Annotated in this window: 56 protein-coding genes, 1 tRNA gene and 1 other RNA gene (2 of these 58 only partly in view); 6 read left to right on the forward strand and 52 right to left on the reverse strand. The window is 63.0% G+C overall.

Annotated elements, in window-relative coordinates; all coding sequences use genetic code 11:
* From rsmH to QMN23_RS17290, 9 genes are all read right to left on the reverse strand, one after another.
* Window positions 1–446, reverse strand: the 5' end (the start) of a protein-coding gene (gene rsmH / locus QMN23_RS17250; protein ID WP_282000566.1) for a 16S rRNA (cytosine(1402)-N(4))-methyltransferase RsmH. It extends 493 nt beyond the left edge of the window; the window shows 446 of its 939 coding nt (coding positions 1–446); the start codon lies at window positions 444–446; its stop codon lies beyond the left edge, outside the window.
* Complete coding sequence (gene mraZ / locus QMN23_RS17255; protein ID WP_282000567.1) at window positions 446–922, reverse strand: division/cell wall cluster transcriptional repressor MraZ; 477 nt, start codon at window positions 920–922, stop codon at window positions 446–448. The genes rsmH and mraZ overlap by 1 nt, the downstream gene beginning before the upstream one ends.
* A gap of 308 nt (window positions 923–1,230) precedes the next feature.
* The gene (locus QMN23_RS17260) at window positions 1,231–1,581 is read right to left on the reverse strand and encodes a hypothetical protein (protein ID WP_282000568.1); all 351 of its coding nucleotides are present in this window, start codon (window positions 1,579–1,581) and stop codon (window positions 1,231–1,233) included.
* A 4-nt stretch (window positions 1,582–1,585) separates the two neighbouring features.
* Window positions 1,586–2,149 (reverse strand): hypothetical protein, encoded by a 564-nt coding sequence (locus QMN23_RS17265; protein ID WP_282000569.1) that lies wholly within the window; start codon window positions 2,147–2,149, stop codon window positions 1,586–1,588.
* A 29-nt stretch (window positions 2,150–2,178) separates the two neighbouring features.
* An RNA gene (gene rnpB / locus QMN23_RS17270) (RNase P RNA component class A) lies at window positions 2,179–2,544 on the reverse strand.
* Window positions 2,545–2,593: 49 nt separating this feature from the next.
* Entirely contained in the window at window positions 2,594–3,307 is a 714-nt protein-coding gene (locus QMN23_RS17275; RefSeq protein ID WP_348835249.1) for a zinc ribbon domain-containing protein, read from the reverse strand.
* A 44-nt stretch (window positions 3,308–3,351) separates the two neighbouring features.
* Complete coding sequence (locus tag QMN23_RS17280) at window positions 3,352–4,470, reverse strand: Nif3-like dinuclear metal center hexameric protein (RefSeq protein ID WP_282000571.1); 1,119 nt, start codon at window positions 4,468–4,470, stop codon at window positions 3,352–3,354.
* Between the two features lie 119 nt (window positions 4,471–4,589).
* A tRNA-Ile gene (locus tag QMN23_RS17285) sits at window positions 4,590–4,666 on the reverse strand.
* Between the two features lie 54 nt (window positions 4,667–4,720).
* Complete coding sequence (locus QMN23_RS17290) at window positions 4,721–5,089, reverse strand: DnaJ family domain-containing protein (RefSeq protein ID WP_282000572.1); 369 nt, start codon at window positions 5,087–5,089, stop codon at window positions 4,721–4,723.
* An 86-nt stretch (window positions 5,090–5,175) separates the two neighbouring features.
* On the opposite strand from QMN23_RS17290, the gene QMN23_RS17295 reads away from it, so the two are divergent.
* Window positions 5,176–5,631 (forward strand): ADP-ribose-binding protein, encoded by a 456-nt coding sequence (locus QMN23_RS17295; RefSeq protein WP_282000573.1) that lies wholly within the window; start codon window positions 5,176–5,178, stop codon window positions 5,629–5,631.
* Between the two features lie 30 nt (window positions 5,632–5,661).
* Here the strand turns inward: QMN23_RS17295 and QMN23_RS17300 are convergent, their stop codons facing one another.
* The 24 genes from QMN23_RS17300 to rho form a co-directional block, all read right to left on the reverse strand.
* Complete coding sequence (locus QMN23_RS17300; RefSeq protein WP_282000574.1) at window positions 5,662–6,822, reverse strand: THUMP domain-containing class I SAM-dependent RNA methyltransferase; 1,161 nt, start codon at window positions 6,820–6,822, stop codon at window positions 5,662–5,664.
* Window positions 6,819–7,661 carry an SIR2 family NAD-dependent protein deacylase gene (locus QMN23_RS17305; RefSeq protein WP_282000575.1) on the reverse strand — a complete coding sequence of 281 codons (843 nt, stop codon included), beginning with the start codon at window positions 7,659–7,661 and terminating at the stop codon, window positions 6,819–6,821. The genes QMN23_RS17300 and QMN23_RS17305 overlap by 4 nt, the downstream gene beginning before the upstream one ends.
* A gap of 12 nt (window positions 7,662–7,673) precedes the next feature.
* On the reverse strand, window positions 7,674–8,156 hold the full coding sequence (locus QMN23_RS17310) for an aminoacyl-tRNA deacylase (protein WP_282000576.1): 483 nt from the start codon (window positions 8,154–8,156) through the stop codon (window positions 7,674–7,676).
* 171 nt (window positions 8,157–8,327) lie between these two features.
* Window positions 8,328–9,314 carry a D-2-hydroxyacid dehydrogenase gene (locus tag QMN23_RS17315; RefSeq protein WP_282000577.1) on the reverse strand — a complete coding sequence of 329 codons (987 nt, stop codon included), beginning with the start codon at window positions 9,312–9,314 and terminating at the stop codon, window positions 8,328–8,330.
* Between the two features lie 72 nt (window positions 9,315–9,386).
* On the reverse strand, window positions 9,387–11,135 hold the full coding sequence (gene rpoD / locus QMN23_RS17320; protein ID WP_282000578.1) for an RNA polymerase sigma factor RpoD: 1,749 nt from the start codon (window positions 11,133–11,135) through the stop codon (window positions 9,387–9,389).
* A 27-nt stretch (window positions 11,136–11,162) separates the two neighbouring features.
* Entirely contained in the window at window positions 11,163–12,920 is a 1,758-nt protein-coding gene (gene dnaG / locus QMN23_RS17325) for a DNA primase (RefSeq protein WP_282000579.1), read from the reverse strand.
* Window positions 12,898–13,434, reverse strand: a complete 537-nt coding sequence (locus QMN23_RS17330) for a CvpA family protein (protein ID WP_282000580.1) — start codon at window positions 13,432–13,434, stop codon at window positions 12,898–12,900. The genes dnaG and QMN23_RS17330 overlap by 23 nt, the downstream gene beginning before the upstream one ends.
* A gap of 109 nt (window positions 13,435–13,543) precedes the next feature.
* On the reverse strand, window positions 13,544–13,987 hold the full coding sequence (locus QMN23_RS17335; RefSeq protein WP_282000581.1) for a GatB/YqeY domain-containing protein: 444 nt from the start codon (window positions 13,985–13,987) through the stop codon (window positions 13,544–13,546).
* Window positions 13,988–13,997: 10 nt separating this feature from the next.
* Window positions 13,998–14,195, reverse strand: a complete 198-nt coding sequence (gene rpsU / locus QMN23_RS17340) for a 30S ribosomal protein S21 (protein ID WP_282000582.1) — start codon at window positions 14,193–14,195, stop codon at window positions 13,998–14,000.
* 139 nt (window positions 14,196–14,334) lie between these two features.
* Window positions 14,335–14,661 (reverse strand): phosphoribosyl-ATP diphosphatase, encoded by a 327-nt coding sequence (locus QMN23_RS17345; RefSeq protein WP_282000583.1) that lies wholly within the window; start codon window positions 14,659–14,661, stop codon window positions 14,335–14,337.
* Window positions 14,658–15,419, reverse strand: coding sequence for an imidazole glycerol phosphate synthase subunit HisF (hisF, locus tag QMN23_RS17350; RefSeq protein ID WP_282000584.1), 762 nt, complete (start codon window positions 15,417–15,419; stop codon window positions 14,658–14,660). Before hisF ends, QMN23_RS17345 begins: the two co-directional genes overlap by 4 nt.
* Window positions 15,413–16,150: a 1-(5-phosphoribosyl)-5-[(5-phosphoribosylamino)methylideneamino]imidazole-4-carboxamide isomerase gene (gene hisA, locus QMN23_RS17355; RefSeq protein WP_282000585.1), complete on the reverse strand. Its 738-nt coding sequence runs from the start codon at window positions 16,148–16,150 to the stop codon at window positions 15,413–15,415. Before hisA ends, hisF begins: the two co-directional genes overlap by 7 nt.
* Entirely contained in the window at window positions 16,147–16,776 is a 630-nt protein-coding gene (hisH, locus tag QMN23_RS17360; protein WP_282000586.1) for an imidazole glycerol phosphate synthase subunit HisH, read from the reverse strand. Before hisH ends, hisA begins: the two co-directional genes overlap by 4 nt.
* 1 nt (window position 16,777) lies before the next feature.
* Window positions 16,778–17,365, reverse strand: a complete 588-nt coding sequence (hisB, locus tag QMN23_RS17365; RefSeq protein ID WP_282000587.1) for an imidazoleglycerol-phosphate dehydratase HisB — start codon at window positions 17,363–17,365, stop codon at window positions 16,778–16,780.
* Window positions 17,366–17,401: 36 nt separating this feature from the next.
* Window positions 17,402–18,454, reverse strand: a complete 1,053-nt coding sequence (gene hisC, locus QMN23_RS17370) for a histidinol-phosphate transaminase (protein ID WP_282000588.1) — start codon at window positions 18,452–18,454, stop codon at window positions 17,402–17,404.
* On the reverse strand, window positions 18,451–19,761 hold the full coding sequence (hisD, locus tag QMN23_RS17375) for a histidinol dehydrogenase (RefSeq protein ID WP_282000589.1): 1,311 nt from the start codon (window positions 19,759–19,761) through the stop codon (window positions 18,451–18,453). Before hisD ends, hisC begins: the two co-directional genes overlap by 4 nt.
* Window positions 19,762–19,776: 15 nt before the next feature.
* Window positions 19,777–20,415 (reverse strand): ATP phosphoribosyltransferase, encoded by a 639-nt coding sequence (hisG, locus tag QMN23_RS17380; RefSeq protein ID WP_282000590.1) that lies wholly within the window; start codon window positions 20,413–20,415, stop codon window positions 19,777–19,779.
* Window positions 20,416–20,477: 62 nt separating this feature from the next.
* Window positions 20,478–21,731, reverse strand: a complete 1,254-nt coding sequence (gene murA / locus QMN23_RS17385) for a UDP-N-acetylglucosamine 1-carboxyvinyltransferase (RefSeq protein WP_282000591.1) — start codon at window positions 21,729–21,731, stop codon at window positions 20,478–20,480.
* A gap of 42 nt (window positions 21,732–21,773) precedes the next feature.
* Window positions 21,774–22,643 (reverse strand): peptide chain release factor N(5)-glutamine methyltransferase, encoded by an 870-nt coding sequence (gene prmC / locus QMN23_RS17390; protein ID WP_282000592.1) that lies wholly within the window; start codon window positions 22,641–22,643, stop codon window positions 21,774–21,776.
* Between the two features lie 31 nt (window positions 22,644–22,674).
* Window positions 22,675–23,742, reverse strand: coding sequence for a peptide chain release factor 1 (gene prfA, locus QMN23_RS17395; protein ID WP_282000593.1), 1,068 nt, complete (start codon window positions 23,740–23,742; stop codon window positions 22,675–22,677).
* A 67-nt stretch (window positions 23,743–23,809) separates the two neighbouring features.
* A complete protein-coding gene (locus QMN23_RS17400; protein WP_282000594.1) occupies window positions 23,810–24,760 on the reverse strand; it encodes a DUF1385 domain-containing protein in 951 nt (316 codons plus the stop codon).
* Window positions 24,757–25,452 carry an FAD-dependent thymidylate synthase gene (gene thyX, locus QMN23_RS17405; RefSeq protein ID WP_282000595.1) on the reverse strand — a complete coding sequence of 232 codons (696 nt, stop codon included), beginning with the start codon at window positions 25,450–25,452 and terminating at the stop codon, window positions 24,757–24,759. Before thyX ends, QMN23_RS17400 begins: the two co-directional genes overlap by 4 nt.
* 162 nt (window positions 25,453–25,614) lie before the next feature.
* A complete protein-coding gene (gene rpmE, locus QMN23_RS17410; protein WP_282000596.1) occupies window positions 25,615–25,812 on the reverse strand; it encodes a 50S ribosomal protein L31 in 198 nt (65 codons plus the stop codon).
* Window positions 25,813–25,941: 129 nt separating this feature from the next.
* Window positions 25,942–27,189: a transcription termination factor Rho gene (gene rho / locus QMN23_RS17415; protein WP_282000597.1), complete on the reverse strand. Its 1,248-nt coding sequence runs from the start codon at window positions 27,187–27,189 to the stop codon at window positions 25,942–25,944.
* A gap of 484 nt (window positions 27,190–27,673) precedes the next feature.
* On the opposite strand from rho, the gene QMN23_RS17420 reads away from it, so the two are divergent.
* The gene (locus QMN23_RS17420) at window positions 27,674–28,471 is read left to right on the forward strand and encodes an IclR family transcriptional regulator (RefSeq protein WP_282000598.1); all 798 of its coding nucleotides are present in this window, start codon (window positions 27,674–27,676) and stop codon (window positions 28,469–28,471) included.
* A gap of 91 nt (window positions 28,472–28,562) precedes the next feature.
* On the opposite strand, the gene QMN23_RS17425 is transcribed toward QMN23_RS17420, so the two are convergent.
* From QMN23_RS17425 to QMN23_RS17460, 8 genes are all read right to left on the reverse strand, one after another.
* The gene (locus tag QMN23_RS17425; RefSeq protein WP_282000599.1) at window positions 28,563–28,901 is read right to left on the reverse strand and encodes a hypothetical protein; all 339 of its coding nucleotides are present in this window, start codon (window positions 28,899–28,901) and stop codon (window positions 28,563–28,565) included.
* 43 nt (window positions 28,902–28,944) lie between these two features.
* Window positions 28,945–29,139 (reverse strand): hypothetical protein, encoded by a 195-nt coding sequence (locus tag QMN23_RS17430; protein WP_282000600.1) that lies wholly within the window; start codon window positions 29,137–29,139, stop codon window positions 28,945–28,947.
* 30 nt (window positions 29,140–29,169) lie between these two features.
* On the reverse strand, window positions 29,170–31,233 hold the full coding sequence (locus QMN23_RS17435) for a PocR ligand-binding domain-containing protein (protein WP_282000601.1): 2,064 nt from the start codon (window positions 31,231–31,233) through the stop codon (window positions 29,170–29,172).
* Window positions 31,234–31,365: 132 nt separating this feature from the next.
* A complete protein-coding gene (locus QMN23_RS17440; protein ID WP_282000602.1) occupies window positions 31,366–33,642 on the reverse strand; it encodes a DNA translocase FtsK in 2,277 nt (758 codons plus the stop codon).
* Window positions 33,643–33,696: 54 nt separating this feature from the next.
* Entirely contained in the window at window positions 33,697–35,373 is a 1,677-nt protein-coding gene (locus QMN23_RS17445) for a ribonuclease J (RefSeq protein ID WP_282003939.1), read from the reverse strand.
* 68 nt (window positions 35,374–35,441) lie between these two features.
* Entirely contained in the window at window positions 35,442–35,849 is a 408-nt protein-coding gene (locus QMN23_RS17450; protein ID WP_282000603.1) for a tetratricopeptide repeat protein, read from the reverse strand.
* Window positions 35,850–35,851: 2 nt separating this feature from the next.
* Window positions 35,852–36,031, reverse strand: coding sequence for a hypothetical protein (locus tag QMN23_RS17455; RefSeq protein WP_282000604.1), 180 nt, complete (start codon window positions 36,029–36,031; stop codon window positions 35,852–35,854).
* A gap of 1 nt (window position 36,032) precedes the next feature.
* Window positions 36,033–36,734 carry a lysophospholipid acyltransferase family protein gene (locus tag QMN23_RS17460; RefSeq protein WP_282000605.1) on the reverse strand — a complete coding sequence of 234 codons (702 nt, stop codon included), beginning with the start codon at window positions 36,732–36,734 and terminating at the stop codon, window positions 36,033–36,035.
* A gap of 141 nt (window positions 36,735–36,875) precedes the next feature.
* Here QMN23_RS17460 and QMN23_RS17465 point away from each other — a divergent pair, with 141 nt between their 5' ends.
* Window positions 36,876–37,322, forward strand: coding sequence for a single-stranded DNA-binding protein (locus QMN23_RS17465; RefSeq protein WP_282000606.1), 447 nt, complete (start codon window positions 36,876–36,878; stop codon window positions 37,320–37,322).
* A gap of 188 nt (window positions 37,323–37,510) precedes the next feature.
* Here the strand turns inward: QMN23_RS17465 and QMN23_RS17470 are convergent, their stop codons facing one another.
* The 5 genes from QMN23_RS17470 to QMN23_RS17490 all read right to left on the reverse strand — a co-directional run bounded on the left by QMN23_RS17470 (window position 37,511) and on the right by QMN23_RS17490 (window position 42,758).
* Window positions 37,511–38,410, reverse strand: a complete 900-nt coding sequence (locus QMN23_RS17470) for an efflux RND transporter periplasmic adaptor subunit (RefSeq protein ID WP_282000607.1) — start codon at window positions 38,408–38,410, stop codon at window positions 37,511–37,513.
* Between the two features lie 128 nt (window positions 38,411–38,538).
* A complete protein-coding gene (locus QMN23_RS17475; protein WP_282000608.1) occupies window positions 38,539–38,739 on the reverse strand; it encodes a DUF1656 domain-containing protein in 201 nt (66 codons plus the stop codon).
* A complete protein-coding gene (locus QMN23_RS17480; RefSeq protein ID WP_282000609.1) occupies window positions 38,729–40,900 on the reverse strand; it encodes an FUSC family protein in 2,172 nt (723 codons plus the stop codon). The genes QMN23_RS17475 and QMN23_RS17480 overlap by 11 nt, the downstream gene beginning before the upstream one ends.
* Complete coding sequence (locus QMN23_RS17485; RefSeq protein WP_282000610.1) at window positions 40,897–42,348, reverse strand: efflux transporter outer membrane subunit; 1,452 nt, start codon at window positions 42,346–42,348, stop codon at window positions 40,897–40,899. Before QMN23_RS17485 ends, QMN23_RS17480 begins: the two co-directional genes overlap by 4 nt.
* A 131-nt stretch (window positions 42,349–42,479) precedes the next feature.
* The gene (locus tag QMN23_RS17490; protein ID WP_282000611.1) at window positions 42,480–42,758 is read right to left on the reverse strand and encodes a hypothetical protein; all 279 of its coding nucleotides are present in this window, start codon (window positions 42,756–42,758) and stop codon (window positions 42,480–42,482) included.
* A 253-nt stretch (window positions 42,759–43,011) separates the two neighbouring features.
* Between QMN23_RS17490 and QMN23_RS17495 the strand changes: the two genes are divergently transcribed.
* Window positions 43,012–44,553 carry a sigma 54-interacting transcriptional regulator gene (locus tag QMN23_RS17495; RefSeq protein ID WP_282000612.1) on the forward strand — a complete coding sequence of 514 codons (1,542 nt, stop codon included), beginning with the start codon at window positions 43,012–43,014 and terminating at the stop codon, window positions 44,551–44,553.
* 81 nt (window positions 44,554–44,634) lie between these two features.
* Here the strand turns inward: QMN23_RS17495 and QMN23_RS17500 are convergent, their stop codons facing one another.
* From QMN23_RS17500 to QMN23_RS17525, 6 genes are all read right to left on the reverse strand, one after another.
* Entirely contained in the window at window positions 44,635–45,687 is a 1,053-nt protein-coding gene (locus tag QMN23_RS17500; protein WP_282000613.1) for a prolipoprotein diacylglyceryl transferase family protein, read from the reverse strand.
* Window positions 45,688–45,698: 11 nt separating this feature from the next.
* On the reverse strand, window positions 45,699–46,700 hold the full coding sequence (locus QMN23_RS17505; RefSeq protein WP_282000614.1) for a phosphatidylserine decarboxylase: 1,002 nt from the start codon (window positions 46,698–46,700) through the stop codon (window positions 45,699–45,701).
* A gap of 11 nt (window positions 46,701–46,711) precedes the next feature.
* Window positions 46,712–49,141, reverse strand: coding sequence for a hypothetical protein (locus QMN23_RS17510; protein ID WP_282000615.1), 2,430 nt, complete (start codon window positions 49,139–49,141; stop codon window positions 46,712–46,714).
* A gap of 195 nt (window positions 49,142–49,336) precedes the next feature.
* Window positions 49,337–50,947: a hypothetical protein gene (locus QMN23_RS17515; RefSeq protein WP_282000616.1), complete on the reverse strand. Its 1,611-nt coding sequence runs from the start codon at window positions 50,945–50,947 to the stop codon at window positions 49,337–49,339.
* Between the two features lie 137 nt (window positions 50,948–51,084).
* The gene (locus QMN23_RS17520; protein ID WP_282000617.1) at window positions 51,085–53,223 is read right to left on the reverse strand and encodes a hypothetical protein; all 2,139 of its coding nucleotides are present in this window, start codon (window positions 53,221–53,223) and stop codon (window positions 51,085–51,087) included.
* A gap of 68 nt (window positions 53,224–53,291) precedes the next feature.
* On the reverse strand, window positions 53,292–55,703 hold the full coding sequence (locus QMN23_RS17525) for a glycosyltransferase (protein WP_282000618.1): 2,412 nt from the start codon (window positions 55,701–55,703) through the stop codon (window positions 53,292–53,294).
* Between the two features lie 120 nt (window positions 55,704–55,823).
* Here QMN23_RS17525 and QMN23_RS17530 point away from each other — a divergent pair, with 120 nt between their 5' ends.
* Complete coding sequence (locus QMN23_RS17530) at window positions 55,824–56,165, forward strand: ArsR/SmtB family transcription factor (protein ID WP_282000619.1); 342 nt, start codon at window positions 55,824–55,826, stop codon at window positions 56,163–56,165.
* A gap of 50 nt (window positions 56,166–56,215) precedes the next feature.
* Window positions 56,216–56,352: the 5' portion of an arsenate reductase ArsC gene (locus tag QMN23_RS17535; RefSeq protein WP_282000620.1), read on the forward strand. The gene runs 277 nt beyond the window's last position; the window shows 137 of its 414 coding nt (coding positions 1–137); the start codon lies at window positions 56,216–56,218; its stop codon lies beyond the right edge, outside the window.

The following is a 56,352-nucleotide window of genomic DNA, read 5'->3' on the forward strand; positions in this document are numbered from 1 at the left end:
AGTTCCTGCTCCGAGCTGCCGTTGACCAGATCCGCCGCCGAAACCTCGGCCGCCGGATCCATCCGCATGTCGAGCGGCGCATCGGCCTGGAAACTGAAGCCCCGCTCGGCCCGGTCCAGCTGGTGGGACGATACGCCCAGATCGAGGAGGAAGCCGTTGATGGCCGTTATCCCTAGCAGGGCGAGAACCTCGGCCATCTCGGAGAAGTTTTGCTGCACCAGCCTGACGCGCGCTCCAAACCGGGCTAGTTGCGTTTCGGCTTCGGCAAGAGCGGCCGGATCGCGGTCCAAACCGATCAGCTGGCCATCAGGGGCCGTCGCTTCGAGGATCAGCCGGGCATGACCGGCACCGCCGAGCGTCCCGTCAAGATAGATCCCCCCCTGGCGGGGAGCGAGGAAGCTGATTACCTCGCGCGGCATCACCGACAGATGACCGAAGGCTGCCACTAAAGCCCCAGGTTGGCCAGGACCGGTGAATTCGTCGGGAAATTCTTCAGATCCTGGACACTTACCTTCTCATATTCCGAAAGGCTCCAAATTTCCGCTTTGGTCATCTGGCCGACAAAGACGATTTCACGTTCCAGCGCGGCACTTTTTCGCAAATGGGGCGGCACGAGAATCCTTCCGAGCTTATCGGCGGTACACTCCACTGCCGGCGCGATGATCCGCCGCATGACACTGTTTTTCTCACCGGATGTCAGATCGGTATTATTGAGCAGCCCCTCTTCGAAGCGCAGCCAACCGTTATAGGGGAACAGCAGCAAGCCGGAAGTGAACTGGTCGCCCCCCAGGCCGACGGGCGCGGAGTTCGTAACGAAGAAGCGCTCGTCACCAAAAGTCTCGACCAGAACCTCCCGGAATTTGGCCGGTAAGCTCGTCCGCCCCTTAGCGTCGATCGTTGTCTCAAAAATTCCCCGGAACATGCCCCGTTGGCACCTCTTGCCACAATTTACCACAATTTACCACTTTGTGGCAAAACTATACTCGTGGCCCGAATGGTTGTCAAGGCAAAATCGGGAGGGGAATTGGCGGTTTTTTCCAATTATTTTCCAGCAGGTTACCAAAATCCTCCCCCCTCTTGGCCAACAGTCGGCAGGCGGCCGGGGAAAGCAACGAGAGCAGCTGACAACTAGCGGGAATTGCTCACAAAATACACCACCAGACAGCGGACGGGGAGAGAAGGGAAAGCGGCGGGCTTGCGGTGAAGGGAAACGGGGCTGAACGCCCCGCGCTACGTTTCTTTCTTTCGCTCAAACAGGGGAACCACCTTCACCCCCTTAGCCTTGGCTCCCGGCTCGTCTGCAGGCGGAGCGGGCGGAGTCTGGTCGGGTGGCAACTGGCCGGCCAGCGGCGAGACAACCTTTTCCATCCGCACCGGCGTCCCCCCCATGGTGAACAGGGCACCATTGATCTGGGATTCCTCGAGGATCCAGGTATAGATCTCCAGCGGGACGGTGAGGACCAGCAGCTTGACCCGCCACCAGCCAGGCTTGACATCGGGGGACACATCCTCGATCCGGGCATAGAAGGCCGGTTTTTCATCGATATGGACCATGACAAGATCGTTCAGCGTGGTTGTCATATCATTACCCTTCGTGAAAGCGCAGGATTTTCCTCCCCTGCACCTGGTCATCGGCAGAATAGTTCATCAGCAGACCGTGCATAAAGCGGTTATTGAACAACGATTCAAGATCGGCGTAAAGCTGCCGGAGCAACCGCTCCAGACCATAGAACGCCGCAACGCGCTCCGGCGGCCACAACCCTTCCACCTGCTCGCAGTTGTAGGTCACGCAATTGAACGGCCGGAACGATGACGCCATCCGGCAGCCGCTCTCGCCTCCGTACGGACAATTCTCGCCACCGAAGTGCGGCTGAAAAAGCGGCATTCCAGCAGCCAGAAACACCAACAGATCAACCGCCGTGAAATGGTATTTACCCCGGAGACAGCATTCCCCGCCGCAGGCGGCGCAAATTGCCGCAGCCCCGACCTCGGCGGCAAAGCCGCACAACCGCTCTTTCACGGCCCGGATTTCCGCAGCCTTGATCCCGACCACGTCGACAAGGCGTGACGGCAGGGCGGCGTATTCGGCGGTAACCGTCGCCACCGCCCGTGCCCATCGCTCCTGGTCGTCCATCGGTTGATCTGTCATCGATCCCTGCGTTTCAAACAAAAAAAATTGGCCGAAGCAGCGCGTAAGCCGGGTTCTGTTCCCGACACGGATTGCTCCGCGGCGGGCAATGGCCATTCATCTGGGACTGCCGTTACCGGCAGCCTCAAGCAGCCAACCCGGAAGCACGGGCGGGCAACCCTTGACGCTTCCCTATTTGGCCTTGCTCCTGGTGGGGTTTACCTGGCATCCGACGTCACCGCCGAACCCGGTGAGCTCTTACCTCACCCTTTCACCCTTACCCGCCTGAGCGGGCGGACTTCTCTCTGTGGCACTATCCCTGGGGTTACCCCCGCTGGACGTTATCCAGCACCATGCCCTGTGGAGCCCGGACTTTCCTCCCCCCGCACGCGGGGAGCGACCATCTGCCCTACTTCGACCAAGCCGCTGTCGGAGCGGGATGCTCCCGCTCCAACTATCTCTATGTTAAGCTTCCTGACGCAGAACGAGCATCCGTTGGCAATGGGGGCACAGGACCAGCTCATCGGTCCGGAACAGGCTGTTGTAAAGCTGCGGCGGCAAATTCATGTTGCAGCCGGAACAGTTTCCGTCCCGCGCTGCCACCACGGCAATCCCCTGGCGTTTTTCCCGGAGGGCCCCGTACCGCTTCAGGAGCGATGCCGGAATACTCTTTGCCGTAGCCTCCTTGGCCGCGGCATCAACGCTGATTTCCTGCTCGAGCCGGTCGATACTCCCCTGGATTTCCGCTTTCTGGCTATCAATATTCGCTTCGAGCGAAGCCAGCTCTTCCTCACGGGCGGCAATTTCCCCGGACAGCTCCTCGATCTGGGTCCGTTTCTGCTGCAGCTGCTCTTCGAGCTCACTCTTCTGTTTTTTGGCGGCGGAGACCTCTTTCAGCACCGCCTGGTACTCTTTCTGGGTCTTGATCTCTTTTTGCCGGGCTTCGGAACGGGCAATGTTCTCGTTTTCGGTAATGAGATTCTGTTCCAGCGACCGCCGCTCGTCTTCAAGAAGAGCCAGCTCCTCCCGTTTTTCGCTGACGGTCCGGCGGACGCTATCGACCCGCTCGTCAAGCGCGGCCAGCTGGTCAAGCAGGGTCTGCTTCTCGCCATGGCGGCCGTCGATTTTCAGGTCCAGCTCCTGCAACTCCTCAAGCAACATCAGATTCTTGCGCAACACAACCTCCCTTGATTCCCGTAATGAGCCCTTAAGGCGAGAGAGCCTTACCGAAAGACAAACGGCTCCCGCTCTCCCCTGAACGCTATGATTTCCGCATCGTATCGCCGCAGCGCCAGCTCCTCGCCGACGCGACCGACGACCTGTTCCACCATCAGGATCTCCGTCCCAAAATGCCCCGCATCCAGCAAGGCCAGCCCGAGCGCCTCGGCATCCCGCGCTTCGTGATACTTCACATCGCCGGTGACAAAAACGTCCGCGCCCTGCCGGTACGCGTCCCGCATCAGCGACATTCCGCTGCCGCCGCAAAGCGCCACCCGCTTCACCGGGCGGTCGGCGGCACCGACGAACCGCACATTTGTCAGGCCGAGCCGCCGCTTCACCTCTGCCGCAAACGCATCGAGAGTCACCGACGCCGGCAGTTCGCCGATGCGCCCCAAGCCTCGCTCTTCGCCCCGATTAAGGAGTGGATACAGGTCAAACGCCGGCTCCTCGTACGGATGAGCCTTGAGCATCGCCGCAACGGCGGCCGCGAGCGACTCCTTGCGGACCAGCACTTCAATCCGCTTCTCGGCAACGACTTCCCGTCTCCCTACCTCGCCAATGTACGGCACAGCCCCCGGCAGCGGTCTGAAGGTGCCGCTACCAGCCGCCTGGAACGAACAGTCACGATAGTTACCAATCTCCCCACACGAGCGGAACAATGCTTCCAACACCTGCTCCTCATGCCCCTCGGGCACAAAGACTGCCAGTTTGACAAATTCCGCCGGTGCGGTCACCTTGAGCGGCCGGCAGTTGCCGACGCCAAGGGCCATCGCCAGCTGGTCGTTCATCCCGCCGGTGGCGATATCGTAGTTGGTATGGAGGGAAATAACGGCCAGATCGTTCTTGATGGCATCGATGATGAGTTGTCCGGAGGGATCGGCTGCGGAAATCTTCTTCAGGGGCTGGAAAATAAAGGGATGATGGGTGAGGAGGAGCTGACAGCCGTCGCTGATGGCCGCCGCTATGACGTCGGCGCCGCCATCGAGGGCCACCATGATCCGGGAAACCGGCGCGGCCGGGTTTCCCACCATCAGCCCCACGTTATCCCAGGTTTCGGCCAGGAATGGCGGGGCTATTTTATTAATGATTCCAAGTAGATCCGAAACTTTAAGAGTATTCATGACCGGCAAAAGAAAAAGAGTGCAACCAATCGGCGTGCACTCTTTTTCGCTGTAAGGATGTATGATCGTTTCGACCGGTGCCTTGGTGGCATCACCGCATCTTCCTGCACGTTATCGGGTGGTGGGCCCACCAGGACTCGAACCTGGGACCGACCGGTTATGAGCCGGTTGCTCTAACCAACTGAGCTATAGGCCCGAAAAGAACGAAAGTTCATATTAGGCAACAGCCACTATCCTGTCAAGTACTTTCTCAGCCGCAGAGCTTCTGTTCGGCCGCGGCGGCATACTGTTGAAAGGCACCATTGCGGCGAATCTTCTCCATCAGCAGGTCAAAGCGCAGCCGTTGGGCCGTCAGTCGTTTCTTCACCGCCTGCCGCTCCTCCTCATCCCGGCAGGCCGCCAACAACCCCTCCAGCGTGACGATCTCCCGCTTTAGCTCCAGCTCTTCCGGCAGCACGCCGGCGTTTTTCAGGATTTTATAGCCCATCCGCAGTTCTTCAGGAACGAAGGTCAGATCTTCATGAACGATCGGTTGCCCTTTGAGCGCCAGGTCGGCCAGCTCGCCCCGCTCAATGGCTTCGCGGATTTTCCGTTCCGCAATCGCGGCGAAAATACTCATCGCTCCCTCCTTCCCCAGCCGTTCGGCTGGCCAGTATAGCTAAACCAGTATATACTCTCCGGATTGTCCGACCAAATGGAAAACTGATGGAGGAAGCGCCGGTGATCGAGTGGGAAGGAGAACTGTGGCAACTGCTGGATGGCGGGATTGTCGCGATTACCACCAACGGGTTCGTAACGCCGCAGGGGCTGGCGGTCCTCGGCCGAGGCTGCGCCCGCGAGGCCCGGGAGCGCTTTCCGGACCTGCCTGGAATCCTGGGCGAACTGCTCAGCCGTCGCGGCAATCACGTCCACTACCTGGGGCACGGGCTGGTCAGCTTCCCGGTCGAAGAGAGCCCCTTTGAAAATCCCGACCTGCGCCTGATCCGGCGTTCCGCCGCCGAGCTGGTTGCCTTGGCCGACCACCATGGCTGGACCAGAGTGGCGGTCCCCCGGCCCGGCTGCGGAGGCGGCGGACTCTCCTGGCGCGACGTTCGTCCACTGCTCGCCCCGCTCTTCAACGACCGATTCCTGATAGTCGCCAAGCCCGGTGAACGAGGCTAACCGTCCGGAGCGATATGCCCCGATGCACCGTCAATACAGATCGAACTTCAGCAACCGGCATTCCAGGGGGCCGTTATAGAGGACGATCCTCCGGGAGGCCTTGAGTCCCACCTCTTTGGCCAGATTGAGACTGCCGGTGAAGATCCAGGCGGTATGACCGGCACAGCGCTGCTTAAGCACATCGCCGATCTGCCGGTAGAGAACCTTCAGCTGTTCTTCCTCGCCGAGCCGTTGCCCGTAGGGGGGATTAAAGAGGATCACCCCCGGCTGCTCGGGAGGGGTGAAACTCCGGATGTCGCCTCGCATAAACGAGACGACCTGAGCGACCCCGGCCCGCCGGCTATTCTTCCGCGCCGCCATGAGAACATTTTCCAGCCGGTCCCGACCGAGCAGCGCCAGCGGCAGCGTCGCCTGCTCCCGTTCCCGCGCCTCGGAGCAGAGTTCCTCCCAGAGATTCGGCTCGTAACCGCGCCAACGCTGAAAACCGAAGCGTTGCCGGATCAGCCCCGGCGCCCGGTCCAGCGCCTTCAGCGCCGCCTCGATCAGGATCGTTCCCGAGCCACACATCGGATCAACCAGCGGCACCGTCCCGTCCCAGCCGGTAAAATCGACCAGGGCCGCCGCCAACGTTTCCCGCAGCGGCGCCTCACCGGTCTCGGTCCGGTATCCCCGCTTGTCGAGGCCGGCCCCCGACGAGTCGAGGCTGACGGTACACCGATTCCGGGCCAGGTGGATATTCACCAGCAGGTCCGGATCCTTCGGTGCCACATTCGGCCGGCGGCCGAAGCGGTCCCGCAACGCATCGACGATGGCATCCTTGGTCTTCAGCGCCACGAAACCCGAGTGGGTCAGCACCGAATCGCGGAGGTTGCACTCCACCGCCAGGGTCATTTCAGGGGTCAGCCACTGCTGCCAGGGAATGCTTCGGACCCCCTCATAGAGGCGCTCCGGCGAATCGCACGGGAAACTGGCCACCTGGAGCAGGACCCGGCTGGCGGTCCGCAGCCAGAGATTGGCTCGGTAGCAGGCGGCCAGGTCACCGGCAAACCGTACCCCCCCTTTCTCAACGGCGATCCCGTCGAGCCCCAGCCGGGCCATCTCGGCGGCCAGCAGCTCTTCGACCCCGCGGGCGGTGGCGGCAAAAAACGGATAGCTGCCGGCCACTGGTGTCTCGCGTTGCCCGCTCCTCATTGTCCGGCACTCCGGCGCAGTTCGGCATCGATCGCCGTCAGTCCGGCCAGGGCGCCGAGCGACAGCGAGACGTGGGGCCAGGCGATCTGCGCCTCCCGCGGATTGATCCGAATTGCCGCCGCAGCAGGACGGGCCGCAATCTGTTCGGTCAGGTAACGGATGGTCGGGATGGCAGTCCCGGCGCCCATTTCAATCGCCACGGTCAACGTCCCCCGGCTGTCGGTGAGAAATTCGTCGAAATGGCGCTCTTGGCGGCTCGTCCGGTCGCTGATCCAGCCGTAATCGCCAAACATCAGGATATTGGGGCGGGCCACCGCGTCGCAATGGCGGCAGCGGGGGAGCGTCGTCGCCCGCATGGTCGTCAGATCCACGTCGATACTCTCCGTATTGGCCCAGATCGCCATGGAGCACGGTCTGGTGCACTGTAAATAATGAATGGAACCGTGGACCTCGAGAATCCGGTCCTCGGCAAAACCCGCCTTCTGGAACTGACCGTCAACATTGGAGGTAACGACGAAATAGTCGAGCCCGAAACGGTCGATCCACTCCCGAAGGATGGCAAATCCGGCATGGGGGACGGTCTCCCGGTAGAGATTGGTCCGATGGCCGTAAAATCCCCAGCCGAATGGCGGGTCTCGCTCGAAATGGTCGGGATTGGCAGCCCCGACAAAACTGATGCCGAGCCGCTCATACATCGGGTAGGCGTTCCAGAAGCCGCGGTCGCCGCGAAAATCGGGCAGACCGGAATCGACACCCATCCCGGCGCCGGCCGTGATTACCAGCACCCGGGCGGCACGGATCGCAGCGGCGGCACGACGGCACTGCTCTTCGCGCTCCATCTCCCTCTCCCTTCAAATAGCGACCTGCACCAGTGTTGGCTTCAGGATGCGTGCTACCTCGTGGGGGTCCATCCCGACCAGGAACCCCCGCTTGCCGCCATTGAGGTAGATCAGCGGCAGGTCCAGGATGCTCTCCTCCATGTAGACCGGCATCGCCCGCCGGGTCCCGAACGGCGAGGTCCCCCCCACCAGGTAGCCGGAGTGCTTCAGGGCGATCTCCGGCAGACAGGGGGTAACGCTCTTGACGTCGATGAGCCGGGCAAGCTCCTTGGTGGAAACCTGCCGGTCGCCGTGCATCAACACCACCAGCGGCGCCCTGCTCTCGTCCTCCATGATCAGAGTCTTGATCACCGCATGTTCCGCCACCCCCAGTTCCCGGGCGGAAACGGCGGTTCCTCCCCGCTCTTCGTAAGCATAGAGGTGTTCGGTAAAAGCGGCCTTGGCAGCCCGCAACATCCGCACTGCCGGCGTTACCGGCGTTTTCTCCTTGGCCATCGACAACTCCTTAGCGACGCCTCGGGTCGGCTCCGAAGGCAAGCAACAGCGCGTTGCCGTTACCGGCATGACCGAAGCCGGAGCGCGCCACGTGCGTCGGTCCCGGCAGGAGAAAAATGTCGACGGGACAATCGAAACCGGCCGGCGAGGCCCCAGTGATACATCGGCATTTCATAGCGCTCGGGACCCGGAAAGATACTGCCGGTTCACCACATTGCTCGGCGCTCCAGCCAGAAAGGCGGCCACGTTCCCGACGGCACCGGCCAGCAGCCGCCGCCGGGCGGCCAGGCTCGCCCAGGCGATATGGGGTGTAATGATGCAAGATGGGACGGCCAGCAACGGATTGGCCGGCAGCATCGGTTCTCCGTCCACCACATCTACCGCCGCCCCGGCAAGCTGCCCCTCGCCGAGAGCGGCAGCCAGGTCCCTCTCGTTGACCAGCGCCCCCCGGGCCGTGTTGATCAGGAAAGCGTCCCTCTTCATCGTCTTCAGGAGCGGGCGAGCGACGAAACCGCGGTTTTCCGCCGTGAGCGGACAATGGAGACTGACGATATCCGCAGCAGCAAACAGCTCCTCAAGGCTGGTCCAGGTAACCGGCACGCCCGACAGGGCTTCCTTGGGCCGGGGATTGTAGGCCAACACCTCCATCCCGAAGGCGTGGGCGATCGCCGCCACCCGGCGGCCGATCTCGCCGAAGCCGACGATGCCGAGCCGCCGGCCGGCAAGTTCGACCAGCGGCGCCGTGGTGAAGGAAAAGTCCGGCGCCTTGATCCAGGCGCCCGTCTTGACCGCTCGATCGTGTTCACCGACCCGGTTGCAGAGTTCAAGGATCAGGGCGAAGGTGTGCTGGGCCACCGAGGCGGCGCCATACACCGGGACATTGGCGACCGGGATACCGTGCCGGCCGGCGAAGGCGACATCGATATTGTCGAAACCGGTAGCCAGCTCGACGATCAGCCGGAGCCGCGGCAGCTGGGCCAAAGTCTCCGCGGGGAGCAACGTCTTGTTGGCCAGCACGATTTCGGCCTCCCCCGCCCGCGCCACGACCTGATCCGGCGCGCTCCGGTCGAACACGGCAAGGGTGCCGAACGCCGCCAATTCATCCCAGGGGTTGTCGCCAGGATTGACGGTATGGCCATCAAGGACGACGATCTTCATTCCATCCCCTCCGGGCATGCAAAAAGGCCGCGCCGGGATTCCGGCGCGGCCCGTGCAGCCAGTTGCCACCAACTATTCGACGAAGCTCTTCAGCTTCTTGCTCCGGCTCGGGTGGCGCAGCTTGCGGAGCGCCTTGGCCTCGATCTGGCGAATCCGCTCCCGGGTAACCTCGAAGTCCTGTCCCACCTCTTCGAGGGTGTGGTCGCTCTTTTCACCGATGCCGAAACGCATCCGGAGCACCTTCTCCTCCCGCGGGGTCAGGGTGGCGAGGACGCGGGCGGTCTGCTCCGACAGGTTCGCCTTGATGACCGCTTCGAGCGGGGAAACGACCCCCTTGTCCTCGATGAAATCCCCAAGATGCGAATCCTCCTCTTCGCCGATCGGCGTTTCGAGGGAAATCGGCTCCTTGGCGATCTTCAGCACCTTCCGCACCTTGTCGAGGGGAAGATTCATCCGCTCGGCGATCTCTTCCGGCGAAGGCTCGCGGCCGATCTCCTGGACGAGCTGACGACTGGTCCGGATCAGCTTGTTGATCGTCTCGATCATATGCACCGGAATCCGGATCGTCCGCGCCTGGTCGGCAATCGCCCGGGTAATGGCCTGCCGGATCCACCAGGTGGCGTAGGTGGAAAACTTGTAGCCCCGCTGATACTCGAACTTGTCGACCGCCTTCATCAGGCCGATGTTCCCTTCCTGAATCAGGTCGAGGAACTGCAGTCCGCGGTTGGTATATTTCTTGGCGATGGACACCACCAGCCGGAGGTTTGCCTCGACCAGCTCTGACTTGGCCAGCTTCGACTTGCTTTCACCCTGATCGATTGCCTGCAGGGCGTCCGCCAGTTCCTTGGCCTTGAACCCCGATTCCTGCTCGACCTTCTTCAGCTTCTTCTCGGCCGCCTTGATCCGTTTATCCATTTTCTGCAGATCGTCAAAGGAGATCTTGAGCCGTTTCAGCGCCGACTTGGCCCCGTCTTCCCCCTTGGCAAGCAACGCTTCCTGCTCGGCGCTGGAAAGCCCCGCTTCGGCTTCGATGCCGGCGATCTCGTCCAGGATGCCGTCAACCTTGACGGACAGCTCCTTGAGCCGCTGGGCAATCTTGGCAATATGCCGATCCTTGAGCCGGAGCCCCCGGACCAGTTCGGCAACGGTCGTTTTCAGCTCCTGCAGTGCGGCACGCAGCTCTTCCTGACGCGCTCCGGTCAACGCCTCGCTCTCGAGTTCGCCCGCCAGCGCCTCCATCTGAACGTCTTTTTCGCAGATTTCGTCGATCAGCGCCAGCAGCCGGGTCTTCTGGACATCCTCCTCGTCCTCTTCCAGCTCCTCCTCCTCGGCTTCCTTGCTGATCTCGGCCGGGGTGATCTGGAACTTCCGGAGTTTATCGCCAAGAGCGATGATCTCCTTGATGGTGATCGGGGTATTGAGAATGACACCGGCAATATCCCGCTCCCCCTCTTCGATCCGCTTGGCAATTTCCACTTCCCCTTCGCGGGTCAGCAGCGAAACCGAGCCCATTTCCCGCAGGTACATCCTGACCGGGTCGCTCGTTCTGCCGAGGGTTCCCGGCTCGTACTCGAAATCTTCCTGCTCCCCTTCAAGCTCTTCTTCCTCTTCCAGATCGAGCTTCATCTTGGGGATCTTGACCTTCTGGGCGGAATCGACGATATCGATGTCCATTTCCCCGAACATGCTCATGACGTCATCGATCTGTTCGGAGGAAATATCGGGAGGCAGCAGATCGTTGACCTCGTCGTACGTGAGAAAACCTTTCTCCTTGCCGAGGTCGATCAGCTGCTTGACTTCATCCGTGCTTTTCTTGGCCATCAATTCACCTCATTGCACTCTGTTATATTAAGATAACTGTGATTTCCTGTTTCGCAAGGCGTCGATCTCCTGGAGCAATTCCCGGTAGCGGGGGGAGTCGGGCTCGGTCGTCGCCAACTCCCGGGCCAGATCTTTCATCCCCTTCAGCGAAGTCCGCTCCAGGGCCTGCCGACATTGCTCAAACGCCTTGCCGAGATCCAGATCGTCCAGATGCTCATCCTTGACGAGAAAGGCGGCCAGCCGGCTCCGCTCCTCGGGAGAGCCGATCAGTTCGAGCAGTTCCCCCCAGTCGAGCCCCTCGCCGGCTGCCAGTCGTCGCAAGATTTCCTGTGCTACCGGCAGCAGTGCCCCGCCGAATAGCCGTTCCGGCCCGCAGGAACGGACCCGCTCCGCGACCTCGGCATAGCGCCCCATCAGGGAGAGGAGCATCTCCTCCGGCCCCGCCCCGCCGCTGCGTCGCTCCGCCCGGGACGGGCCGTCATTCGCCGGCGCCGCCCCGCGGCCGATCTTGGCCAGCAGCGACCGGTTCTCGACGCCAACGATGCGCGACACTTCCCGCACATACAATTCGCGCTCGATCGGATTGGCAATCTTTGCCAGCCGCGGCGCCAATTCTTCCACCACCCGCACCTTCCCCTCGACAGTACCGATGTCCACCTGCCGGAGAAGGTCGCGAAAAAAGTACTCGATTACCGGCCGCGCCTTGGCCAGCCGGTCTTGAAAGGCCGTCACCCCCTCTTTCTTGACAAAGCTGTCGGGATCTTCGCCCGCCGTCAGTTCCACCACATAGGCCGGAAAATTTTCCTGAAGGAAAAGATCCAGCGCCCGCAACGTCGCCTTCTTCCCCGCACTGTCGGCATCAAACAGGGTATAGACTTTTGTCGCATACCGCTTCAGAAGCTTGATATGCCCGTCGGTAAGGGCGGTGCCGCAGGTTGCCACCACGTTTCTGACCCCGGCCTGATAGAGCGCCAAGTGGTCAAAATACCCCTCTACAACAATCGCACTCCCCTGCTCGCGCATTGCCCCTTTGGCCAGATGAGCGCCGAACAACACCTCGCTCTTATGGTAGATAGGCGATTCAGGTGAGTTGATATACTTCGGCAGTGAATCATCGAGAACCCGGCCGCCAAAACCGATGATCCGGCCGTGAATGTCAGTAATGGCGAAGAGCAGGCGGTTTCTGAACGTGTCGTAGAAGCCGCCACCTTCGCGCCGGCGGAGCAGCCCCAGCTTCTCCGCTTGTTCCGGCGGCACGCCCTTCTGGGCCAGATAACGGGCCAGAGCATCCCAGCGCTCCGGCGCATAGCCCAACCGATACGCTTCGGCAGTCTCCCGGTCAACGCCGCGCTTTTCCAGATAACGGCGGGCCGCCGCCGCTTCTTCGTTCCGTTCGAGCAGATTCCGGTAGAACTTCGCCGCGAGCTCACCAATCTCGTAGAGGAGCTCCCGCTCGTCAAGCCGCCGTTTCTCGGCGGCGGAAACAGGGCGATCCTCGATGACCACCCCAACCCGCTTGGCAAGAAATTTCACTGCCTCGGGGAATGAGAGCCCCTCCATCTTCATAATGAAGGTAACGACATTCCCCCCCACGCCGCAGCCAAAACAGTGGAAAATCCCCCGGGCCGGGTTGACGTTGAACGACGGAGTCTTTTCGCCGTGAAAGGGGCAGAGCCCCTGATAATTGGCGCCCGATTTCCTGAGGCTCACGTAGTCGGCGACCACATCGACGATTGCCGCCCGCTCTTTGACCTCATTAATCTTATCGTCGGGAATCATCGACATCTTTAGTCCGTTTGTGCATTCCCGACGGCGGAGCGCCTTTTTCCTGTCGCCAGCCATCGATGACATCCCGGCCGCAACCGATGAACGTCCGGGCGGTAGCGCTTGAGGAGAGCCAGCTTTTCAACCGATGCGGGGCCGGGCTCGACGTTCCAAAATAAAGCAGGACACACAGCAGGAACCCCCCCTCGAGCAACCCGAAAACCACCCCGCCGACCCGGTTAATTCCCCCCAGCAGGGCAATCTTGAAAACGACGGTAAGGAAGTGGCCGATCAGGGCGAAAAGCAGCCCGACCGCAAGGAGGATACAGAGGAATGCGACAGCAGATCCCACGAATTGGGGGAGATGAATGAGGCGCCCCAGGGTTGCGCCGAACGATGCGTGGTAGGTAAAGGCGGCCCACCCGCCGAGAACCAGCCCGAACAGTGAGCATACCTCACGAACAAGCCCTTTCGTAAAGCCTTTTACCGCAAACGCCAGCAAAATGCCCCAGAGAAGGATATCGAGAAGGCTCATTAGTGCCCCTGACCGCATCCATAAAGTAAAAGAAGAAGGGGCAATTCAGAGAATCGCCCCTAGAATGGTACAAGATTAAACTGCTTGCTGCCGAACAGGAGGAAAAACCTTATCCCAGCCGTTCCTTGACGATGGCGCTGACCAACGAACCATCGGCCCTGCCGGTAACGTGAGGCATCAGGGATTTCATCACCTTACCCATATCCCGGAGTCCTTGCGCACCGTTTTCGGCAATAACCCTGGCGACCAGGGCTTCTAATTCTTCACGGGTCAACTGCTGGGGGAGAAAACCGAGCAGCAGGGCCAGCTCTTTTTCTTCCTTTTCGACGAGATCGGTACGCCCAGCCTCGCCAAAAAGTCTGATCGATTCGCGGCGCTGCTTGGCAAGGGACGAGATAACCTCGACGATTTCCTGCTCGTCGAGTTCGTGCCTCACCTCAATTTCCCGGTTCTTGACCGAGGAGCGAATCAGCCGGACAGCTGATAACGCAATTTCGTCACGGGCCTTCATCGCCCGTTTCAACTCCTCGTCCAAACGATCCCGCAGCGACATATGACCTCGGTTACTCCATCATTTTACGCTGTTTTTTCATTGCCCGCTTCCGCGCCGCAATGGCCTTCTTCTTTCTCTTGATACTCGGCTTCTCGTAGTGCTCGCGTTTGCGGACCTCGGAGAGAATCCCCGCTTTTTCGCACTGCTTCTTGAACTTCTTCAGCGCCAGCTCAAAAGACTCGGTTTCCTTTACTTTGACTCCCGGCATCCATATTCCCCTCCCTCCTCTATGTAAATTTTCTGCATGATATGCGCATAGAGTGCACGTATAGCCGGTGGTAATTTTACGAGAAAGAGCATAATAACATCGAGAACAATAATGTCAAGTATTTTATCCGCACAGCGGACTATTCCTGGCGGGCCGCTTTCTCGGCAATGCCGGAGATGCCGAAGCGCCGGCGCAGCTCGGCATACACCGTATCGGGCGGGATATCGTAATAGCCGAGCAGCACCAGGGCGTGAAACAGCAGGTCGGCCATTTCGTAGACGATCTCGTCCCGTACGCCGCCTTTGCCGGCGATCACCACCTCGGTGGCCTCTTCGCCGAACTTCTTGAGAATCTTGTCGAGCCCCTTCTGCAAGAGCGAGGCGGTATAGGAGGTCTCGGCGGAAGCCGTTTTCCGTTCCTGGATTACCTGGTACAAAGCTTCAAGAACATCGTCCCGTTGATTCATAGTCTGACCGCCACTCCCCTTTGGTCCAGATACTCTTTCGCTTCCCGGATACTGTACTCTTTGTAATGGAAGATCGACGCCGCCAGACAGGCACTGGCCCCGGCCTCGGTGAAGCCGGCGTAGAGGTGTTCCAGATTGCCGACCCCGCCGGAAGCGATGACCGGAATGGTGACCGCGTCGACGATCGACCGGGTCAGCGGGATATCGTAGCCGTCCTTGGTTCCGTCGCGATCCATGCTGGTCAGGAGGATTTCCCCGGCACCGTACCCTTCCATCCGCCGGGCCCACTCGACCGCGTCGATCCCGGTCGGGTTCCGGCCCCCGTGGGTGTAGACCTCCCACCGGTCCTCGCCCGGCACCCGGCGAGCATCGATGGCCACGACGGTGCACTGGGAGCCGAACCGCTCCGCCGCCTCGCGGACAAACTCCGGCCGGTGCACGGCCGCCGTATTGATCGACACCTTGTCCGCCCCGGCATTGAGCAGCCGGCGGATATCCTCGACGGTCCGAACGCCGCCGCCGACGGTGAGCGGCATGAACACCCGCTCGGCGGTGCGGCGCACCACGTCGATGATGATCTCCCGCTCGTCGGAGGAGGCGGTGATATCGAGAAACGTCAGCTCATCGGCCCCCTGCCGGTCGTAAAGCTCGGCAATCTCCACCGGATCGCCGGCGTCGCGCAGCTCCAGGAACTGCACCCCCTTGACGACCCGCCCCCCCTTCACGTCGAGGCAGGGGATGATCCGTTTGGTCAGCATTGTGGGCCTCTCTTCGTCAGTGCGATCGCTTCCGCCAGGTTGAGCGCGCCGGTGTAGATCGCCTTGCCGGTAATGACACCGGTCACCCCGCTCGCCTCCACCGCCAGCAGCTGCTCGATGTCCCGGAGGCTCGACACCCCGCCGGAGGCGATAACCGGGATACTGATCGCTTCCGCCAGCCCGCGGGTCGCCTCGATGTTCGGCCCCTGCATCATGCCGTCCCGGGAGATGTCGGTATAGACGATGGCCGAGACGCCGTACCCTTCGAAACGCTTCGCCAGCTCCACCGCCGTCACCCCAGTCACTTCAGCCCATCCCTGGACCGCCACCAGGCCGTTCTTGGCGTCGATACCGACGACAATCCGCCCCGGGAACCGGAGGCACGCCTCGCGCACCAGTTCCGGATTGCGCTGGGCGGCAGTGCCGATGATCACCCGGCCAATGCCGAGCGAGAGGTACGCCTCAATAGTCGCCAGGTCGCGGATTCCGCCGCCGAGCTGGGTAGGAATGCCGATCGCCTTGACGATCGCCTCGATAGAGGTGCGGTTTTTCGGTTCGCCGGCAAACGCGCCGTCGAGATCGACGATATGGAGCAGCTCGGCCCCCTGCTCCTGCCAGACGCGAGCCTGTTCGGCCGGGCTGTCGCAAAAGACGGTATCCTTCTCCATGAGCCCCTGCTCCAGCCTGACGCAGCGCCCTTCCTTGAGATCGATGGCCGGGATAACGATCACTTCATCTCTCCGAATTTTTTGAGGATTGACAGCCCCACCGCCTGGGATTTCTCGGGGTGGAACTGGGTGGCGACGATATTGTCCTGCCAGACCGCCGCGCAGAATTCGATGCCGTAGGTGGCAGTGGCGGCAACGACCCGCTCGTCGTCGGGCCGGGCGTAATAGGAGTGGACGAAATAGACGTTGGCGCCGTCGGCGACCTCGGCGAAGGCAGGCGGCCGCCGCTTGATGGCCAGCTGGTTCCACCCCATGTGCGGCACCTTCAGCGCTTCCCCCCCCTCATGCATCCCCTCCGGGAAGCGGAGGACATGGCCGGGAATGACATCCAGGCCGCGGTAGAGGCCGAACTCCACGCTGTCGGTAAAGAGCAGCTGCATGCCGACACAGATGCCGAGAAACGGCCGTCCCGACCGGATCACCTGGAGCAGCGGCTCAACGAACCCCCCCTGCTCCAGATTTCGCATGCAATCGCGGAAAGCGCCCACCCCGGGAAGCACGACCTTTTCCGCCGCGAGGACAACCTGCGGGTCGGCGGTCACCACCGCCTCGAAGCCGACCTTTTCGAACCCCTTCTGGACCGAGCGGAGGTTTCCCATGCCGTAGTCGATGATTGCAATCTTTGTCATATCAGAGCTTGCCCTTGGTCGACATCACCCCCTCGATCCGCGGATCGAGCTGGGTCGCCAGGTCCATGGCCCGTGCCAGCGCCTTGAAGCAGGCCTCGACGATATGGTGGACATTGTCGCCGTACATGACGTTCAGGTGGACATTGGCGCCGCAGTTGCTGGTGAACGCCTGGAAGAACTCCCGGACCAGTTCGACGTCGAATTCGCCGATCTTCACCTTGGGGAGCGGGACGTGATAGACGAGGTACGGCCGGCCCGACAGGTCGACCGCCACGCTGGCCAGGGTTTCATCCATCGGCACCGTCGCCTGACCATAGCGGCGGATTCCCTGCTTGCCGCCGAGCGCGTCCTTGAAGGCCTGGCCGAGGACGATGCCGATATCCTCCACCGTATGGTGAAAATCGATATCGATGTCCCCCTTGGCGTCAACCTGCAGATCGAAGAGGCCATGCCGGGCGAAGAGGTCAAGCATGTGATCAAGGAACGGCACCGAGGTACAGACCTTGGCCGCCCCCTTCCCGTCGATTTCCAGGCTGAGTTTGATCTGGGTTTCCTTCGTAACGCGTTCGATGACGGCTTTCCGGGACATGGAACCCTCCTCATGATCAAAATGAACAGTGTTGTACTAGCCGATCTCCCGCAAGGCCGCCAGGGTCTGCGCCATCTCCTCCCGCGTACCGATGGAGATTCGCAGACCGTGGGCCAGCAGTGGATCGGCGAAGTGCCGGACCAGGACCTTCCGGGCGTAGAGACCGTCGTAAATCCGCTGGCCGTTTCGGTCGGGGGGGGTGGCGAAGACGTAGTTCCCCTGCGAGGGGATGACGTCGTAGCCGAGGGAGCGCAACTCGGCGGAAAACCAGTCGCGGGTCTCACGAATCCGACGGCAGCACTCCGCCAGGTAGGCCTGATCGCGCAGCGCCGCCACGCAGGCCGCCTGGGCCAGGCGGTCCAGGTTGTAGTGGTCGCGGATCTTGTCGAGGGCCGCAATCACCTCCGGTCGGGCGATGGCAAGACCGATCCGCATCCCGGCCAGCGAATAGCTCTTGGAGAGGGTGCGCGTCACCACCACGTTCTCGTGTTTCTTCACCAGCTCCAAGGCATTGGACGCGGCGAACTCCGCATAGGTTTCGTCCAGCACCAGCATGCCGGCGCAGCGGCCAGCCAGCTCGTCGATGTAGTCGAGCGGGAAGCTGGGACCGAGCGGCGCGTTGGGCGTGGTGAGGAAGAAGATCTTTCCCTCGTAGCGAGCGGGAAAGTCGGCGAGCCGGAAGTCGGTGGTCAGGCCGAAGGTGCGGACCCGGGCGCCCTGTACTTCAGCCAGGGTGCCGTAGTAGGAATACGAGGGGTGGACGTAGCCGATCTCCTCGCCTTCGGCGGCGAAGGCCCGGATCAGGTTGTTGAGCACCTCGTCCGAGCCGTTGGCCATGATGATCCACGAGGGATCGAAGCCGTACAGCGCGCCGGCCGTTTCGCGCAGCTGCTGGCTGGAGGCGCTGGGATAGATGCGCAGCCCGGCCCCGTCCTCTCCCAGTTCCGCCCGGATCGCCCTGACTACTTCCGGCGACGGCGGATACGGGTTCTCGTTGGTGTTGAGCTTGATCCATGAGGCGATGTCGGGCGGCTGGTAGCCGGGGACGTACCCCTTCATGGCAGCGATGTTCGGGCGGAGCGGAATCATGACTGCACCCCGCTTCCCCCGCCGAGCCTGACACTGACCGATTTGCCGTGGGCCTCCAGCCCCTCCAGCTCGGCGATCCGGACGATCTCCCGCCCCAGCCGGTTCAGGCCGCCCTCCGAGAAGTAGACCAGCGACGACTTCTTGACGAAATCGTCCACCGACAGCGGCGAAAAGAACCGGGCGGTGCCGCCGGTCGGCAGGGTATGGTTCGGTCCGGCCAGGTAGTCGCCGGCCGCCTCCGGGGTAAAGTGGCCGAGGAAGATGGCCCCGGCGTTGCGGATCAGCGGCAGGATGCCGAACGGGTTGGCCACCGCCAGTTCCAGGTGCTCCGGGGCGATCCGGTTACTGAAGGAGATCGCTTCTTCGAGGGTACCGGCAACGATCACCGCGCCGTAGGTCTCCCACGATTTACGAGCGATCGTCTCCCGGGAAAGTGCGGCCAGCTGGCGCTCCACCTCCGCCGCCACCCGCTCGCCGAAACCGCGGTCGGTGGTGATGAGGATGGAGGAGGCAAGCTCGTCGTGTTCCGCCTGGGAGAGCAGGTCGGCGGCAAGATGGGCCGGATTGCCGCTGCCGTCGTTGATCACCAGGATCTCGCTCGGGCCGGCGATCATGTCGATCCCGACCTGGCCGAAGACCAGTTTTTTTGCAGTCGCCACGTAGATGTTCCCCGGCCCGGTGATCTTGTCGACCCGGGGGACCGTCGCCGTTCCGTAGGCAAGGGCCGCCACCGCCTGGGCGCCGCCGAGGCGGAAGACCCGGTCGACGCCGGCAAGCCGGGCCGCCACCAGGACATGGGGATTGATCTCGCCACCGGGGGTCGGGGCAACCATGACGATCTCGCCGACCCCGGCCACCCGGGCCGGCACCGCGTTCATGATCACGCTCGACGGATAGCTGGCCTTGCCGCCGGGGACGTAAATGCCGACCCGCTCCAGCGGGGTGATCATCTGACCGAGGAGGATGTCCGGCTCGTTGGTCGACAGCCAGGTCTCCTGCTTTTGCTTTTCATGAAAGCGGGCCACCCGCTCAACCGCCAGCTTCAGGGCGGCCAGCTCGTCGGCAGCCACCTTGGCAAAGGCATAGTCGAACTCGTCGTCGCTCACCTGAAGGGCGGCGACGGAATCGACCGCCAGCCGGTCGAAGCGGCGGGTGTAGTCGAGTAGCGCCTCGTCGCCCCGCTGCCGGACGTCGGCAATGATGTCGAGGACAACCTGCTCCACCTCGCGCCCGGTCTCTTCGCCCCGGGCCAGGATGGCGGCAAATTGCTGTTCAAAATCCGGATCGTGGATATCGAGGAATTGCACGGCTGAACGCTCCCGTTACACCTGTTTTTCCAGCGCTTCGATAATTTCGGTAATCCGCGGATGTTTGGTCTTGAGGCTCGCCCGGTTGACGATCAGCCGGGTGGTGATCTCGGCGATGGTTTCGACCTCGACGAGGCCGTTCTGGCGGAGGGTCTCGCCGGTGGAGACCAGGTCGACGATCCGCTCCGAGAGCCCAACCAGCGGTGCCAACTCGATCGAGCCGTAAAGCTTGACGATTTCCACCTGGATCCCCTTGCCGGCGAAATATTTTTCCGTCACATTGGGATACTTGGTGGCGATCCGGATGTTGGACCAGCTGGCCGGATCGTCGTCACGGGCGAGCCCGGCCGGTTCGGCGACCATCATCCGGCAGTAGCCGAACTTGAGGTCCAGCGGCTCGTAGAGGTCCTTCTCCTGCTCCATCAGGGTATCCTTGCCGACGATCCCCAGATCGGCGCAGCCATATTCCACGTAGGTGGGAACGTCGGTGGCCCGGACGATCATATAGCGCAGCCGGTCGGCGGCATTTTCGAAGATCAGCTTGCGCGTGTCGGAAAGCAACTCGTCGCAGTTGATGCCGATTTTCCTGAACAGGGCGACGGACTCTTCGAGAATCCGTCCTTTGGGAATGGCGATGGTGATGTAGTCGGTCATAATTCCTCGGCAGGCGCAACATTTTCTCCCCGGCCGGCAGCTGCAGTCCGGGGCAACACGGCTTATTCCTTGACCCGCTGGATATCGGCGCCGAGGCCGGCCAGCTTCTTCTCGATCGATTCGTAGCCGCGGTCGAGATGGTAGATCCGGGAGATTTCGGTGGTGTTCTCCGCCGCCAGCCCGGCCAGGATGAGCGACGCGGATGCGCGCAGATCGGTGGCCATCACCGGAGCGCCGGACAGCTTCTTCACCCCTTTCACCGTCGCGGTGTTCCCCTCGACGGTGATGTCGGCGCCGAAGCGCATCAGCTCCGAAACGTGCATGAAGCGGTTTTCGAAGATATTCTCGGAGATGACACTGGCGCCGTCGGCAACACACATCAGTGCCATGAACTGGGCCTGCATGTCGGTGGGGAAACCGGGGTACGGCCGGGTCTTGATATTGACGCTGCTGAGCCGGCGCGGCCCCTTGACCCGCACCACATTGTCCCGGTTGATGATCTCCACCCCGGCATCCTGCAGCTTGAACACCAGTGCATCCAGATGTTCGAGACGCATGTTGTGGATCCGGACGTCGCCGCCGGTGATCGCCGCCGCCACCATGAAGGTGCCGGCCTCGATCCGGTCGGGCATCACCGCATGGGTGACCGGCGCCAGCTCCTTGACCCCGGTGATCCGGATGGTATCGGTTCCCGCCCCTTCGATCCTGGCGCCCATCCGGTTGAGGATGTCGGCCAGGTCGATGATTTCGGGCTCGCGGGCGGCATTTTCGAGAATGGTTTCGCCGGCAGCGGTGGCGGCGGCCATCAGCAGTTGCTCGGTGCCGCCGACCGTCGAGATGTCGAAATTGACCCGCGCACCCTTGAGCCGGCGAGCCTTCGCCTCGACGTAGCCGTGTTCGAGGCGGATGTCCGCGCCCAGGGCCGCCAGCCCCTTCAGATGGAGATTGATCGGCCGGGCGCCGATGGCACAGCCGCCGGGAAGCGAAACCCGGGCACGGCCGTGGCGGGCTAGCAGCGGCCCGAGGACCAGCACCGACGCCCGCATCGTCTTGACCAGATCGTAGGTCGCTTCCACGTTGTTCAGGGCGGTGGTATCGATCTTGACAATGTTGCCGTTCCCCTCCACCACGGCGCCGAGCGATTCGAGCACTTTAATGGTGGTATTGATATCGCGGAGAAACGGGACATTTTGGATTTCATGCAGGCCGGGGGCAAGGATGGTCGAAATGAAGATAGGGAGGGCAGCATTTTTCGAGCCGCTGACCGAGACATCGCCCGTCAGCCGCTTCCCCCCCTTGATGATTAGCTTATCCACGTGATTCCTCTGTTCTGGTTAATACGCAGCCGACGCCGCGGGTCATTGCGGGCGCCGCTCCGGGGCGCGACCGCCGACCACCCGCTCGATGCCGTTCGGGTCCTTAGCCGTGAAACAGTCGCCGAAGCCATGCGCCGCGAAGAGGGCCGTTACCGGGCCGGCCTGGTCGATGCCGACCTCGACCAGGAGCCAGCCGCCGACCGCGAGATGGGCCGGCGCCTCGGCCACGATCAGCCGGTAGAACTCCAGGCCGTCGGGACCGCCGTCCAGGGCGGTCACCGGTTCGAATTCCCGCACCTCCGGCTGGAGCGTCGCCAGGTCGGCCGACGGGATATAGGGCGGATTGGAAACGATCAGGTCGAAACGCTGCCCGGCAAGCGGCGCGAAGAGCGATCCCTCGCTCAGGGCGATATCGACGCCGTGCCGCGCGGCATTGCGCCGGGCGACGGCCAGGGCCGCCGCCGAGGCATCGATACCGGACACCGTTGCCGCCGGCAGCGCTTTCGCCAGCGCCACCGCAATGCAACCGCTGCCGACCCCGATATCGAGCACCGTCTTCGCGTCAGACGCCAGCCGCAGCGCCTCCGTCACCAAGACTTCGGTATCGTGACGGGGGATCAGCACCGCCGGCGTCACCTCGAAATCGAGCCCGCAGAACTCCTGGCTGCCGAGAATGTACTGCAACGGCTCGCGGCGCGCCCGCCGGGCAACCCGCCCCCGGAACGCCGCCAGTTCATCCTGGTTGAGCGGCTGGTCGAAATTGACGTAGAGGCCGACCCGGTCCATGGCGAGACTGGCCGAAAGGAGCCATTCCGCCTCCAGCCGGGCGTTGTCGATCCCCTTCTCCGCCAGGTAGCCCCGGGTCCATTCCAGCACCTTGCGGATGGTCCAGATTTCGCGGTTAATCGCCATGGGACTCCGGACTGCAGGCTGTACCGGGCACTCAGGCCGCCTCGGACTGGGCCTTCAACGCTTCCATCTGGTAGTGGGCGCGCAGGGCATCGACCACCTCGCCGATATCCCCCTCCATGATCGCGTCGAGCCGATAGAGGGTCAGGCCGATCCGGTGGTCGGTCAGCCGCCCCTGGGGAAAGTTATAGGTCCTGATCCGCTCGCTCCGGTCGCCGCTCCCCACCTGCTGTTTCCGATCGGCGGCCAGTTTGGCGTTCTGCTCGGTGGTCAGGATGTCCAGCATCCTCGACTTGAGGACCTTCATCGCCTTGGCCCGGTTCTTGATCTGGCTCCGCTCTTCCTGGCAGGCAACGACGATACCGGTCGGCAGGTGAGTGATCCGCACCGCCGAATCGGTGGTATTGACGTGCTGGCCGCCGGCACCCGACGACCGGTAGACGTCGATCTTCAGGTCGGTCGGGTTGATGTCGACCTCGATATCTTCGGCCTCGGGGAGCACGGCCACCGTGCAGGCGCTGGTATGGATCCGTCCCTGGGCCTCGGTTTCCGGCACCCGCTGCACCCGATGGGTGCCCGATTCATACTTGAGCTTGGCAAAGGCTCCCTGCCCCTCCACCAGGGCAACGACCTCCTTGAAGCCGCCCCGCTCCGACTCGGAGCTCGACATGACGTCGACCTTCCAGCGGTTGCGCTCGGCAAAGCGCGAATACATTCGGAAGAGATCGCCGGCGAACAGAGCCGCCTCGTCGCCGCCGGTACCGGCGCGGATCTCGATGATGATGTTCTTGTTGTCGTTGGGATCCTTGGGGAGCAGCAGGATCTTGATTTCGCCTTCCAGCGCCTCTTTACGCTCCGCCAACTCGCCCAGCTCAGCCTCCGCCATCTCTTTCATTTCCGGATCGGCCAGGAGTTCGCGGTTGCCGTCGATCTCCGCCAACACCTTCTTGTAGCGGCGAAAGGCCTCGACGAGTTCAGTAAGATCGTTATGCTCCCGCGACAGCTTCCGGAACTCGGGCTGGTTGGCGATCACCGTCGGATCGGCGAGGAGCGATTCCAGCTCCTGATAGCGTCTTTCCAATTCTTGTATCTTGTCGAACATCCATACATCCTGAAACGTGAAATGGTGGGGGGACCGGCACCGCCGGCCCGGGCACTGCCGCGCGCCGCTAGACGACCAGCCGGTCGTCCTTGTGGCCGCCGTTGACCTCCAGCGCTTCTTCCATGGAGCGGATCGCCACCTCCAGCTGCCGGTCGTCCGGCTCGCGGGTCGTCAGGCGCTGCAGGGCCAAACCGGGGGCAATGATCGTTCTGACGAAAGCGGTCGAATCGTTCTTGGCGCTCCACTTGAGGAACTCGTAAGAAATGCCGGCAATCAGCGGCAGCAGGACGACCCGGGAACCGGCCTTGAGATAAAACGGCCAGAGCTTGGGAATCAGGGAAAAGATCACGATGCTGACCAGCATGACGATCAGCAGGAAACTCGTCCCGCAGCGGGGATGGAGGCGGCTGTGCCGGCGGACGTTCTCCACCGTCAGTTCTTCTCCCGCTTCGAAGGCGAAAATGGTCTTGTGTTCGGCGCCATGATACTGGAAAACCCGTTGGATATCTCCCATCCGCGAGATAGACCAGATATAGAGGAGGAACACCGCCACCCGGATCACCCCGTCCACCAGATTGAAGACGATGTTGGAATCACCGATGAGCGGCACCAGGAGCTTGGTGAGATAGAGCGGCAGGATGAAAAAAAGCAGGATGCCGAAGCCGAAGGCGACAGCCATGGTCCCGCCCAGGGCCAACGGCGACAGTTCCTCTTTTTCCTCCCCCTCGGCCAGCGCCTCGTTGGCGGAGAAATTGAGCGCCTTGACCCCCATTACCAGCGAACTGAACAGGGCAACCGCACCGCGGACGACCGGCAGCTTGACGACCGGGTAGCGTTCGGAGAGGGGGGGAACCTGGTCCCGTTTCACCACGATCTCCCCGGTGGGTCGGCGGACCGCAATCGCCATCGACCGCGGCGCCCGCATCATTACCCCTTCGATAACCGCCTGACCGCCGACGTTGATCCGTTCGGCAAGCAGCAGCACCAGCGCCATGAACCGCACACGGGGATTTTTCATCCTGAGAGCTCCTTGAATGTTTCCCGGACCGCGGCCATTCTGCCGCAGCTCAGCGCCCCTTCGGGACACGGTCCCGTCAGGCACCCCGGGCCGGCATCACGGAAAATTACCGGCGCCACCTTGATGACCAGCTTCAGCATCTCCACCGCCATGGCCCGAATTTCCCATTGGGCGCGCTCGCAGCAGCGGAGGGCGAAAAAATGCCGCAACTCGCGAGCATTCATCGAGACAATGATTTTCGTTTCCGTCGCATTGGGGAGGATATACCGGGCGTCTTCCGCCGGCACCCCCGCCTCGGCCAGGGCGGCGTAGGTTTCATGAAGCGCCTGCAGCTGGGCCTCGAACCGGGCGGCAAGTTCGGGTCGCCCGGCAATGCTCGGCGGCACCACCGCGGCAAAGCGTGTGGCGTGGGAAACATAGCGCTGCGACTGTTGAGAGTAGGAGGCCAACCGGTGCCGCACCAGCTGATGACTGGTTGCCCGCGAAATCCCCTCGATCCCGAAGGTGAAGGTGGCATGCTCCAGGACCGACTGGTGTCCCAGCGACATGATCTTTTCCAGGAAGGCGGTGATGTCGGAACGGGTAAGCTTGTCCCGCAGCTCGTCGATGCCCGTCGGGGAATAACAGAGACGGGCGGCCAGAGCCACGGCGGTTTCCGGATCGGGGGTATGCTGGAGCAGGGTAACCTTCATCGGGGGTCAGAATCCTCGTCAGGTTATTATGCAAAAAATGGCAGATTATTAAAACAACTAAGTTCGGGTCGCCGGGAAAAAGCAATCCCCCCAAAACGGACAAGGGGATTTCGCCATGGACAAAATCCCCCTCCACTCACCCCGTAAAACCCACGACCGGAATTACAGGCCGTATTTTTTCCGGAAGCGCTCAACCCGACCGGCGGTGTCGACGAGCTTCTGCTTGCCGGTAAAAAACGGATGGCAGGCAGAGCAGATTTCCGTACTGATTTCGCTCCTGGTGGACCGGGTCTGGAAGGTGTTGCCGCAGGCGCACTTAACCGTTACTTCCGCATACTTGGGATGAATTCCCTCTTTCATATGGCCCTCCTTACCGGGGGATTTCCCCGGTTGACTATTGTGATTACCCGAAAGGTTTTTACCGTAGCATCGTCGCGGCATTTTTTCAAGGCTTTTTTCCACCCCGAAACGGTACGCCGGAAACGTCTTTTACCTGCTCATCGAGTCGAGGAACCCCTGGTTGCTCTTGCTCTCCGAGAGCTTTTCCAGAAGGAACTCCATACTGTCAACCACGTTCATCGGATGAAGAACCTTGCGCAGGATCCATATCCGGTTGAGCGCGGCCTTGTCAATCAGGAGCTCCTCTTTCCGGGTCCCCGACTTATTGATGTCGATGGCCGGGAAGGTTCGCTTCTCCACCAGTTTCCGGTCGAGATGAAGTTCCATGTTACCGGTCCCCTTGAACTCTTCGAAGATCACCTCATCCATCTTGCTGCCGGTGTCAATCAGGGCGGTCGCGATAATGGTCAGCGAACCACCCTCTTCGATGTTGCGGGCAGCACCGAAAAAGCGCTTCGGCTTATGGAGGGCATTGGAATCGACCCCGCCGGAAAGGATCTTCCCGGAAGGAGGGATTACTGTATTGTAGGCCCGCGCCAGCCGGGTAATCGAGTCGAGGAGGATCACCACGTCCCGTTTGTGCTCGACGAGCCGCTTCGCCTTTTCGATCACCATTTCGGCAACCTGGACGTGCCGCGAGGCCGGCTCGTCGAAAGTGGAAGAGACGACCTCGCCCCGAACAGAGCGCTGCATGTCGGTAACTTCCTCGGGACGTTCGTCGATCAACAGGACGATCAGATAGACTTCAGGGTGATTCTCGGCGATGGAATTGGCGATATTCTGGATCAGCATGGTCTTGCCGGTGCGGGGCGGCGCGACGATCAGCCCCCGCTGTCCCTTGCCGATGGGGGCGATCAGCTCAACCACCCGCATCGCCATGTTGTCGGGGGTCGTTTCCAGCTTGAGCTTTTCCTGCGGATAAAGCGGAGTCAGGTTGTCGAAGAGAATCTTGTCGCGGGCCACTTCGGGGGGTTCGAAGTTGACCGACTCAACCTTGAGCAGGGCAAAGTACCGCTCCCCTTCCTTCGGCGGGCGAATCTGCCCGGAAACCGTATCGCCGGTATGGAGATTAAAGCGGCGGATCTGCGATGGCGAGACATAGATATCATCGGGCCCCGGCAGATAGTTATAGTCGGGGGCCCGCAGAAAGCCAAAGCCGTCGGGTAGGCACTCCAAGACCCCTTCGCCGAAGATCATGCCATTTTTTTCGGTCTGGGCATTGAGAATGGCAAAAATCAGGTCCTGCTTGCGCAGGCTCGATGCCCCCTCGATATTGAGCCCCTTGGCGATCGCCGTGAGCTCGTTGATTTTCTTGCCTTTTAACTCCTGAAGGTTCATCGATTCTCCTGTAGAGTACGCACCATGCCGCGGCGGGATGGCGGCCCGGCTGGATATGGTAAGGGTGAACGGATAATTGAATACGCGACTAAAGCGGGAAGGCGTGTCCTGAAACGAGTTTAATATTTATGAAGTCGTTGCGCTCTAGGCTGTTGAAGTTCTTATGCTGAGGTGCCTGTTTGTTTATCTTGGGATGAATGAATTGCCGAGGTGAACTATTGAACTGTAAGAGGTTATAGTGTTCCTATTAAACCGATTCAGGACTTTTGTCAACAGGATTTATTGCCCCACGACGACTTTCGCTGCAGCGGCGCGCCCCCGGCAGCCCCCCTCTGCACCGGCGCGCGTCGGCACCGCCCGCCATGCACCGAAAACGGCAATTTCAGCCTTTTCTTCTCCCGGCAAAAGTTTTAAGCTATCGTCCCGAGGCATCGATTTGTGCTATAAAGGTTTTTTTGCCTAATTCACGCCGCAGAGGTATTCCGTGCAGAAGAAAGAAAAGTCCGACTACATGATCCTCGCCGTTTCCCACGCCTTCGACCTCCTGGAGCAATTTCACGATGAGAATATCGCGGAACTCGGCGTCACCGACCTTGCCCGGCGGCTCAAACTGCACAAGAACAACGTCTTCCGCCTGCTCGCCACCCTGGAGGCGCGCGGCTACGTCGAACAGAACCGGCTCACCGGCAACTACCGGCTCGGGCTCAAGACCCTGGAACTCCGCCAGACCCTGATCAAGCAGATGGCCCTCCTCCCCTACGCCAAGCCGGCACTGGAGGAACTGGTCAAGGAGTGCAACGAAACCGCCTACGTGGCAGTGCTCAAAGACCATCTGAGCACCTATCTCTACGGAGTCGAAGGTCGGGCCACGGTGCGCGTCGTTTCCCGGCTCGGTTCGCGGCTCCCCGCCTATTGCACCGCCGCCGGCAAAGTACAGCTCGCCTTTCTGAGCGAGCAGGAGCTGGAACGGTTCTTCACCCGAGTCGAACTGTCCCCCTTCACCCCCAACACGATCACCGACCGGGAACAGTTTAAGGCTCACCTGCGCGAGATAGCCGCCAAAGGATACGCTGTCGACAACGAGGAACTGGAAATCGGCGTCCGGGGTGTTGCCGCGCCGATCAAGGATTACCGAAATGCGGTGGTTGGCGCGGTGATCATTTCCGGCCCGGCCATCCGCTTTACCGATGACCATATTCGCAACGACCTGGTCCCGCTCGCCCAGAAAACCGCGGTGTCGATATCGGTCAAGCTCGGTTACCGCCTCCCGGCGGAGCAGTGATCTCCCCCCTGCCCCATCCCGACGTCCCCATCGCCTAGACGTCCGATAGCGCCCGACCGCAAAAGAGGAAGGCAACGGCTTCAGGACCGGTTCACCGGTCAGGGTGGTCCTGCTTCGCCAGCCCCCGGCGAAGCACCAGTTGAACGGCGATATCGAGGACCACCACGCCGGTTACCACCAGCATGGCGACGGCGCTGTGGCGGAAGTAGCCGAGACAGGTGAAAAACATGTAGAGCGCGACCACCCCGGCGAGGAGCGGCCGGGTCCGTTGCGCTGCCAATGCGGTTGCCGCGGCGGCATCGGGCTCTTCATCTTCCACCGCCGCAGCATGTTTTCCGAGGAGCGCCGGAACCACATGATAGCCGAGGCTGGCATCCCCGAGAATCAGCAGGATATTGAGCACAAACACCAGCAGCAGATAATTTTCCATAAGACAGTGGTAGCCTTTTTTCGCAGCGAGTGCAAGCCCGACGTCAGCGATGGAGCAGATTCCGGTACAACCCCTCGTATTCTTCCAGCTGCCGTTCCAGCCGGCGAAGCTCGGCGACGGTGTAAACCGCCTCCCCTTTGCCGATCTCCCGCTTCAACCGCTCGATCCGTTCGGTAATACTGTCGCACCGGCCGGCAACCTTGGTGGAGTCGAGCAGACTCTCGTCACGATCGTTCATAGAGACACTCCAGCCCAGCCGGCGGCCGCATCAGCAACCGGCACCGTTCATCGGCTCCCTGACTGCCGGCAGGGTAAAGTAGAACGTTGCCCCTTCCCCCGCTTTCCCTTCCGCCCAAACCCGGCCGCCGTGGCGCAGGATAATCCGCTGCACGGTCGCAAGCCCGATACCGGTTCCGGGGTATTCCGCACTGTTATGCAGCCGCTGGAACGGTTTGAAAATATCGGCCGCCGCCGTCCGGTCAAAGCCGATGCCATTATCCCGGACGAAGAACACCTGCTCGCCGCTTTGGCACTCCATCCCGACCTCGATACGCCGGCGGGGGACTTTTTCGGTATATTTCCAGGCATTACCGAGCAGATTGTCGAGAACCACCCGGAGCAGTTGCGAATCGCCGACAGCCTGGAGACCGGGTGCGACGAAAATGTCGGCCGGCCGTTCGGGAGCGGCGGCCTGATGGGAAAGGAGAATCTCGTTCGCCAGCATACTCAGATCTACCGTCCGCTGCTCCATCTCTTTCCCGGAAACCCGCGACAGGACGAGCATCGCCTCGATGAGCTGTTCCATCTTGTTGCTGGTTTCGAGGATGACGTCGACCAGCATCGTGCCGGTGTCGTCCAGACAGGTACCGCATTGATGATGGAGCACCTGGGCGGAGAGATCGATCTGCCCCAATAGCGATCGCAGATCGTGGGACAGGGAATAGCTGAACGCCTCCAGTTCCCGGTTGACCGTCTCCAGTTCGGCAGCCCGCGCCGCCAGACTGGCGTTGAGCAATTCGATCCGTCCCTGGGCCCGCTTACGCTCGGTGACATCGTTGACCAGGGTGAGAACGCACTGCTGGCCATTGATACCGATCACCTCCGCCGACAGCAGCCCCATGAAGATTCGTCCCGACCGGTGACGGAAGTTGAATTCCAGTTCGCGCACCGCCCCCTCTTCACGTAGCAACCGGGCGAACCAGAGCCGTTCCGCCGGATTCTGCCAGAGATTGAGCTGCAACGTGGTTCGCCCGATCGCCTGGTCGCGGAGGTAGCCGAAGGAACGCTCGAACGTATCGTTGACCTCGATCAGCCGCCCCTCGTCGAGGGTGGTGATGGCAATCATGATCGGCGCGGTGCGAAACGCCCGGGCAAATTTCTCCTCGGAACTGCGCAGGGCCTCTTCGGCCCGTTTCCGCTCGGTGATATCGAGAAAGGTAACGACGGCACCGATCACCTCCCCATCGCGCCGCACCGGATGCGACCAGTACTCGACCGGCAGGGGTTTATCGTCGGCACACCAGAAGACGTCGTCCTGGACATGGACTGCCTCGCCATAGAGGAACGCCCGGTTGACATGGCACTCTTCCCGGGGAAAATGACTGCCATTGACCCGGGTATGGTGGATCAGCTGATGCATCTGCTGGCCAAGCAGCCGGCTTTCGTCCTCGTAGCCGAGGAACCTGAGGCATGCGGGATTGCAGAAGATGCAGTTCCCGGCCATATCCAGGCCGTAGATCGCCTCGGCGGTGGAATTGAGCAGCAGCCGCACCCGCTGTTCGCTTTCGCGCAACGCCTGGTCCACTTCCAGCTGCCGGAGCCGGGCTACGCCGGTATCCGCGAGTAGACCGACCAGTCCGGCGCTGTATTCCATGACGCTCCGGACCTTTTCCCGGCTGAACACCGGTACCCGCTCCAGGGCGGCCAGATACCCCGCCTCGTCGAGGCCGAAGCGGCGGGCCTGGTCGCGAAAGAACGCCACGTCGGGCCGTTCATCGTCGTAGAAAAACTGGCCGGCGATCAGCATGGCCGACACCTCGCCGCCGATAACGATCGGAATCCCCACATCCCAGAGACCGTTGAGACACTTGTGCTGAAAGTACTCCCCCTCCCGCAGATGGCCCTTGATGTGGAGATTGCTCTCCAGGCAGCGCTCGGCCAGCTCCGGATGGACGCGATGGAATTCGACGCAGATCTCCTGCCACTCGGAAGCGACCAGGATCTCTCCGTCCGGGGTAACAATCCCGACCGGCATTCCGCTGATCTGGCAGAACCGTTCCATGAGGTCCCGCAAGCGAGGCATGTCGACAAGATCGGTGAAGCGGTATGCCATGGAGAACCCCTCCTTCCAGCCGGGGAATTTCCTGCCCAACGCAGCGCACAAACAAAAAGCCGCCCGTCAGCTCTCGGCCAACCGGGCGGCTCCTTCTCAATTACCAACCTGCCGCTTGATCATTTCGTCTCCTCACAGCTTGTTGATGAAGACCTCGCGGGGCTTGCTGGTGCCGTCGGAGGGACCGACAATCCCCTCCTGCTCCATCCGTTCGATGATCCGGGCGGCACGGTTGTAGCCGATCCGCAGCCGGCGCTGGACCATCGAGATCGAGGCCTGGCGGGTTTCGGCCACCAGCGCCACCGCATCGTCGTAGCGCTCGTCGACCAGATCGTCGTCCTCGCCCCCCTTGGCATCGCTCTCCTTCATTTCCAGAATCGACTTGTCATAGACCGGTTTACCCTGTTTCTTGAGGAAGTCAACTACCCGCTGTACTTCCGCATCGGAAACGAAGGCGCCGTGGACCCGCTGCATCTTGGCGGTGCCGGGGGGGAGGAAGAGCATGTCGCCGGCGCCGAGCAAAGATTCGGCACCGTTGGTGTCGAGGATGGTCCGGGAGTCGATCTTGCTCGACACCTGGAAGGAGATCCGGGCCGGGAAATTGGCCTTGATCAGGCCGGTAATGACGTCGACCGACGGCCGCTGGGTGGCGAGGATCAGGTGGATGCCGGCGGCGCGGGCCATCTGCGCCAGGCGCGCGATCGACTCCTCGATCTCCCGGCCGGCGACCATCATCAGGTCGGCCAATTCGTCGACGATGACGACGATGTATGGCAGGTGGCCATGCTCCAGGGTATCGTCCTTGGCGAGGAACTGCTGGATCGCTTCCTCGTCGTCGAGCGGCTCGTCGAGTTCCTCGATGACCACCGTCTCCTGGGCCCGCAGCTCCTCGACCTCTTTCTCTTCCTTCTCCAGCTGCCGGTTGTAGGAGTCGATGTTGCGCACCCCCTTGTCGGCCATCAGCCGGTAGCGCCGCCCCATCTCCTCCACCGCCCACTTCAGGGCCAGCGACGCCTTCTTCGGGTTGGTCACCACCGGCAAAAGCAGGTGGGGGATCCCCTCGTACACCGACAGTTCCAGCATCTTCGGGTCGACCATGATGATCCGCACGTCCTGGGGGGTAGCGGTGTAGAGGAGCGACAGGATCATTGTGTTGATCGACACCGATTTCCCCGAGCCGGTGGCACCAGCCACCAGCAGGTGGGGCATCCGGGCCAGGTCGGCCACCGTCGGCACGCCGGCGATATCCTTGCCGAGGGCCAGCGGCAGCTTCATCCGGGTGGTATGGAACTCCTCGCAGTTGAAGATCTCTTTCAGAAAGACCGTTTCCCGTTCCCGGTTGGGGATCTCGATGCCGACCACCCCCTTGCCGGGGATCGGGGCGACGATCCGGATGGACAGCGCCTGCAGCGCCATCGAGAGGTCGTCGGAGAGCGAGGCGATCCGGTTGACCTTGATGCCGGGGCCGGGGGCGAACTCGTACATGGTGATCACCGGCCCGGGGCAGATCTCCACCACCTCGCCGTCGATGCCGAAGTCCTTCAGCTTCTTCTCCAGCAGCCGGGCGTTCATAGTCAGGATATCCCGGTCGAGCCGCTTTTCCGCCACCGGCGGCGTATCGAGGAGCGACAGGGGTGGGGTCCGGTAATCACCGTCGACCTTGATGAAGTCGAAGGTCTCCTGGAGCGGGGCGCTCTTCGCCTCCTCCCTTTTCTTCTCTTTTTTCTGCACCGGCGGCGGTGGCGGCGCCGTGACGTGGACCGGTTTGATTTCCGGCGCCTTTTTCGCCGCCACTTTCTCCTCCTTGTCGAGCAGCTGGCGGTTCAGCTCCCGCCGCTCCCGGCTCCGCGCCCAGCGATCCTTGAGATTGGCGAACCACCAGTCGGCAAACAGGACAAAGGAGAACCGCGACAGCACCATCGCCGAACCGGCCAGCAGCGGCAGCAGCACCAGCAGCGCCCCGGTGACACCGAAGTAGGTCTTGAGGAAGTGGGCGCTCTTGAAACCGACGGCGCCGCCGGTCAGCACCGGCTGGCCGAGGAAGACCGTTTTCTCCAGGTTGAAGGCGAACAGGGCCGCCAGGGCGATGAGCAGGGTGACGAAGGCGCCCCCCTTGTAGGGCTTCCAGCGCAGTTCCTTGAAGCGGAGCAGCTTGTAGGAGAGGAAGAGCAGGCCGATCGGGAGCGCATAGGAGGCCAGGCCGAACATTTGCAGCAGCAGATCGGACAGGTCGGCCCCCAGCCGGCCGCCGAAATTGTGCACGCCGCTTTCCGACGAATAGGTATTGAGGGACTGGTCGCCGGCATTGAACGACACCAGGGCCAACAGGATGAAGAGCCCGACGGCGCCGAACGCCATCCCCTGGATTTCTTTTTTCAGTTTTTCTTTGCGGTCGAGTTGTTCGTCCATTCGTTCAGGCTCCGGCCGGGCAAAGGGCGGAAAGGATCTTCCCCGCCATGGTTGTCACATCTCGAGAATCAGCGGCAGAATCACCGGCCGCCGCTCGATGGTCTTGTTGAAAAAGCGCCGCAGTACCCGGCGCACTTCCAGCTTCACCTCGCCCCAGTCGCCGAGAGTCTCGCTACTCAGCCCCGCCAGGGTATCGAGGACGATCTTTTTGGTTTCGTCGAGAAACTCCTGGCTCTCGTCTTCGAAGACGAAGCCGCGGGAGACGATATCGGGACCGTAGACGATCTCGCCGCTGGTCCGGCTGATGACGATGATCACCACCACCATCCCGTCCTCGGAGAGATGCTTGCGGTCCTTGAGCACCACCGCCCCCACATCGCCGATCCCCTTGCCGTCGATGAACACCCGGCCGGTTTCGACGGTCTCGCGGATCGCCGCCCGCTCGTCGCGGAAGGAGATGACGTCGCCATTGACCGCCACGAAGCAGCGCTCCTCCGGCACCCCGACCAGCTGGGCCAGGCGGGCGTGCTTGACCAAGTGGCGGTATTCGCCGTGGACCGGGATGAAGAAGCGGGGACGAACCAGGTTGAGCATCAGCTTCAGCTCCTCCTGGGAGGCGTGCCCCGAGACGTGCACCTCGGAGACCTTCTCGTGGAAGACCTCGGCGCCCCGCCGGTAAAGGTGGTTGATCAGGTCCGAGATGGTCTTCTCGTTCCCCGGGATGAAGCGGGAGGAGAGGATCACCGTATCCCCCCGCTCCAGCTTGATCTGCTTGTGATCGTCCATGGCGATCCGCGCCAGGGCGCTCATCGGCTCCCCCTGGGAACCGGTGGTGATCATGCAGACCTGCTCCCGGGGGAGGCGGGGAAGTTCCCGCAATTCGACCAGCACGTCATCCGGAATCCGCAGGTGGCCGAGCTGGCGAGCGATCTGCACGTTGGCCACCATCGACCGACCGTTGAGCAGCACCTTGCGGCCGACACGGATCGCCGCGTCCACCGCCTGCTGCACCCGGTGGATGTTGCTGGAGAAAGCGGCGACGATGATCCGCCCCGGGCAGTGGGGGAAAATCTCGTCGAACGCCTCGCCGACCACCCGCTCGGAAAGGGTGTACCCTTCGCGTTCAACGTTGGTCGAGTCGGCCAGGAGCGCCAGCACCCCGCCGGCGCCGTAGCGGGCAAAACTGGCCAGGTCGGTCAGTTCGCCATCCACCGGCGTCTGGTCGATCTTGAAATCGCCGGTATGGATCACCACCCCCTCGGGGGTACGGATCGCCAGGGCGCAGCCGTCGACGATCGAATGGGAGACGCGGAGGAATTCCACCTGGAAGTCACCGACGGTGACCGTCTCCCGCGGCTTGACCACCTCCATGTCGACCAGCCCGTCCAGGTCGAACTCCTTCAGCTTTTCACGGACGAAACCGAGGGTCAGCGCGGTACCGTAAAGGGGGGGGGAGAGTTCCTGGAGGACGAACGGCAGGGCGCCGATGTGGTCCTCATGGCCGTGGGTGAGGAAGATCCCCCGGAGCCGGTCGGCCCGTTCCCGCAGGTAGGAGATGTCCGGGATGACCAGATCGATGCCGAGCATGTGCGGTTCGGGGAACATCAGGCCGCAGTCGACGACAATGATGTCATTGCCGTGCTCGAAGACGGTCATGTTCAGCCCGATCTCGCCGAGCCCGCCGAGGGGGATGATCCGCAGTCCCGGCTGTTGAATCAGCTCTGTCTCCATACGTTTCGGCACAAACCTTTCCGCCGGCGATCAGCTCCCGGCGCCGCCGCACCGCCGGAGCAGGGCGGCTACGGCTGCCGGTACCCCTGGCGCTGCAGGATCTCGGCAATTTTTCCGTCGCAACGGGCGATCCACTCCTTACCCGGCTGGAGGAACCATCGGACGGCATAGAACGAGCTGCGCAGCGCCCGGTAGGCGATCAGCGCCCGCGCGGCGTCACCGGCCTGCTCGAAGGACTCGCCGAGCCCCCAGAGCCGCTGGGCCGACTCGTCCACCAGGGTGCTCGCCGGTGTGTACATGTGGATCGCCGCCTCGTAATCGGCGATGGCGGCCATCGCCTTGCCGGCGGACAGGTCCGCCTCGCCGCGGAGGAACAGCGTCCGCTGCCGGTACCAGCTGTCACCCCAGATCAGGGCAACGATGACGACGGCAACGACCGTCACATTGGCAATGATTGTTTTGGTCCGTTCGATCATGATCAGCCGAAAAATCCCGGGACGACGACGAGCAGCGCCCCGACCAGGGCGGCCATCGTCCCGCAGAGGACGAGCAGGGCGGCCAGGATGTCCCACGGTCGCCGCAGGCGGTGGGCGGCCGGCAGCCCCCAGATGATGGCGGCCAGGCCGCCGAGTATCAACAGTAGCGCCGCGACGCGCATCCTAGCGCTCCAATCCCGCTTCGATAGCCGCCCGCACCCGCTCGACCAAGGCACTCCCCCGCACGGCCCCCTCCCCGGCGGTTGGGATCGGCGGCGCGAAGCGGACGGAAATGGTCCCGGTGTGCAACTCCAGCTTGTTGCGCGGATTTACCTGCATGCTGCCGTTGATGGTGAACGGCACGATCGGCACCCCAGCCCGTTCCGCCAGGAGGAACCCCCCCTTTTTGAACGGCAGCAGCGCCCCGTCCGGGGTACGGGTCCCTTCGGGAAAAATCACCACGCTGGCCCCCCCCTTGATCCGCTTGGCCGCCGCATCGAGGCTGCGCAGCGCCTTGCGGCCATCGCTCCGGTCAATAGGGATATAGCCGGCGCGCATCATGGCGGCGCCGAACAGCGGCACCCGGAAGAGCTCTTCCTTGGCCAGCCAGGAAAAACGCCGGGGGATCGCCCGGGAGAGGGCGAGAATATCGAAGTTCCCCTGATGGTTCCCCATGAAGATGACCGGCTCGGTGGGCGGCACCGCGTCCCGGCCGTGGACCAGCAGCCGGGTCCGGGCCAGGCCGAGACCGCAGCTGCTCCAGAAATAGGCGCAACGGTGGGCAAACGCGCCCCCCCGGTCAAAGATGCTGCCGATAACCGCCGCACCACTGCAAAGCAAGGTGAGCGGCACAAAAAATAGAAGGAAAATCAACGCATTAACCATACAATGCTCCAGCGGTTCATCCGGGTTACCTTACTGTTTTTTCCCCCGCGAGTCAAACAAATATCGCTTGCCAGAACCGTCCTAAATCCTATACACTGCGGTGGTTTCGCACCCATTACGCCAGGAAAAAGGAGCCCCGTCATGGCCAGTCTCAATAAAGTGATGCTGATCGGCAATCTCGGCAAAGACCCCGAAGTCCGCTACACCCCGTCCGGCACCGCCGTCGCCAGCTTCCCGGTCGCCACCTCCGAGCGGTTCAAGAGCAAGAGCGGCGAGTGGGAAGAGAAGACCGAGTGGCACAACGTCGTCCTCTGGGGACGGCAGGCGGAGGTCGCCGGCGAATATCTGGCCAAGGGAAAGACCGTGTACATCGAGGGACGGTTGCAGACCCGCAAGTGGCAGGACCGGGACGGTCGTGACCGCTACACCACCGAGGTGGTCGGCGAGAAGATGCAGATGCTCGGCGCCCGCGGCGAAGGGGGCGGCGGCGGCCGGCCCGCTGGGCGCGGCGGCGCCGACGAAAGTTTTGGCCCCGGCCCGTCCTACGACGAACCGGCTTTCAATCCGGACGACGATATTCCGTTCTGACAGATTACCGTTCGGTGAATGAAACAAAGGCCGTGCAATCTGCAAAGTTGCACGGCTTTTTGTTTCATATTCTGCCAAGCGCCAATGGGAGGCACAGCGGATCGCCAATCGCTGCCGCACGTTTACCCACCCGGTTATCCTGTATTCTCGACCTGCCGGGCCGGTCTGCTCTCTACCGGGCCCGGGCGTCATCCTTTCTTGCGGGCCGCTCCTTTTCGCTTGATTGCCCCCGGCCGCACGATGACGGTGCAGGTCATGCCGGAGGAAAGCTGAACCCCCGTCGGGGCCTCATCCAACCTGACCCGGACCGGCACCCGCTGGGCCAGCCGCACCCAGTTCATCACCGGGTTCACATCCGAGAGGAGGTCGTGGCTGGGAGGATTGTCGCGGTCGGCAATGCCACGGGCGAGGCTTTCTATGTGTCCTTTCAGCACCTGCCCTCCCCCCAGCAGCCTGATGTCGACCGGATCCCCCAGGTGCAGCAGCTGCAGTTTCGTCTCTTCGAAGTAGCCATACACGGCAAACGAGTTTTTGTCGATCAGGGCAAGCTTCGCCTCGCCCACCGAGGCGAAGTCGCCACGATGCACGTTCAAGTTGGTGACATAACCATCCACCGGCGAACGGACCTCGGTCCGCCGCAAATTCAGCTTCGCCGTCTGCACCGCCACCCGCGCCTCGTCACAAGCCGCGGTCGACGACTCCACCTGCGAAAGCGAGTTTTGAAACAACTCCGCCGACACCGCAATATTTTCCAGCTGCCGGCGCCGCTCGGCCTCCTGTTGCCGCATGGCCAGCTCCGCCTGGCGCGCGGCGAGGGCTGCCTCCGCCTTTGCCAACGCCAGCTGATAACGCTCGCGGTCGATGGCAAAGAGGATATCCCCCTTTCGTACCAGCTGGTTATCCTTGACCGGCACGTCGACCACGATGCCGGCGACATCGGCAGCGATCTTGATCACATCGGCCCGCACCCGTCCGTCACGGGTCCAGGGAGAGTTCATGTAGCGGTTCCACAGCGACCTGCCGGTGACAACGGCAACGCCCAGAATGAGGAAAGTACTGACAAATCGTAACAAGTATCGATAGTTCATAAAGACCTTTCGTTAATCACGCCAACAAGAGACCGTCACGTCCAGCGCGAAGGGTTAACAATACGAGGATCTTCCGCCGCCGGGCGCAACGAACAGGAAGGGACCGCCTCCTGGTGACCGATCTGGCACTACCGCAGCACCACGAGTCCCAAGGCACCGAAGGTGCAGATGAACAGGCAGAGCCGAAACAGGGGAGGATGCCAAACATGCCGGTAGACACCCAGCCGGCCCATGATCCTGTCAAGAATCACCTGGATAACAATGCTGAGCAAAAATACCAGCAGCAGGCTCGGCACCAGCGCGTCGAGTATCGGGATCTCACGCATCATGCAAGGCTCCTCCGGCGATAGCCACTGGAGCAGCAGGAACGCCGGCAAACACTCCCTCCTCGTCGAGCAGGGCCGAGCGGATGAGGTAAAGAGATGTGCGGATGCGGGCAAGCGATGCCTTCGTATGGTCGTCATGGTGAAGGGAGGTCCCCGCTACCGTCACGAGATCAAGGCAACTCCCCACCCGCGCCAGGGCGAGATGCCAGAGCGGCGAAGCCGGCCGGCGATAGAGATCGGCCAGGGCATTGACGGCACCCTGCACGCTCGTCTCAACATCTGCCGGGGCTTCGTTATCGTCAAGGGACTGCCGGAGCTGAATCACCGCATGGCCTATTTCCAGTACCGAGAAGAACCACGCCAGCAGCAGCCGCTCCTGGGCATCGCTTCGCGGCGGTCCGGCCAGCTGCCTATGCAGCAAGTCCCTGGTTCCGCTTTCGAAGCGGTTGCGCAGACCGGCAACCGGCTGGAAACAGGCCACCTGTACCTGGCGGCGCAACTGTCTCATCAGCCGCCTTTTTCCCCAGTCGCCATGTGCCGGGACCAGCGTGGCAAAGACCACTCCCGCTACGGCAATCCCGATCAGCGTGGCAGCGCCATCGTTGACCGCCTCGATGGCATTGAAGCTCATGGGATTGGTCGGAGCGGTGATATAGGTAAAGAAGATGAGGAAGCCGGTGCCGATGCCAACCAGTCTGGGACGGGCCACTACCAGGGACCCCGCCAGCAGCAGAGGAAGCATGGCCAGGCACAGCAGCGCCACCCCGTCAAGTGAGGGGACGACAAGAAACTTGAAGATGGTCGCCACCACCAGACCACCGGTAAAGCCGGTGATCATGCGGTGCACTGCGGCAGGCGGATCGGGAGCGGCGGCGAAAAGTGCACTGACAATACCGGCATTGATGACCGCGCTGACCCCCTCCGTCCAGCCGGAGGCAATCCAGAAGACGGCGGTAACCAGAATCGCCAGGAACGCCCTCCCCCCCGAAATCAGGGCCACAACCGGGTCGGTACGGAGATCGAACCGGACAGCCTCCTGCTCGGCCGCCGCTTTATCCTCGCCGGTCAGTGCCGCGTAGCTCCTCGTGTAACCGTGCAATTCCCGCAACAACCGGATCAACAGATGCACCGCCGTCCGGAAATCCTGAAGCGAGTCGGGATTCCCCGCGGCGACAAGTTGCCGTTCCGCTTCCCGCGCGCGCCGCGACAGGAGCACGCGCAACGCGGCGACCCTTCTAGCGGTGCGGGCCGCTACCGACTCCGGCGCCTCGGCCCCCACCAGCCCGCCAAGAGATCGGTAAATGTCGGCAAGCGCTCGACCAACCGGATTATCATCCCGCGTCAGCCGTTTCATCAATTGCTGGAAGGAGTGGAAGGTGGTTGCCGCCGCCATGAACTCACTGTTAAGCTTGCGGAGCCTGTAGTTCCGTGCCCGCAACTCGGCATCCTCCAGCACTGCCGCACTCCGCAACGATTCCAGGGTAATCGCTTTGCCAACCATCGCCAGGTGCATCTTTTCCACTTCCGCCGCATTGGCCGCTCCGGAGAGTGAGGCGCGCACCAGCGAGATGAAGGTGGCATAGAGGCTTGCCACATTGCCATAGATGGCGTTCGCAAGCGGCCGGGGAAACAGCAGATCGCTGACGACGCCGGCGCAAACGATGCCGAGACAGACCTCGCTGACGCGGCCCACGGCAATGGAAAAGAATGCAGCGGGTTGCAAAGCGGAGGGGAGCCCGATTATGGCCGCGGTGTAGCCGGCAAGCACGAACCCGTAGGATCTGAAATTGCGGTGGAATGCCGCCCCGGCAGTACAGGCCCCAATCCAGAAGGCAAGCCCCAACAGGAAAAGCTCCCGCTGCTGGGCGAAAAGGCCGACCAGCACCAGGGCTGCCAGGGTGCCGACCACGGTCGCGGCGACCCGGTACAGACTTTTCGCCAGCACCATGCCGGTTTCCGGCTGCATAACCACGAAGACGGTGATCATCGCGGTGCGCGGCTGATCGAATTCGAGCAACATCGAAAGCACCATGGCCAGCAGGGCCGCCAGGCAGATCTTCAGGGAGAACAGCAGCCCCGGCGCATCACTCCTCACCCAGCCGACCAGCTCCTGACGCGAGGAGGCAAACCACCGTTTCGCGGTATCAGCAGCCGTGGCGTTCAAGGCCGCCCTCCTTCTGCCGGTGGCGATTTGAGCGGAACGCCGCCACCCAGCGCCTGCATCAGCAAGGCATAGGCATCGAGGTAGCGCGCCTCCACCTGCGTCTTGCGTTGCGCTTCGGCAAAGGTCTGATTCTGCGCGTTGAGGACATTCAGGTAATCGGTAACCCCCGCGCGGAACGCCCGGAGCGCGATATCGTAGCTGCGCCGGGCCAACCGGCATGAATTGCCCGCCTCCGCACGCTGCTTCTCCAGCGAACGGAGCGAAACCACCTCGCTGGCGACCGACTCCAGGGCGCCGATCACCGTGCTGTTGTACGATTCCACCGCCAGGTCGTAATCCGCGACCGAAACGGCCAATGCACTGCGCAGCCGCCCCCCCTGGAAGATGGGGAGGGAGAGCGCCGGGCCGAACCCCTCGATCAGGGAACTGGGCGAGAGGAACTTGCCAAAGTCAAGGGACTGCCAGCCGACGAAGGCGGAGAGATTGATGTTGGGGTAGAAAGCCGCTTTTGCCGTCTCGATCCCCTTGGTGGCCGCCTCCACGCGCCAACGCTGGGCGACCACATCCGGCCGGCGCCCCAGGAGTTCGGCGGGGAGGAGTTCCGGAAGCCGGACCGGCAACGCCACGGAAAGGGTTGGCCGCCGTATCCGGTCGCCGTCGCCCGGCCCTTTGCCCGTGAGAGCGCTCAGCTCGTTCCGGAGCAGATCGATCGCCTCAGACAGGCGTTCGATCTCCGCGCGGGCAGCAGGGAGCGGCGTTTCGGCCTGTCGCAGGTCGAGCTCAGTGCCAAGCCCCGCGGCGAGACGCTTGCGGGTGATCGACAATATCTCCTCCCGCTGGCGCAAGGTCGACCGGGCAATATCGAGCAAAGCGTACTGCAGCGACAGATTTACGTAGGTGCGCACCACCGTCGTCTCCAGGGCCAGGCGGACCTCCTGCGCCTCAGCGCTCGCCATCTGGACATAATCCAGGGCGGCGGCGAGCGAGCTGCGGTTCCGCCCCCACAAATCGAAATCGTAGCTGAGATCGAGGGTTGCCTGGTTGCTCCACGCCCAGCTGCCGGCGTAGGGTGGCGGGATGAACTGGTTTTCGCTGAACCGCTCCCGAGTGAAAGCCGCTTCCGCGCCCAGATGGGGGAGCAGGTTCGAGCGCGCACCATCGGAAAGCGCTCGAACCTTGGCGACGCGGGCCTGTGCCATGCGCATGGTGGGGTTTCCCGCCGTCGCGGCGGCCACCAGGCGGTCCAGCTGCGGGTCCGCATATCCCTGCCACCACTGCTCGGTGGGCCACGGCGCGGCCTGCTCCGCGGCCGACTGCAGTGCCCGCCCCATGTTCAGGGTACCGGGATCGATCAGCTGCGAAGCGGGAGCGATGGTGTGCGGAATACTGGCACAACCGCCGACGAAAAGGATGCATACGGTGCTGAAAGAAACGATCGTACATCTCATAGGGAGGTAAAACGGACTCCTGTGATTATGCTGGGTGATATTTTCGTGGAGACTGATACAGAAGTGGCCGGTTCAGGGAATTGCCAGTACCGGCCACTTTCTTGGTAAAAATGACGACGCCAGGCTGGGCGTCAGAATGAAGTGATCACATTCAGCAGATACTCATTGTCTTCCAGTTTCTGTTTCAGCAGCTTCAGTTCCTGGCCGGTGTAGACCGCCGGGCCCTTGCCCAGTTCGGTCTTTATCCGCGCAATCCGCTCCTGGATGGTGTCGGACCGCTGGGAAACGGGACAGTTCCCGGAGTTCAAAAGACACAGGTCCTTGCCTTGTGCGGGGACCGTATCGGCGGCAGCCGCCAGAAGCGGGGCTGCCAGGGTTAAGGTGCAAACAACCGCGATAATCCTCTTCATTGCCTTCTCCTTTGAATGTTTACCTCTGAAGCCCAGTGAGCAGGGCTTTCTTCTTCGATGAAGTACTATCAGCGCGCTACGGGTTTACATAGCCACAACCGTGCCAGGCATATTAATATTATAATTACAACTAGTTACGATTAGTGTCCCGTACATAACGCAATATGTTGCAATTTGTACCGCAATATATTGCAATTTATGCAAAAAGCGCAGTATATTGTGGTTAACATCACCACCCGTAAAGGCCAACCCCATGCTCAACAGGGACGACTTCTTTCGGGAAGTCACCATCAGGATTTGCAGCAGCCTGGATATCCGGACTGCCCTTGCCAACACCTTCGAATACCTCAGGCGCCATGTCCCGCTGGACATACTCAGCCTCACCGTCCATGACCCCGCCCTGATGGCGATCAGAAGAGTAGCCAACATTGCGGCCGATAACGTCCAACTACCGGAAGACATCATCACCATACCCAAGGGGCTCTGGAAGAAGTTGAACGATTGGCGCCCCACCGTCCCCACCATCATCAACTCCGACCGTTACGAATTCTTCCGCTTGCTGGCCCCCTTCATTCAACTTGAGGGCAATTCCAAGATCACCGTGCCGCTGCTCATCGAAGGAAAGCCCCTCGGCTCCCTAATCCTGTGCGCACAGGGCGAGGGGAAATATAACGACGCCCACCTCAAGCTGCTCGCCACGATAGCAAGCCCGTTCGCCATTGCACTGGCCAACGCCCTCTCCTACGAAAAGCTCCTGAAGTACAGCGACCGGCTGCTGGACGACAACCGGTTCCTGAACAGGGAACTGACCGCCCAGGCCGGCTGCGAGATCATCGGGGGTGACGGGGGATTGAGGCATGTGATGGAGATGGTGCGGCAGGTGGCGCCGATCAACAACACCGTGCTCCTGCTGGGCGAAACGGGCACCGGCAAGGAGATCATCGCCAACGCCATTCACGCGGCGTCGCCACGCAAGAACGGGCCGTTCATCAAGGTGAACTGCGGGGCGATTCCCGAAAGCCTGATCGACAGCGAGCTGTTCGGCCACGAGAAGGGCGCCTTTACCGGCGCCGTCGCCGAAAAACGCGGCCGTTTCGAACGCGCCGACGGCGGGAGCATTTTTCTCGATGAGATCGGGGAACTGCCGCCCCATGCCCAGGTGCGACTGTTACGCGTCCTGCAGAACCGGGAGATCGAACGGGTCGGCGGCACCCGCCCCATCCCGGTGGACATCCGGGTGATCGCGGCCACACATCGGAACCTGGAAGAGATGGTGACGGAGAACAGTTTTCGGGAAGATCTCTGGTTCCGGCTGAACGTCTTCCCCATTATGCTGCCGCCGCTCAGACAGCGAAAGGAAGACATCCCCGCCCTGACCCGCTACTTCATGCACCAGAAGAGCGCAGAGCTGAACTTAGGTGCACCACTTCCACTGGCACCCGGGGCATTGGAGCGGCTGAAAAATTATTCGTGGGCCGGCAACGTGCGTGAACTCGAAAACCTGGTGGAACGCGAGTTGATCCTCCACCGCGGGGAGAGGCTGACATTTGACTCCCTTGCCGCCGACGGCAAGATTGCGCACCCCGCACACCTGCAGAATAGCGGACGCCAGCCGGGATCACTGCGGCTCGAAGACGCGATGGCGACCCACCTGCGGTATGTACTGGAGATGACCGGCGGAAAGATTTATGGTCCCAGCGGCGCCGCCGCCCTGCTGGACATCAAGCCAAGCACCCTGCGGTGGAGACTGGCGAAGCTGGGGATAGAGCACGGCCGCCAGAAGAAGCAGGGCTAGTCACCCGTTACGAATTGCGCCCAAGCATTATAATTCCCCCACCGCGGCCGCCGGCAGAAAGGGCGCGGCTGGGCCGACCGCTCATACCCGTTCGCGGTGAACGTGGAAGGAGAGTTCGGCCCCGGTGACGGTGCTGCGGCCGGCATAGAGAAAGATCGCCAGCCAGAGCGCCTGGAGGAAGACAATCGTTGCCGGCTGCCAGAGGGCGGCAACCGCCCCGGCAAGGTCGGCGCCACGCCATGGCTGATTCCGCAGCAGGAAAGCCGCCCCCCCCGCATACACCACCCCCAGCACGCCCATGATCTGGTACGGCGACACCCGCCCTTCGCCCCGGTAATCCGCCCGGAGCATTTCGGAAAGGAACCGCCAGAGCTGGGTTACCGCTGTTGCCGTGACGAAGGCGACTCCCGTCTTCCCCGCCAGGAAAAGGGCCGTGGCGACGAGCCCGCACAGGGCATAGAGAACGGCGGTGATTGCCTGGACCGGCAACACGGCGACGCCGTCCAACCCGTGGGCGTAGGTAATTTTCTTCAGCGGCCCGGAAAAGATGAAGCCGCGGCCGGCAAAGAGACGGCGCAGCGGCGCCGGGGCATCACGCAGCGGCTTGCCGTAGCAGCAGCCGAAACTGATGCAGGCGAGGCGGCCGAGGCCTTCGCCAAAGGAGTAGGCGATGGCGATGGCGGCCAGGGTGGCCAGCGGGGGAAGGAAGAAACCATGCGCCGTCCCGGCGGTTCGATTGAGCAGCAGGATGAGCCACGGCGCGACCACGATGCCGACAAAAACCGCCCCGCCGACCGTAAAGGTGTGGGCCTTCTTTTCCACGAGCCTCGCCACCAGCCGCGAAGCGGGGACGCAGATGGCGAGCAGGGCGACGGCAAGCAGGGCAACGCCGCCGCGGGGGATGCGCAGCGCCCCGAGCAGGATGAAGAGGTGGGTAACGGCAACGACGTAGGCGTTGGCGGTAAGGAGGCCGTACCAGGTGAGGTTGACGCCGCGCCAGGCCCCCGGCGCCGACTTGCTCACCGGCACCGCCGCCAGGATCTGCCAGCGTTCGCCGGGGAGGACGGTAAAGCCCCACCAGAAATAGAGGATAAGCGCCACGGTGATGACGGCGAGGAAACCGAAGCTGGACATTTACTAAACTCCTAACCGGCGACGGCGTGGGCAAGCAGCGAGCGAACCCGGACGTCGGTCTCGACGAGCGGCTGGGCGAAACCGCGGCTGAAGCGGCTCGCGGCCGTCGGATGGGCCATGTTGCCGAGCAGGTCGGCGGCGAAACGGACCCGCCCCGCTTCGAAAATGAGTACATCGGTGCTGCTGCCGGGGCGAAACAGGCTCTTGGGCTGGCCCCGTTCGACGAACAGCCCCGGCTCGATCGGCTGCGGCGCCTCATAGCGCCGGGCGCTGTAACACTGGACGATCTCACCGATCATCAGCGCCACCACTTCCACCATCGCCACCAGGCCGACACAGCTGCCGCGGGGGACATCGGTATTGATGACGGTGACCACCCGCCTGTTCTTCGAATACGGAGTGGCGACGGTGACCACCGCCGCCGGATTGCACGAATGGCAGTCGCCGTCGATCTCGTAACAGGCAACCACTCGGCCGGAAACGGGAAGATGGTTGTAATGGTATTTGTCGGGAGTGAGGCGAAAGACGGCGAAATCCCCGCCAGCGAAGGCCCGGAGCCATTCCCGGCGGCCAGCGAGCAGTTCTTCGAAGGAGAAAAACTTCTCCTTGAGAAAGAGCTGCGAAGTCTCCGCAAACGAGCCGAGCAGCACCCGGGAGTCGGCCGGGCAGACCACGGTATCGGCGCCGGCCGGCAGGGGCCGGCATTCCCAGTAACGGATCTTCCGCTCGAACACCTTGCGCGGGGTATCGAAGCCGTCCGGGTCATCGAGGCATTCCTCCCGGTTGATGCCGCACTGGCTGATGAAATTCCGGGCCGAGCGAAGCGGCAGGTCGAAGTTGACGAACCCGAGCAGGCTCGACGCCCGGGGGCTGGTCAGGAGGCGAAAAAAGAGCGGTGCGTTTTCCCGTACCCCGGTGTACAGCAGGCGGACCATCCGGTCGCCGATCAGCTGCTCGGTACGGACCCGACCGCTCTCCCGCTCGACATACTGGTGTGGCAACGACTGGTGCATGGAGCCCTCCCCTATGGTGCCGGCTCGTCGGGCCCGGCGTCGCGATAGACGGTGAGCAGGACGAGATTGATGAGCCGGCGCAGTTCCGCCAGCGGCAGCTCTTCTCGCCGCACGCCCTCCGTCACCCGGGCAAGAAAAGCCGTCGCCGGTTCCCCCTGGAGCACGAAGCGGAGTGCCTTGCGACACGGCTCGGACACCCCGGCCGGCTCCCGGTCCAGGCGCTTTGCCTCCTCGCCGAGGAAGTGGAGCGCCTCGCCCAGGTGCCGCCGGCGAAGAGTTTCCCGGTAGTACCGTTCCGCCCCTTCGTTGAATGCCCGGGCCTCGACCGCCAGTGGCGACGAGGCATTCAGCTCGGCAAGGATGCCGCGGGTCAGCCGGCCGGCGGCGCTAAGCCGGTCCGGCTCTTCCAGTCGGGCGGCAAGCTCCCGGAGCGTCTCGCCCAGATTGAGCATTTCGCCGAGATCGGCGCCGTCTTCGGCAATGACCCGGAGAAGCGCCCGCCGGTATTCGGCCAGCGGCACCCGCAGATAGCCGGGATAGCGCCGGCTGGAACGAATCCCGCCGGTTCGTTCGAGCAGCCGGCGCAGAAAGACATTGCCGCTGTTCCGCTGCACGTAGAGGGTCGGAATACCGAGCGCCGACCCGAAAAAGAACTGCCGGCGCTCGCTCTCCACCGCCGGATCGTCGGGGATCGACTCATGGCTGACCATGCCGGCGGCCAGATACTTGAACGCCAGGGCCGTCACCAGCGTCTGCAGGTCCACCCCCCGTCCCAGGTCCCCGGCAAAGCTCTCGAACTGGCTGTAATAGCGCCCCTCGAAACCGGAAAAACCCATTTTCGCGAATTCGCGCTGTTTGTAGAGGAGATAAACCGACAGCTGCTCGTCGAAGACCCCCATCGCCGCCAGGTCCTTCCGGAGCCGGTCGGTATTGCCCGGGGCGCCGTCGAGGGCCGGGCTCCGCTCGGTGGAGAGGAGGCAGACCAGGTAGTCGATCAGCCGATAATCGGGGACGCAATCCCCGGTCAGGCCGAAGACCCCGCTCACCAGCCGGTCGAGCCAGGCCGGGCCGAAGGGGGTGATCGAATTGCCGAAGAACGACAGCTGCGCCTTCCGCCGCCAGCGGCGCCAGATCATCCGCAGATGGGTGTAGTCGAGCTCGTGGGGAAGAAAGCCGAGCGCCCGTTCGGGGTGGAAATCGGTATAGGCGAGCCGATAGGGGGCGGCGCTGTAGGTGCCGACGAACAGCGGCAGGAAGTGCTCGACGATCTTGGTGACCAGATCGCCGAGATACTTCTCGTGCCCGGCGGTAAATCCGGAGGCCGGCGCACCGAGGGCGGCGGTGAGCCGCCGGCTGCCAAGGCTGACGTGGGTGCCGTTGTTGGCGAGACTGACGCTGGAGACGCGGGGGAGGACCACCAGGTTGTTGACGATGATCCCCGCCTCGCGGAGCTTGGCCACCGCGTTGAGCTGGCTGCGGGAAAGGACCTGGTGGCAGAGTTCCATGTAGCGGTGCTTCTCCTCGCCGCGGTCCCAGCCGGAAAGGCAGGGACTCATGAACAGCTCGCGATAGAAGGCGTCGGGAATCAGGTCGTTCAGCTCCTGCTGGCGGACCGGCGGATGGGGGGCAAAATAGATCATCGCCCGCTGGCCGCTGCGCGCCAGGTCGAACTGCCGGTTGGCGTACATGACCAGCAGCTGGGTCAGGAGAAAACGGACGGCGGTCTCCCGGGCAAGCCCCCGTCCGAGGCCGGTGGCCGGGGACAGGCTGACGACGTTGAAGGAGAAGGTTTCCGGCGAGGTGTTGTCGTTCAGGTAGTGTTCGAGCAGGCGGATGCCGGTCCGACGGATAACGGGGGGGAGAATGCCGGCCGAGCCGAGGTGGTCGGCAAGGGCGAGTTTGATCAGGTAGCTGATCGGCAGGCGGAGGACCTCCTCCCCCGCCGCGGTGGTCAGCGAGAAGCGCCCGCTGTCCCGACGCCGGCCTGCCGCCGGATTCCGTTTGTCGGCCCGGAGGTCGTCGTCGAAGAGATGGCTGGCAAAGGAGGAGAGCAGCCGGCGCGGCAACCGGACCCAGCTGTTCTCCCAGACCCGGCCGGGATTGTCGGCAAGGAACCGTTCCAGGTCGCCCACCAGCCGGCGGGGCGCCTCGCCGGCGGCCGCCCGCTTCATGACGTGGGCGAAATAATTCGACTGCTCGATCACCTGCGGCAGATCGACCGCCCCCCTTTCACCCACGACCACTGCCTGGAGTTCCGTCTCGGAGCCGGCAGTCGTATCGTCGACGGCAAAGGGGAGCGACGCCGCCAGTTCCCGGGGCGACGAATACGAGACCCCGATCGCTTCGAGCGCCTGCCTGATCGATTGCCCCGCGCCCATCGGCGCGATGGCGGCTGGGGTGAATCCGGGTTCTTTGTGGATGAAAGCTTTGTGCCGCGGCAACGGCCTCTCCGGTGTTGGATGTCGCCCGCCCGGCATCACGGGCGGCACGCTGATGCGAAGGCCATTGTACGGGACGACTGTTAAACGGAGGTGCCGGTCGGGTTAAGCATTGGTCAAATCTGCGGGAGGAAAAAAGACGGCCCCCGGAGGGGCCGCCGATCACACGGGAGGCAAACCAGGCGGCGGGGCCGCCGCTCAGCGGGAAACGGTGACGAAGATCGGGTTCGAGTAGAACCAGAGATCGGCATAGGCCTTGGCGGCGGTGTTCGGCCCGACCAGGTCGTCGATCAGCGGGTTGCCGGCGGCATCGGTTTCGTTCGGGGTATTCGGCGGGAGGTTGGTGCCGCGGAGCCGGAAGTACATGGCGTTCTTGACGTTCTTCAGCCGGTAGGTCACCGTCAGGAAGCCGTCGTCGTCTTTCTCGAAGTCGCCCCGGGTGAAGGTGGCGATGACTTTCGTGCTCTCGTTGGTGTCCTTGTCGTAGGCCGGGTTGAGGGTGACGCCGTCCGCCAGGTAGCGGCCGACCTTGCCGGTGACGGCGCCGGCAATCAGATCGATATGGTCCACGGCAACCGGATCACCGTTATTGTTCATCGCCGGGCTGCGGAAGCGAATTTTCAGGGTCACATCGCCCCCCTTGTTCAGCTGCAGCTCGCCGCCCATTGCGGCCTCGCGCTCATGAACCCGCAGCCGCCGCTTCTCCCGGTGCCGCTCCTGCTCGGCGAAGGACCTGCCGTCATTGGCCCGGGCGGTGAACTGGAGGGCGTTGATCAGATCGCCGTGAACGGCGAACGAGTTGCCGGAGCGGAGTCCATCGAGCAGTTCGCGGGGGGAGATGCTGCCGTCGCAATCCTCATCCGGGGCGAAGGTGTAGGACTTGGCATACTCCCCCGGCCAGAAGTCGCCGCCGGTGCTATGGAAGTCCGAGTCGACGAAGGTGTAGAAGTGCCGGCCTTCACCGAGCAGGGCGTCCCAGAGGCCGCCGACCCGGGCGATCATGTAATCGGCGCCGCCGTAGGTGCGGGCCAGCTCCGACGAGCCGCTGTAGCCGCCCCGGGCGCTTTCTTTCTGATGGCCGGGAATCCCCTCGAAGCCGAAGGCGACATCGGGCGCGGCGTTGTTGAAGTCGCGGATGTCGGCGATGGTGTACTTCAGGGCGCGGGAGGGATGGTTCAGCAGGAAGTAGCTCGCCTTGGGGAAGTTGTCTTCGAGCCACACCGCGCCGGCCACCGCCTTCTCGTGGCTGTTGGCCAGCTTGCCGCTCACCCCGAGGTAGCCGTCGCTGGTGGTGCCGCTGTCGCTGCCGTCAAAGAGATATTCGTGCTGGGCGATGGCCTTGCCCCCCTGTTCGGCCGGGCCGACGATCGCCACACTGGCATGCTCGTGGGTCGGCACGTTCCACTCGTACCCCTGGACGATCAGTTTGTCCGGCCAGCTGCTGCGGGCGGCGCTGATGATCGGGAACGAGTACTGCCAGAGCGACTGCCAGCGCCACATCTTGCCGGCGGGCGGGTTGCCGAGGAATTCGGTGTCGGCGGGCCAGGCCAGCCCCTGGGTGTTGCGGTTGTAGGCCCCGCCATGCTCGGAGTTGGCGATCCAGTCGAGGCCGAACTGGAAGGCATGCTCGAGCACCTCCGACTGCAGGTTGCTGCCGTCGGTCAAAAAGGTGTGATTGTGAAAATCGCCGGCCAGCCACCGGCCGCGCTGGTGTTCGGCAAATGCCGCGCCGCCGCTGCCGGCGATCACCGCCGCGCAGAGCGCCGCCGCCCCTACCATCCTCAGTCCGTTTCCCTGTCTCTTGTTCATAGCTGCTCCTTTCCTTTCCGTTGGTGTCGGATGTTCCGACTACTGGCGGCAGGTTAGCAGAGCCATATTAAGATGCGGTTAATGGTCTGTAACAACTGGATTACCTGCGGCGCATCCCGCTCGTCCCCCTCCGGCCCTCAGAAGAGCAGGCTTTCCAGGCCGAGGGTCTTGCGGAAATTCCACAACTTCATGAAAAAGGCATCGAATCGTCGCCGGCGGACCTGCTCCTCCTCCCGCTGCCAGAAGAACAGCTCGCTCACCGGGTAGAGATAGCCGAAGTCGTAGGCGGTAAGATCCGGCCGGCGCCGGGCGATCAGGTCGACCGGGTAACGGTAGACCGCTTCCTGCTCCCGGACCAGTCGTTGGGCCTCTTCCCGAACGGCGGCGGCCCGGGCAAGGTAGTGGGCGGCGGCGGCCGCGGTCGGCTGCCACCAGTGGGGCGCCGCCCGTTGCGCCACCAGCGCCCGGAGGGTCAGGGCCCGGTGCCGGGCGCGAAGGGCCGTGACCTGCAGACCACGGAGCAGCTCGCGGCGAAGCGCCTGCGCCTCGCCGGCGGCCCGGCCGGGGGCGCGAGGCGTTTCCCGCTCGAACTCCTCGAGCCGGTCAACCAGGGCGCCCATCGCCGTGGCGTACTCCTCGAGGCGGGCCACCGGCCCCTGCAGGATGGCCGCCGCCTGCCGGTCGGAGGCATCGTGGAGCAGCCAGCCAAAGCTGAAGGGGGGCTCCGGCTGGAACGGTTCGTCGAAAGGGGGCGGCAGCTCGGAGAACGGCGCCAGGGCCGGCAGGTAACGGAGCAGTTCCGCCCCTTTCAGGTAACGATCCTGGAGGCGGAGCGCCTGCCGCCACCTGGCCTGCTGCCAGCTCTCGGGGACGAGATCGTCGAGGACGCTGAGCGGCCCGTCCGGCACCGGGCGGCCATCGAGCCGGTAGCGCCACGACCAGCGGGCGATGCTCCAATCGGTCAGCCAGTAGCCCCACTCGCAGCCGGAGCTGAAGGTCAGGTGACCGGTCACCCCCGCCCGTTCCATGCTCGCCATGTCCGACCAGCGGGCCTCCAGATAGGGGAGGAGGAGGAGCGGCACCGAGTTGTCGAAGGCGACCCAGTAGGCCGATTCGGGCCAGTACCAGGTCTCCCGTCGCCGGCTTTCCTGCCGGGCCCGCGCCATCATGAAGCGCTGGTTGACGTTGCCGTAGACCGGCGCATTCGCCTCGGTGGCGGAGTAGCACATGACGGTATGGATCAGCACCCCGCACTGCCGCTCCTCGGGAGCGAGTGGCAGCGGGCTGCCGACGGCTTCGACCGCCCGCTCCTGCCGGTTGCGGATCACGTGGGTGGCGAGCAGCAGCCGGGTCCGGTAGCGGCCGGTGATCTCGCCGATCAGGTACCGCTTCAGGCCGCTGAAGACCCCGGCGAGGTCGGGAAGGTACTCGCCCAGCGCCGGCTCGACGGTGACGAAATCCCACGGCACCTGGAAGAGCCAGGCCAGGTTCCGGTCCACCTGACGGCGGTAGGGGACGGGGCGGAGCGGCTTGAAGAGCTGGAATGCCTGCTGCTGGAGCATGCAGAACGACACCTCGACGCCGACGCGGACGCCTCGCCGGTGGGCGTAGGCGACGATTGCCCGGGCATGGGCCGGCCAGCGGGCCCGGTCCACCCCGCGCAGGAGGTAGAACTGCAGGGTGTTCTGGCCGTTGCGGGCCAGCCAGTCGAGGTACTCCTCCACCGCGGCAAGGGCGCCGGGAGAGTCGGGATCGTTGAGCGGCCCGGCCAGCTCGATCGGATGGAGGGTATGGAGGTGAAAGCCGCGGCTGGCGAAGCGGGGAACAGCCTGCCAGCTGAAGCGGGCGGGAAGCGGCCAGCGCCGGTAGGCGGGGATGATCGTCCGGCGGGGGTGGTAGAAACGGAAGCCGAGCTGCTCCTGGAGGAGCCCGTAAAGGGCGGCAGCGGCGCCGCGGGGCGAGCGGACCGTGGCCCGGAGGACGATCCCGCCGGCAGCGGGAGTCGAGCGCCAGCGGTAGGCCTCACCCGGCTGCCGGGCAGGCCGGGCGAGCTCGAGGACGAGCCGGACCCGGGCGGTCGGGTCGTTGCAGGCGACCCGGGCAGCGGGAAAGGCCCGCCGCAGCAGGGCGAGCGTATCGTCGACGGCGCTCTGCGCCACCGGATCGGCAAGGAGTGCCGCCGGGGCGATGATGCTCAGGGACTCCCGCTCAGCGGCGGCAGTGCCGGAAGTGCAGAGCAATACGAGGATGACGAAAAGACAACGGCAGCGGATCATGGAGGGGTGATGGCGGGGTTCGCGGGCCGAACGCAGCGCAGCGCGGCGCGGGCGGGGCCGGGCGCCGCTCAGCCGTTGGCCGCGCGATGGTGCTGGCGGAGGATGGTGCTGTAGGCGTCGTCGGTGGCCGCCGCGCCCGCCTCGGTGAAGGCCCGGGCCTGTTTCCCCATCAGCGCGAGGGTGGCGGGATCGTTGAGGAAGAAGCGCATGGCGTTGACCAGCCCTTCCCGGTCGATCTCTTCGACGACCAGCCCGGTCTCGCCATCCATCATCAGCTCCTTCGGCCCCCCCGCGGCGGAGACGATCACCGGCAGCCCGGAAGCCTGGGCTTCGAGGACGACGTTGCCGAAGGTGTCGGTGGTGCTCGGAAAGACGAAGACATCGGCCGAGGCGTAGCACTCCTGCAGCTCCGCTCCCGCCAGGTAGCCGGTGAAGAGCACCGGATAGCCCGCCAGCCGCTCTTCGAGCTCCCGTTTGTAGGGGCCGTCGCCGACAATCACCAGCTGGGCGCCACGATAGGTCTCGCTGACGGCGCTGAACGCCTCGGCCAGGAGTTCCAGGTTCTTCTCCCGCGAGACCCGGCCGACGTAAAGGAAACGGACCCCCTCGCCGAGCCCGTACGGCTCCCAGTAGCGCGGATTCCGCCGCGCCGGGGTGAAGGCGGCGGGATCGACCCAGCGGGGGAGCGGCCGGGTCTTCGCCGCCGGGATTCCCTGCTCGATCAGCTGCGCCCGGGTGCTGGCGGAGGGGACCATGATCTCCCCCATCTGGCTGTAGAACCAGACCATGTAACTCCAGGCGGCCTTCTCCAGGATCTCGTCGTTGGTCAGGCTCTTCACGTACTGGGGGATGTCGGTGTGGTAGGTGCCGGCCACCGGGATATCCATCAGCCGGGCGACTAGCAGCGCCAGCAGGCCGACGGTGCCGGGGGTGCTGATGTGGATGCTGGTAAACCCTTCCCGCTCGAAGTAGTCGATCACGTCGAGGATCGGCGGGAAATGGAGCTTGATCTCCGGGTATTCGGGGAGGACGAAATCGCCGACCGAGCGGAAGTTCATCACCCCGTCGGCATAGCCGGTCTCAGCGGGCGAGGCGGTGATCACTGTCAGCTCGATGCCGCGCTGGCGGGCGGTTTCGATCAGTCGCTTGATGGTGATCGCCACGCCGTTGATCTCGTGCAGCGTATCGGTGAAGAGGGCGATCTTCTCCCGCCGCCCCGCCGCCCCGGAGAGCGCGAAGCGGTCGTCCAGCTCCGCCATCAGTCCCTTGCCGCGGTGCTGGTGGTGAAAGGAGACGTAATAGGGGGAGATGAGCAGGTGGACGAGGCCGATGGTGCTGAAGGACTGGAAGAGGTCGAACAGCCCGGTCTTCAGCGAGACCCGGGTCAGCCGTTCGGTGTAGAGATAGATCATCCGGTTGGCGAGGTAGCTGGTAATGGCGAAAATCTTCCGGTTGCGGGTCTCGCTGTCGATCTTTTTCAGGAAGGCCGGGTCGTTCAGCAGCCGCCGCGCCTCCCGGTCGAGCAGCTGCTCGAAGCTGGCCCCCTCCCGGCTCTCGTACACTTCGGGGAGATTCTTCCGGACGAAGAAGCGGATCTTCTCCACCAGCGACATCGGCTCGGCCCCGGCGGCGAAAAATCGCTTCAGCAGGGCGTTGACGAACGGGGTGGCGCGATTCTCGCCCCGCTTCAGCCGCTCGCGGTAGAAACTGTAGCCGATGCCGTAGATGCTGTGGGCGAGGGTCAGCGGATCGCCGTCGTCTCCCTCGGCCCAGGAGCGCCGGCCGAGGACCTCGGCGATGAACTCCCCGCGGGTCTCCCCCCGGGCCACCGCCGTCCGGGCCTGGCCGATGAACAGCCCGCCGTGATCGTCCGACCCGCCGACCATCCCCTTGCGCCACGGCTCCGCACCGACCGGTTCGAGGCGGTGCTTGTCCGCCAGGTGGGCGAGCCGTTGCGGAGTCAGGGACGCGAGCAGTCGCTCGGTAAAGGCGTTGAACCGCCCGGCGCGGGCGCCGTTTTTCACCTCGAAGATATTGAACAAAAGCAGCGCCTTTTCGATGTGCTCGGCGGTGAGCTTCTCGTTCTGGGCGTAGAGCGGATGGGCGAGAAAGTGGGCGATGGTGCGAACCTGCAGGTAGGTGGTCAGTTCGTAGATGTTTTTCCGCAGCTGCATCAGATCGCGGTAGATCGCCTCGGTGATGTCGAGGACCACCACGTGGACCTTGCAGTTGTCCTCGGGGAAATAGGCGGTCACCTCGACGCTGATGAAGGTGGCGGGAAGGTGGGCGATCTCCAGAGCACCGGTGATGGTATTGTGGTCGGTGATGGTGACGTAGTCCATCCCCAGACCGCGGGCCGTCGCGTAGAGATGCTGCGGCGAGGTGAAGCTCTCCGGGCAGTTGAACTTCCGCAGCGCCCAGTAGGTCGGCTTGTTGGAATGGCTCGAATGGACATGCAGATCGGCTTTGTATGTTTTCATGCTGCCGATTATGCCGTGGCAATATTACAAAGCCGTTGCCCGGCGGTTAATTATTCGTGAACGCCGGGGCGGCACAAAAATTCCCTTGCCTCCATCCGTTTATCCGGATATAAACTAAGCATGCGCGATCTGGCCAGACTGTTTCATTCCCTCGAAGACGAAACCCGGCTGCGAATCCTGGCCCTCCTTCTGGCGACCGGTGAACTCTGCGTCTGCGACCTGATCGCCGCCCTGCAGCTCCCCCAGTCGACGGTCTCCCGGCACCTGGCCCACCTGAAGAACGCCGGCTGGCTCAAAGACCGCCGGGAAGGGGTCTGGATTTACTACGCCATCGAGCCGGCGCTGCCGACCCTCCACGACACGCTGCTCCCCGCCCTGCGCGCCTGCCTTCGGGAAAGCGACCACGGTCAGGCCGACCTGGCGCGGTTGCAGGGGTTCGGCGCAGGCAATCGCTGCGCCTGATTTTTTTTGTCGGCATACATTCGTCTATCCGGATTCAAGAAAGGGTTTCCATGAAAAAACGCGTGCTGTTCCTCTGTACCGCCAATTCCTGCCGCTCCCAGATGGCGGAAGGGTTGATCAACCACTATATCGGCGACCGGTTCAGCGCCTCTTCCGCCGGCACCAGGGCGACCGCCGTCAATCCGCG

The sequence above is a fragment of the Geotalea uraniireducens genome, from assembly GCF_027943965.1.
Classification (GTDB): domain Bacteria; phylum Desulfobacterota; class Desulfuromonadia; order Geobacterales; family Geobacteraceae; genus Geobacter; species Geobacter uraniireducens.

Coding starts and splice junctions, on each gene's coding strand:
- mraZ (WP_282000567.1), bottom strand. CDS start 922: ATGTTCCGGGGAATTTTTGAGACAACGATCGACGCTAAGGGGCGGACG.
- QMN23_RS17260 (WP_282000568.1), bottom strand. CDS start 1,581: ATGACAACCACGCTGAACGATCTTGTCATGGTCCATATCGATGAAAAA.
- QMN23_RS17265 (WP_282000569.1), bottom strand. CDS start 2,149: ATGACAGATCAACCGATGGACGACCAGGAGCGATGGGCACGGGCGGTG.
- QMN23_RS17280 (WP_282000571.1), bottom strand. CDS start 4,470: ATGAATACTCTTAAAGTTTCGGATCTACTTGGAATCATTAATAAAATA.
- QMN23_RS17290 (WP_282000572.1), bottom strand. CDS start 5,089: ATGAGTATTTTCGCCGCGATTGCGGAACGGAAAATCCGCGAAGCCATT.
- QMN23_RS17295 (WP_282000573.1), top strand. CDS start 5,176: ATGGAGGAAGCGCCGGTGATCGAGTGGGAAGGAGAACTGTGGCAACTG.
- QMN23_RS17300 (WP_282000574.1), bottom strand. CDS start 6,822: ATGAGGAGCGGGCAACGCGAGACACCAGTGGCCGGCAGCTATCCGTTT.
- QMN23_RS17305 (WP_282000575.1), bottom strand. CDS start 7,661: ATGGAGCGCGAAGAGCAGTGCCGTCGTGCCGCCGCTGCGATCCGTGCC.
- QMN23_RS17310 (WP_282000576.1), bottom strand. CDS start 8,156: ATGGCCAAGGAGAAAACGCCGGTAACGCCGGCAGTGCGGATGTTGCGG.
- QMN23_RS17315 (WP_282000577.1), bottom strand. CDS start 9,314: ATGAAGATCGTCGTCCTTGATGGCCATACCGTCAATCCTGGCGACAAC.
- rpoD (WP_282000578.1), bottom strand. CDS start 11,135: ATGGCCAAGAAAAGCACGGATGAAGTCAAGCAGCTGATCGACCTCGGC.
- dnaG (WP_282000579.1), bottom strand. CDS start 12,920: ATGTCGATGATTCCCGACGATAAGATTAATGAGGTCAAAGAGCGGGCG.
- QMN23_RS17330 (WP_282000580.1), bottom strand. CDS start 13,434: ATGAGCCTTCTCGATATCCTTCTCTGGGGCATTTTGCTGGCGTTTGCG.
- QMN23_RS17335 (WP_282000581.1), bottom strand. CDS start 13,987: ATGTCGCTGCGGGATCGTTTGGACGAGGAGTTGAAACGGGCGATGAAG.
- rpsU (WP_282000582.1), bottom strand. CDS start 14,195: ATGCCGGGAGTCAAAGTAAAGGAAACCGAGTCTTTTGAGCTGGCGCTG.
- QMN23_RS17345 (WP_282000583.1), bottom strand. CDS start 14,661: ATGAATCAACGGGACGATGTTCTTGAAGCTTTGTACCAGGTAATCCAG.
- hisF (WP_282000584.1), bottom strand. CDS start 15,419: ATGCTGACCAAACGGATCATCCCCTGCCTCGACGTGAAGGGGGGGCGG.
- hisH (WP_282000586.1), bottom strand. CDS start 16,776: ATGACAAAGATTGCAATCATCGACTACGGCATGGGAAACCTCCGCTCG.
- hisB (WP_282000587.1), bottom strand. CDS start 17,365: ATGTCCCGGAAAGCCGTCATCGAACGCGTTACGAAGGAAACCCAGATC.
- hisC (WP_282000588.1), bottom strand. CDS start 18,454: ATGATTCCGCTCCGCCCGAACATCGCTGCCATGAAGGGGTACGTCCCC.
- hisG (WP_282000590.1), bottom strand. CDS start 20,415: ATGACCGACTACATCACCATCGCCATTCCCAAAGGACGGATTCTCGAA.
- prmC (WP_282000592.1), bottom strand. CDS start 22,643: ATGGCGATTAACCGCGAAATCTGGACCATCCGCAAGGTGCTGGAATGG.
- prfA (WP_282000593.1), bottom strand. CDS start 23,742: ATGTTCGACAAGATACAAGAATTGGAAAGACGCTATCAGGAGCTGGAA.
- QMN23_RS17400 (WP_282000594.1), bottom strand. CDS start 24,760: ATGAAAAATCCCCGTGTGCGGTTCATGGCGCTGGTGCTGCTGCTTGCC.
- thyX (WP_282000595.1), bottom strand. CDS start 25,452: ATGAAGGTTACCCTGCTCCAGCATACCCCCGATCCGGAAACCGCCGTG.
- rpmE (WP_282000596.1), bottom strand. CDS start 25,812: ATGAAAGAGGGAATTCATCCCAAGTATGCGGAAGTAACGGTTAAGTGC.
- rho (WP_282000597.1), bottom strand. CDS start 27,189: ATGAACCTTCAGGAGTTAAAAGGCAAGAAAATCAACGAGCTCACGGCG.
- QMN23_RS17425 (WP_282000599.1), bottom strand. CDS start 28,901: ATGGAAAATTATCTGCTGCTGGTGTTTGTGCTCAATATCCTGCTGATT.
- QMN23_RS17430 (WP_282000600.1), bottom strand. CDS start 29,139: ATGAACGATCGTGACGAGAGTCTGCTCGACTCCACCAAGGTTGCCGGC.
- QMN23_RS17435 (WP_282000601.1), bottom strand. CDS start 31,233: ATGGCATACCGCTTCACCGATCTTGTCGACATGCCTCGCTTGCGGGAC.
- QMN23_RS17440 (WP_282000602.1), bottom strand. CDS start 33,642: ATGGACGAACAACTCGACCGCAAAGAAAAACTGAAAAAAGAAATCCAG.
- QMN23_RS17445 (WP_282003939.1), bottom strand. CDS start 35,373: ATGGAGACAGAGCTGATTCAACAGCCGGGACTGCGGATCATCCCCCTC.
- QMN23_RS17450 (WP_282000603.1), bottom strand. CDS start 35,849: ATGATCGAACGGACCAAAACAATCATTGCCAATGTGACGGTCGTTGCC.
- QMN23_RS17455 (WP_282000604.1), bottom strand. CDS start 36,031: ATGCGCGTCGCGGCGCTACTGTTGATACTCGGCGGCCTGGCCGCCATC.
- QMN23_RS17460 (WP_282000605.1), bottom strand. CDS start 36,734: ATGGTTAATGCGTTGATTTTCCTTCTATTTTTTGTGCCGCTCACCTTG.
- QMN23_RS17465 (WP_282000606.1), top strand. CDS start 36,876: ATGGCCAGTCTCAATAAAGTGATGCTGATCGGCAATCTCGGCAAAGAC.
- QMN23_RS17470 (WP_282000607.1), bottom strand. CDS start 38,410: ATGAACTATCGATACTTGTTACGATTTGTCAGTACTTTCCTCATTCTG.
- QMN23_RS17475 (WP_282000608.1), bottom strand. CDS start 38,739: ATGATGCGTGAGATCCCGATACTCGACGCGCTGGTGCCGAGCCTGCTG.
- QMN23_RS17485 (WP_282000610.1), bottom strand. CDS start 42,348: ATGAGATGTACGATCGTTTCTTTCAGCACCGTATGCATCCTTTTCGTC.
- QMN23_RS17490 (WP_282000611.1), bottom strand. CDS start 42,758: ATGAAGAGGATTATCGCGGTTGTTTGCACCTTAACCCTGGCAGCCCCG.
- QMN23_RS17495 (WP_282000612.1), top strand. CDS start 43,012: ATGCTCAACAGGGACGACTTCTTTCGGGAAGTCACCATCAGGATTTGC.
- QMN23_RS17500 (WP_282000613.1), bottom strand. CDS start 45,687: ATGTCCAGCTTCGGTTTCCTCGCCGTCATCACCGTGGCGCTTATCCTC.
- QMN23_RS17505 (WP_282000614.1), bottom strand. CDS start 46,700: ATGCACCAGTCGTTGCCACACCAGTATGTCGAGCGGGAGAGCGGTCGG.
- QMN23_RS17515 (WP_282000616.1), bottom strand. CDS start 50,947: ATGAACAAGAGACAGGGAAACGGACTGAGGATGGTAGGGGCGGCGGCG.
- QMN23_RS17520 (WP_282000617.1), bottom strand. CDS start 53,223: ATGATCCGCTGCCGTTGTCTTTTCGTCATCCTCGTATTGCTCTGCACT.
- QMN23_RS17525 (WP_282000618.1), bottom strand. CDS start 55,703: ATGAAAACATACAAAGCCGATCTGCATGTCCATTCGAGCCATTCCAAC.
- QMN23_RS17530 (WP_282000619.1), top strand. CDS start 55,824: ATGCGCGATCTGGCCAGACTGTTTCATTCCCTCGAAGACGAAACCCGG.